Annotated in this window: 49 protein-coding genes and 1 pseudogene (1 of these 50 running past the window's edge); 40 read left to right on the forward strand and 10 right to left on the reverse strand. The window is 63.3% G+C overall.

Annotated elements, in window-relative coordinates; translation table 11 throughout:
* Nucleotides 1-106: 106 nt before the first annotated feature.
* Nucleotides 107-1,225 carry an IS5 family transposase gene (locus JQ632_RS13190; protein ID WP_212402763.1) on the reverse strand — a complete coding sequence of 373 codons (1,119 nt, stop codon included), beginning with the start codon at nt 1,223-1,225 and terminating at the stop codon, nt 107-109.
* Nucleotides 1,226-1,301: 76 nt separating this feature from the next.
* On the reverse strand, nt 1,302-2,288 hold the full coding sequence (locus JQ632_RS13195) for a hypothetical protein (protein WP_212402764.1): 987 nt from the start codon (nt 2,286-2,288) through the stop codon (nt 1,302-1,304).
* A 442-nt stretch (nt 2,289-2,730) separates the two neighbouring features.
* On the opposite strand from JQ632_RS13195, the gene JQ632_RS13200 reads away from it, so the two are divergent.
* Nucleotides 2,731-2,961, forward strand: coding sequence for a hypothetical protein (locus JQ632_RS13200; protein WP_312015604.1), 231 nt, complete (start codon nt 2,731-2,733; stop codon nt 2,959-2,961).
* A gap of 69 nt (nt 2,962-3,030) precedes the next feature.
* Here the strand turns inward: JQ632_RS13200 and JQ632_RS13205 are convergent, their stop codons facing one another.
* Nucleotides 3,031-3,372 carry an H-NS family nucleoid-associated regulatory protein gene (locus JQ632_RS13205; protein WP_212402766.1) on the reverse strand — a complete coding sequence of 114 codons (342 nt, stop codon included), beginning with the start codon at nt 3,370-3,372 and terminating at the stop codon, nt 3,031-3,033.
* 1,089 nt (nt 3,373-4,461) lie between these two features.
* Between JQ632_RS13205 and JQ632_RS13210 the strand changes: the two genes are divergently transcribed.
* Nucleotides 4,462-5,151 (forward strand): response regulator transcription factor, encoded by a 690-nt coding sequence (locus tag JQ632_RS13210; RefSeq protein ID WP_212402767.1) that lies wholly within the window; start codon nt 4,462-4,464, stop codon nt 5,149-5,151.
* Between the two features lie 44 nt (nt 5,152-5,195).
* On the opposite strand, the gene JQ632_RS13215 is transcribed toward JQ632_RS13210, so the two are convergent.
* Entirely contained in the window at nt 5,196-5,462 is a 267-nt protein-coding gene (locus JQ632_RS13215) for a hypothetical protein (RefSeq protein ID WP_212402768.1), read from the reverse strand.
* A gap of 155 nt (nt 5,463-5,617) precedes the next feature.
* On the opposite strand from JQ632_RS13215, the pseudogene JQ632_RS39440 reads away from it, so the two are divergent.
* Both JQ632_RS39440 and JQ632_RS13220 read left to right on the forward strand, forming a co-directional pair.
* A pseudogene (locus JQ632_RS39440) lies at nt 5,618-5,950 on the forward strand (hypothetical protein); the annotation flags it as partial.
* Nucleotides 5,951-6,579: 629 nt separating this feature from the next.
* On the forward strand, nt 6,580-6,762 hold the full coding sequence (locus JQ632_RS13220) for a hypothetical protein (RefSeq protein ID WP_212402916.1): 183 nt from the start codon (nt 6,580-6,582) through the stop codon (nt 6,760-6,762).
* A 190-nt stretch (nt 6,763-6,952) separates the two neighbouring features.
* On the opposite strand, the gene JQ632_RS13225 is transcribed toward JQ632_RS13220, so the two are convergent.
* Complete coding sequence (locus tag JQ632_RS13225; protein WP_312015605.1) at nt 6,953-7,483, reverse strand: MarR family transcriptional regulator; 531 nt, start codon at nt 7,481-7,483, stop codon at nt 6,953-6,955.
* Between the two features lie 198 nt (nt 7,484-7,681).
* On the opposite strand from JQ632_RS13225, the gene JQ632_RS13230 reads away from it, so the two are divergent.
* From JQ632_RS13230 to JQ632_RS13240, 3 genes are read left to right on the forward strand one after another with little or no spacing between them, the layout of a single operon-like run.
* Nucleotides 7,682-9,541 (forward strand): autotransporter domain-containing protein, encoded by a 1,860-nt coding sequence (locus JQ632_RS13230; RefSeq protein WP_249151890.1) that lies wholly within the window; start codon nt 7,682-7,684, stop codon nt 9,539-9,541.
* A gap of 24 nt (nt 9,542-9,565) precedes the next feature.
* Nucleotides 9,566-10,768, forward strand: coding sequence for an ABC transporter substrate-binding protein (locus JQ632_RS13235; RefSeq protein WP_212402771.1), 1,203 nt, complete (start codon nt 9,566-9,568; stop codon nt 10,766-10,768).
* A gap of 6 nt (nt 10,769-10,774) precedes the next feature.
* Complete coding sequence (locus JQ632_RS13240) at nt 10,775-11,839, forward strand: alkene reductase (RefSeq protein WP_212402772.1); 1,065 nt, start codon at nt 10,775-10,777, stop codon at nt 11,837-11,839.
* A 107-nt stretch (nt 11,840-11,946) separates the two neighbouring features.
* On the opposite strand, the gene JQ632_RS13245 is transcribed toward JQ632_RS13240, so the two are convergent.
* On the reverse strand, nt 11,947-12,987 hold the full coding sequence (locus tag JQ632_RS13245; RefSeq protein ID WP_212402773.1) for a LacI family DNA-binding transcriptional regulator: 1,041 nt from the start codon (nt 12,985-12,987) through the stop codon (nt 11,947-11,949).
* Nucleotides 12,988-13,246: 259 nt separating this feature from the next.
* Here JQ632_RS13245 and JQ632_RS13250 point away from each other — a divergent pair, with 259 nt between their 5' ends.
* The 18 genes from JQ632_RS13250 (at nt 13,247) to JQ632_RS13335 (ending at nt 35,194) form a co-directional block, all read left to right on the forward strand.
* Nucleotides 13,247-14,320 (forward strand): ABC transporter ATP-binding protein, encoded by a 1,074-nt coding sequence (locus tag JQ632_RS13250; RefSeq protein ID WP_212402774.1) that lies wholly within the window; start codon nt 13,247-13,249, stop codon nt 14,318-14,320.
* Nucleotides 14,321-14,419: 99 nt separating this feature from the next.
* The gene (locus JQ632_RS13255) at nt 14,420-15,640 is read left to right on the forward strand and encodes an ABC transporter substrate-binding protein (RefSeq protein ID WP_212402775.1); all 1,221 of its coding nucleotides are present in this window, start codon (nt 14,420-14,422) and stop codon (nt 15,638-15,640) included.
* A gap of 108 nt (nt 15,641-15,748) precedes the next feature.
* Nucleotides 15,749-16,681, forward strand: a complete 933-nt coding sequence (locus JQ632_RS13260; RefSeq protein ID WP_212402776.1) for a carbohydrate ABC transporter permease — start codon at nt 15,749-15,751, stop codon at nt 16,679-16,681.
* On the forward strand, nt 16,678-17,532 hold the full coding sequence (locus tag JQ632_RS13265; protein WP_212402777.1) for a carbohydrate ABC transporter permease: 855 nt from the start codon (nt 16,678-16,680) through the stop codon (nt 17,530-17,532). The genes JQ632_RS13260 and JQ632_RS13265 overlap by 4 nt, the downstream gene beginning before the upstream one ends.
* A gap of 27 nt (nt 17,533-17,559) precedes the next feature.
* The gene (locus tag JQ632_RS13270; RefSeq protein ID WP_212402778.1) at nt 17,560-18,315 is read left to right on the forward strand and encodes an SDR family NAD(P)-dependent oxidoreductase; all 756 of its coding nucleotides are present in this window, start codon (nt 17,560-17,562) and stop codon (nt 18,313-18,315) included.
* A 20-nt stretch (nt 18,316-18,335) separates the two neighbouring features.
* Nucleotides 18,336-20,327 carry an alpha-glucosidase gene (locus tag JQ632_RS13275; RefSeq protein WP_212402779.1) on the forward strand — a complete coding sequence of 664 codons (1,992 nt, stop codon included), beginning with the start codon at nt 18,336-18,338 and terminating at the stop codon, nt 20,325-20,327.
* A gap of 163 nt (nt 20,328-20,490) precedes the next feature.
* Nucleotides 20,491-22,089 (forward strand): ABC transporter substrate-binding protein, encoded by a 1,599-nt coding sequence (locus tag JQ632_RS13280; RefSeq protein ID WP_212402780.1) that lies wholly within the window; start codon nt 20,491-20,493, stop codon nt 22,087-22,089.
* Between the two features lie 84 nt (nt 22,090-22,173).
* Nucleotides 22,174-23,184 (forward strand): ABC transporter permease subunit, encoded by a 1,011-nt coding sequence (locus tag JQ632_RS13285; protein WP_212402907.1) that lies wholly within the window; start codon nt 22,174-22,176, stop codon nt 23,182-23,184.
* Entirely contained in the window at nt 23,181-24,089 is a 909-nt protein-coding gene (locus JQ632_RS13290) for an ABC transporter permease subunit (protein WP_212402781.1), read from the forward strand. Before JQ632_RS13285 ends, JQ632_RS13290 begins: the two co-directional genes overlap by 4 nt.
* 18 nt (nt 24,090-24,107) lie before the next feature.
* Nucleotides 24,108-25,136, forward strand: coding sequence for an ABC transporter ATP-binding protein (locus JQ632_RS13295; RefSeq protein ID WP_212402782.1), 1,029 nt, complete (start codon nt 24,108-24,110; stop codon nt 25,134-25,136).
* A complete protein-coding gene (locus tag JQ632_RS13300) occupies nt 25,133-26,110 on the forward strand; it encodes a peptide ABC transporter ATP-binding protein (RefSeq protein ID WP_212402783.1) in 978 nt (325 codons plus the stop codon). The genes JQ632_RS13295 and JQ632_RS13300 overlap by 4 nt, the downstream gene beginning before the upstream one ends.
* 201 nt (nt 26,111-26,311) lie before the next feature.
* Nucleotides 26,312-27,661 carry a ferric reductase-like transmembrane domain-containing protein gene (locus JQ632_RS13305; RefSeq protein WP_212402784.1) on the forward strand — a complete coding sequence of 450 codons (1,350 nt, stop codon included), beginning with the start codon at nt 26,312-26,314 and terminating at the stop codon, nt 27,659-27,661.
* Between the two features lie 320 nt (nt 27,662-27,981).
* Nucleotides 27,982-29,883: an ABC transporter substrate-binding protein gene (locus JQ632_RS13310; RefSeq protein ID WP_212402785.1), complete on the forward strand. Its 1,902-nt coding sequence runs from the start codon at nt 27,982-27,984 to the stop codon at nt 29,881-29,883.
* 6 nt (nt 29,884-29,889) lie between these two features.
* Nucleotides 29,890-30,900 carry an ABC transporter permease gene (locus JQ632_RS13315; protein ID WP_212402786.1) on the forward strand — a complete coding sequence of 337 codons (1,011 nt, stop codon included), beginning with the start codon at nt 29,890-29,892 and terminating at the stop codon, nt 30,898-30,900.
* A complete protein-coding gene (locus JQ632_RS13320) occupies nt 30,900-31,763 on the forward strand; it encodes an ABC transporter permease (RefSeq protein ID WP_212402787.1) in 864 nt (287 codons plus the stop codon). The genes JQ632_RS13315 and JQ632_RS13320 overlap by 1 nt, the downstream gene beginning before the upstream one ends.
* Entirely contained in the window at nt 31,763-32,794 is a 1,032-nt protein-coding gene (locus JQ632_RS13325) for an ABC transporter ATP-binding protein (RefSeq protein ID WP_212402908.1), read from the forward strand. The genes JQ632_RS13320 and JQ632_RS13325 overlap by 1 nt, the downstream gene beginning before the upstream one ends.
* Nucleotides 32,791-33,612: an ABC transporter ATP-binding protein gene (locus JQ632_RS13330; RefSeq protein ID WP_212402788.1), complete on the forward strand. Its 822-nt coding sequence runs from the start codon at nt 32,791-32,793 to the stop codon at nt 33,610-33,612. Before JQ632_RS13325 ends, JQ632_RS13330 begins: the two co-directional genes overlap by 4 nt.
* Nucleotides 33,613-33,649: 37 nt before the next feature.
* Nucleotides 33,650-35,194 carry an alpha-N-arabinofuranosidase gene (locus JQ632_RS13335; protein ID WP_212402789.1) on the forward strand — a complete coding sequence of 515 codons (1,545 nt, stop codon included), beginning with the start codon at nt 33,650-33,652 and terminating at the stop codon, nt 35,192-35,194.
* Between the two features lie 18 nt (nt 35,195-35,212).
* Here the strand turns inward: JQ632_RS13335 and JQ632_RS13340 are convergent, their stop codons facing one another.
* Nucleotides 35,213-41,455 (reverse strand): AAA family ATPase, encoded by a 6,243-nt coding sequence (locus JQ632_RS13340; protein ID WP_212402790.1) that lies wholly within the window; start codon nt 41,453-41,455, stop codon nt 35,213-35,215.
* Between the two features lie 420 nt (nt 41,456-41,875).
* Between JQ632_RS13340 and JQ632_RS13345 the strand changes: the two genes are divergently transcribed.
* Nucleotides 41,876-42,076 carry a DUF1858 domain-containing protein gene (locus tag JQ632_RS13345; protein ID WP_212402791.1) on the forward strand — a complete coding sequence of 67 codons (201 nt, stop codon included), beginning with the start codon at nt 41,876-41,878 and terminating at the stop codon, nt 42,074-42,076.
* Between the two features lie 126 nt (nt 42,077-42,202).
* A complete protein-coding gene (locus JQ632_RS13350; RefSeq protein WP_212402792.1) occupies nt 42,203-42,985 on the forward strand; it encodes a Crp/Fnr family transcriptional regulator in 783 nt (260 codons plus the stop codon).
* Here the strand turns inward: JQ632_RS13350 and JQ632_RS13355 are convergent.
* A complete protein-coding gene (locus JQ632_RS13355; protein ID WP_212402793.1) occupies nt 42,921-43,289 on the reverse strand; it encodes a hypothetical protein in 369 nt (122 codons plus the stop codon). The two genes, JQ632_RS13350 and JQ632_RS13355, sit on opposite strands and share 65 nt — an antisense overlap.
* A gap of 229 nt (nt 43,290-43,518) precedes the next feature.
* Between JQ632_RS13355 and JQ632_RS13360 the strand changes: the two genes are divergently transcribed.
* Genes JQ632_RS13360 through JQ632_RS13400 form a run of 9 tightly spaced genes read left to right on the forward strand, consistent with a single transcriptional unit; the run spans nt 43,519 to nt 50,696 of the window.
* Entirely contained in the window at nt 43,519-43,692 is a 174-nt protein-coding gene (locus tag JQ632_RS13360; protein ID WP_212402794.1) for a hypothetical protein, read from the forward strand.
* 56 nt (nt 43,693-43,748) lie between these two features.
* Nucleotides 43,749-44,324 (forward strand): hypothetical protein, encoded by a 576-nt coding sequence (locus JQ632_RS13365; protein WP_212402795.1) that lies wholly within the window; start codon nt 43,749-43,751, stop codon nt 44,322-44,324.
* Between the two features lie 4 nt (nt 44,325-44,328).
* Nucleotides 44,329-46,050, forward strand: coding sequence for a cbb3-type cytochrome c oxidase subunit I (locus tag JQ632_RS13370; protein ID WP_212402796.1), 1,722 nt, complete (start codon nt 44,329-44,331; stop codon nt 46,048-46,050).
* A 28-nt stretch (nt 46,051-46,078) separates the two neighbouring features.
* Nucleotides 46,079-46,951, forward strand: a complete 873-nt coding sequence (cyoE, locus tag JQ632_RS13375) for a heme o synthase (RefSeq protein WP_212402797.1) — start codon at nt 46,079-46,081, stop codon at nt 46,949-46,951.
* Nucleotides 46,948-47,775, forward strand: a complete 828-nt coding sequence (locus JQ632_RS13380; protein WP_212402798.1) for an SCO family protein — start codon at nt 46,948-46,950, stop codon at nt 47,773-47,775. The genes cyoE and JQ632_RS13380 overlap by 4 nt, the downstream gene beginning before the upstream one ends.
* Entirely contained in the window at nt 47,772-49,364 is a 1,593-nt protein-coding gene (locus JQ632_RS13385) for a cytochrome b N-terminal domain-containing protein (RefSeq protein WP_312015606.1), read from the forward strand. Before JQ632_RS13380 ends, JQ632_RS13385 begins: the two co-directional genes overlap by 4 nt.
* Nucleotides 49,361-49,864 (forward strand): hypothetical protein, encoded by a 504-nt coding sequence (locus JQ632_RS13390; RefSeq protein WP_249151892.1) that lies wholly within the window; start codon nt 49,361-49,363, stop codon nt 49,862-49,864. Before JQ632_RS13385 ends, JQ632_RS13390 begins: the two co-directional genes overlap by 4 nt.
* Nucleotides 49,865-49,874: 10 nt before the next feature.
* The gene (locus JQ632_RS13395) at nt 49,875-50,273 is read left to right on the forward strand and encodes a bacteriohemerythrin (protein ID WP_212402800.1); all 399 of its coding nucleotides are present in this window, start codon (nt 49,875-49,877) and stop codon (nt 50,271-50,273) included.
* Nucleotides 50,274-50,303: 30 nt separating this feature from the next.
* Entirely contained in the window at nt 50,304-50,696 is a 393-nt protein-coding gene (locus JQ632_RS13400) for a cytochrome c family protein (RefSeq protein WP_212402801.1), read from the forward strand.
* A gap of 37 nt (nt 50,697-50,733) precedes the next feature.
* On the opposite strand, the gene JQ632_RS13405 is transcribed toward JQ632_RS13400, so the two are convergent.
* Together JQ632_RS13405 and JQ632_RS13410 are read right to left on the reverse strand one after the other, a co-directional pair.
* Nucleotides 50,734-51,726 (reverse strand): FAD:protein FMN transferase, encoded by a 993-nt coding sequence (locus tag JQ632_RS13405; RefSeq protein WP_212402802.1) that lies wholly within the window; start codon nt 51,724-51,726, stop codon nt 50,734-50,736.
* Nucleotides 51,727-51,734: 8 nt separating this feature from the next.
* Entirely contained in the window at nt 51,735-53,837 is a 2,103-nt protein-coding gene (locus tag JQ632_RS13410; RefSeq protein ID WP_212402803.1) for a NosR/NirI family protein, read from the reverse strand.
* 131 nt (nt 53,838-53,968) lie between these two features.
* Between JQ632_RS13410 and JQ632_RS13415 the strand changes: the two genes are divergently transcribed.
* The 4 genes from JQ632_RS13415 to JQ632_RS13430 form a co-directional block, all read left to right on the forward strand.
* Nucleotides 53,969-55,750 carry a nitrite reductase gene (locus tag JQ632_RS13415; RefSeq protein WP_283817674.1) on the forward strand — a complete coding sequence of 594 codons (1,782 nt, stop codon included), beginning with the start codon at nt 53,969-53,971 and terminating at the stop codon, nt 55,748-55,750.
* A gap of 74 nt (nt 55,751-55,824) precedes the next feature.
* Nucleotides 55,825-56,604, forward strand: coding sequence for a uroporphyrinogen-III C-methyltransferase (cobA, locus tag JQ632_RS13420; protein ID WP_212402804.1), 780 nt, complete (start codon nt 55,825-55,827; stop codon nt 56,602-56,604).
* Nucleotides 56,594-56,905: a cytochrome c gene (locus JQ632_RS13425; RefSeq protein WP_249151899.1), complete on the forward strand. Its 312-nt coding sequence runs from the start codon at nt 56,594-56,596 to the stop codon at nt 56,903-56,905. The genes cobA and JQ632_RS13425 overlap by 11 nt, the downstream gene beginning before the upstream one ends.
* Nucleotides 56,902-57,671: the 5' portion of a cytochrome D1 domain-containing protein gene (locus JQ632_RS13430; RefSeq protein WP_249151900.1), read on the forward strand. It continues 403 nt past the right edge of the window; only the first 770 of its 1,173 coding nucleotides appear in the window; its start codon is at nt 56,902-56,904; its stop codon lies beyond the right edge, outside the window. The genes JQ632_RS13425 and JQ632_RS13430 overlap by 4 nt, the downstream gene beginning before the upstream one ends.

Genomic DNA, 57,671 nt, shown 5'->3' on the forward strand with positions numbered 1-57,671 from the left:
TAGCAGGCTGCTGAAGAAGTCTCGATTTTGTGTGATTTAGGTCTTTTTGCAGGGGCGCGTCGAGATCGGATGTCGGACAAACGAGCTGGGGCGCTGTCGCTTTGTCTCAGGCGACGGCTGGAGCCGGTAGTTTTGGAATGCGGATCAGATTGTAGGCAGCGACCGCAAACGTGAACACCGCACTGGCCTTGGCAAGTCCTCGCACCTTGACCTGACCGAGCCCGGCCTGCGCCTTGATCCAGCCGAACACTTCCTCGATCCGCTTGCGCGAGATTTGGCTGATCCCGTAGCCCGCATGCCGCGTGGTGCGGCCATCGATCGCCGTCTTGCGGACCACGCCATGCTTGCTGATCGTGCCGTTGATCGCAACGTGCGGCGTCACCTCGCGCTTACGCAAGTGTTGGACAAAAGAGGTCGCGTCGTAGGCCTTGTCCGCACCCAGCGTAATGCGACGCTTTTGCTTCCTCCTCCGGCCTTTCCGGCGATCGACCATGGTCAGCGCCGCTTCCCGTTCCGCCGTCCCCGTCGCGTGTGTCAGCGTCGCATCGACCGCAAGCCCGTTGCGGTTCTCCATCAGAACATGCCCCATGAAGCACAGCCGGCTCTCACGGCCAGCCGCCTTGCGATAGAGCCGCGCGTCGGAATCAGTGGTTGAGCTATGGGTCTCATTCGAGCGCTTTTCCTGATGGAAGTTTCGCTCGCCGTTGCGTCCCGACGCCGGAGGCTCGCCAGAGCCATCCTTCGGTCGGAAGCTCTTCATCGACGCCCAGGCATCGATCAGTGTCCCGTCGACCGAGAAGTGCTCGCTCGACAGTAGCTTCTTCACCTGTGGCAAGGCCAGCAGCGCTGCCAGGAACTCGCGCGCCACCTCCGCCTCCAAAAGCCGATCGCGATTGTGGGTGAACACCGTCGCATGCCAAACCTCCGCGTCCATCGACAGCCCCACGAACCAGCGGAACAACAGGTTGTAGCTGATCTGCTCCACCAGCATTCGCTCAGAGCGTACCGAGAAGAAGGCCTGCAACAGCGTCGCTCGCAGCAGCATCTCTGGCGCAATCGAGGGGCGCCCCGTCGAGGAATAAAGCCTGTCAAAACGCTTGTTCAGCGAACCCAGCGCCTCATCCACCAATTCCCGGATCGCCCGCAACGGGTGATCCGCCGGAATCCGCCCCTCAAGCCGGACATATGCGAACAAACCTTCCGACTGGTCGTCCCGTCCTCGCATGCAAATCACCCCGTGCCTTCACTTCCACGGAATCACAGGTCATTATTGCCGTCGAGAACAGTTTTTCAGCAGCCTGTTAGTGTGAATTGGCGAAAGCTGGATCGGGGTGGCGAGTAACGATTTGCGCGAATCCGTCCGACGAAATAGTTCTACTGCGCCGAACCCACTCAGCAGCGCGGAGGCCACCTGCCTGCAGTCTCACGATCGGCTCAGGGCCAATCTCCGACAGGAGAATGCCCATGTGCCCCGATGCCGGAGGCGCTGTTGGCCAAACGCCCAACCCATTCGCTGACAATGCAGTCCGATCCATATCGCCCCAAAACTGCACGATAACGACACCAGCGGGCGCGCAAGCAGCGAGGTGCATTGCTTCCTGCGAACCGATACGAGGCTCAGCCGCCGGTCGCAGCGCGACGATGATTGCGTCCCACTCGTCGCGATACACGGCTTGGACGTTGTCGAAGGTGTCCACGCTCGCTCCAGAGCTCGCGAGACCGGCGCGGAGCGAGCCAATAAAGTCGTTGTCGCACAGCACAGCAATGCGATTCCTGTAAACGGATAGACCGCAGTCGTGGAGTTGCTTCACGCACAGCGGACCGAGAAACGAGAAGACGTCGACTGACGGGTGGCGCTCGTTCACGCCGACAATCGGAATTCCGCGCCGTAAGCATGCTTCCATGTCGAGGTCCTCAGGGCGAAATTCCCAGGCCTCAAACATCAAGGCGATGACGGCCTCCCTGGGTAACTCTTCAATGAGCGCAGCGGTAAGGGGCCGAAGATGGCCGCTGTTCGTCACAATATCCGTTCGATGGAGGATATCCGGGGTAATCTGCTCCAGGACGTCGATGCGATCGGCGACACCGACCGAACCTGCAAGCTCCAGAGTCTGTCGCCGGGCGTCAGCTGATGTGCCGTGCCGCGTTGGTCTCGTGAAGGCATAGACGCGCCTGGCTCCGGCCATCGCTGCGAGGACGGCCGTCACGGCATACGCGCCCGTGGCAGCCTCGGTGAGAACTGTTAGTTCCGAAAGGTCCAAGAGAGTTTCCGCAAGGGCTCGGCTCATCAGGGCTCCGAGACGCGGCAGTGAGAATCCTGGTCGCAAGGACGTATCGAAGCCAGACTGCAATTGCCTGAATGCTGCTCCGGCCTCGGTTCCGGTCATAAACTGCCTTTCGCGCTCGCCACTCGGGATAGCGGTGCTTTTGTGCGCGGCATTTGTAGTCGAACTGCCCTGAGCCCGCGCTGAATTGGATTTTGAGCGAAGATAATTCGAAATCAATCGATCTGGTTTAAAATTATAATGGTGCTGATTTAAAAATGTCAAATGGACGGGCCAGGATCGCGCGCCCCGCGAGCTGCCGGTTAGGCGCCTCGCTGGGCTGCACACAATAAGGGATCTTGGCTACGGCGCCACATGCGGGCTGGTAATTAAATTGTTATATTAACACATTTAACTTGCGGCACGTCCATGCTGAACCTATTTTTGGTCGGCCGATGATCGCAGGATGACGCCGATGCCCCGCCTCGATACCGACAGTGAAGACCGTCGCGAGTTCTTGAAGAACTGCGGAAGGTTTGCCGCCGTCACTCCTCCCGCTATGACCCTGTTGCTCTCCACTTCTCTGACCTCGACCGCCATCGCGGGTTCGGGGGGCAAAATTGTGCAAGGCAACAATGGCGGAGGCAACGGCGGCGGCGACGGCAGTCCAAACGGCAAAGAGGATATCACTCGCTGAAGTCCCGCGGCCCGATGGGACGGCGCTGACGGTCGAGGCTCGACGGTCCACGTGAGGACGCTGTCGCGCTCAGCCGGTGCGACGACGCTTCTGGCCCGATGGTCGGTCGATCAGCAGATCGTTCAGCTTCTTGCCGGCGCGAAGCTGGGCCTTGAGCCACCGAGGTTGCTTCCCCCGACCTGACCAGGTCTCCGACGGATTCTTGGGGTTTTGGTACTTCGGCAGCACCGGCGGGTAGGGGCGGCGTGCGCGCTCTTGAGGCTGAGCGCCGGCGGTTCCCTCAATCCTGCGCAGCCGGTCCTCAAGCTTGGCCTTTTCCGCCGCCATTCTGCGGCTAAGAACGGTCGTTACCTCATCATAGAGCTCCCATAGCGCGGCCGTGCTCATTGACGCCCAGTCGTCTTTCTCCATGGAAGCCCGTCCCCAACTACTTCCCGTCCCCAAACAGCAGGGGATTATCAGGTCGAACCGGGGTCGGGCAAGCATGATCCGCTGGGTTGGCTGCTTCCGCGCGTGGTGCGATGCACGCGCCGTTCAGCGGGTCTGCCCGCGCCTCCGACCGGGCAAGTGCCTTCCGTGCGACCCGCGCCGGTTGGCCCTTCTCCCCTTGCTGACCAGCCGGTGCTCGGCCTCCAGCACTCGGTTACGCAAGTTCTGCAATTCGGTGAATTGTACGACGAGGGCTTGATGTGCTTGACGCAGAACAATTGAAGAATACATCGGAACACCTACTCGAAACTACTCGGTGAAATCTTGGAACCGTACCCGGCGGAATGAAAGATTTCGATCGAACCTGGCTGATGGGGCCTCACCATGCAAAATGGGTGATTTAGGTTCTGATTTCGTCAAGAGCTTCTCGGTTGCAACCGATGTGGCATAAGGCGTGTAAAAATTTCTGCTGTTCCATGGAACCCTCCCTGCAGGGCATTGGACCGGAATTGAAGAGAAATTGGAGCTATATTCTTGTTGGCGTGAATAGCCTTGGTTTGTGGATAGTCTTACTTTTGACCGCCTCCCTATGGCTCTGGCGTCGCCAGGCAGCGTTGCTGCGGCTAGAATTATCCGAATGTTAGATTCGAATTCGGAATGCCCATATATGCCGTTGGTAATAGATGGCGGCCAACCCGAAGAGCAGAATGCCTTTCATCTTCAAGGGTCCGCAAACAGGGCGCCGGTTGCAATTTCATGCGAATATCCCATTTGATGATTTGCCTCTGCTCTGAAGAGAATCCGACGTTTTCCTCGATGAATGCGCGCTTTTTGCAGTTTGTTGCGTAGCCGCATTCCTACGGGGGTGGTCGTTGTCCCGTAAGCGAGCTATTATTCGGTTTGCTATCGGACGTTGTGGCCGCCGGAGAGGAACGGACGCGGTGCGACATTTTTGCTGCCAAGACGGAAACCAATGGAGTGGTTAATGCCCGCCTGCGCGACGCCCGAAAATTTCTTCCACTCGGATTAAGTCGTTGCGCGTGGGGTTTTAACTGAAAATAGGCTGGGAGTATGCGCGGAACCAGAATAGTCATCGCAGACCGACATCCGATCGTGCTGCAAGGGCTCACGAGTGTCCTCGCGGCGCGACCTGATTTTGCGATCGTTGCGTCTTGCAGCGACGGCGCAAGCTGTATCGAGGCAATCCGGGTCCTGGAACCGGATATCGCCCTGCTCGACGTCGCGATGCCCGATATCAGCGCCCCGGAAATGCTCGCCCTTGCAAGCTCGGGCCGGTTCGGTACCCGCGTTGTATTTTTCACCGCTTTGGCGGAAAACCGCAACCTGACCGACCTGGCTGCGCAGGGGGTCTGCACCGTCGTCACGAAAGATGCGACACCGGAGGTGCTGATTGACGTCCTGCGCCGGGTTGCGCAGGGGCAGGCTCAGCCGTCCCTCTCGCCGGACGTCCCCGAGCCTCCGGTAAGCGAGGAGAAGTCCCTCCTGACCCAGTTGACGGATCGGGAGCGGCAGATCATGCGGCTGGTGTCGGAGGGGCTGTCGAACAAGGAGGTTGGGCGCCTTCTGAATATCACCGATGGCACCATCAAAGTGCATCTTCATCACATTTTCCAGAAGCTCGATATCAGCAATCGTACCGTGCTCGCGGCATTGGCGATCTCCCAGAACGAGTTGTCGCTCGCGCCGCGCGAGAGCCAGCCTTCTGGTCCATGGCCGAAAGACTCCGCCAACACGAAATAGCGTGCAGCTTGCGGTTCTCGGTTTCCGACCCGGGATATCTCTCTTTACCGAGAGGGATCGACTGATCCGGCGAGGTGCTCAACCAGGTTGCCGCAGGCCTCTTCGGCTTCCGCCAAGGTCGGGAAGGGCGAGCCGGTGATCTTGATTGCCCCCTTATTTTGGTAGAGCGGCCGCCAGCTGGCCATGTAGCCAGAGCGCCCGTGAAAGCCGGGACCGGTACGGCTCCCAAAACTGATCACAAAGGAGAAGCCGTCCCTGCTCGCGCTCCATAACTCCATGCCCTCCAGCGGTCGGTGAAATTGCAGGATCATGGCCAGTCGTCCATTCCGCCCGGTCTGACGATTGAAATTTGAAACACCTAATTCAAGTTCACGTCTTGCTCGATTTAAGTCGATAATATCTTCATTGCTTTCTAATTTAAAGTGATATAATAATTAAATGCTAAATTATTAATTACGAGGACGCTATGGGCCTGCAAGACAGCGAGGAGGACGACAGGAGGCAATTCTTGCAGGCTTGCGGAAGGTTCGCGGTCGTTACGTCGCCGGCGGTGACCCTGCTCTTGTCGACGTCGCTGACGTCAACAGCCATCGCGAGTTCCGGCGGGCGCAATGTGCGAAGTGATCCTGGCGATGGGGGATCATCATTCTTTGACAATGATCGTCCGTCTTCCGGGGGATCATCGCAATTTTCAGGCGCATCCAGTGGAGGGTCATCTGTGCCTCGCGGCGCACCCGGCGGCCGTTCTAGCACCGCCGCGTCTGCAGGCGGGTCCTCTGGCGGTTCGGCGTCTGGTGGAGCCTCTTCCGCGACCATCGGAAAGACCGTTGCATCAGGAGGCGGCGGCGGTTGTCGGGACGAGGACGACAAGTCACGGGACGAAGACGAAAGAGACTGCAAGGAAGTCAATGTGCGAGTTTCGTCGACCGGATCGGAGCAATAAGCCGGTTGGTCTTGATGCGCTGCAGCCTCGTTGCTGCCACGCATCCTGCCAAAGGCTGGTGCGTCTCTCCAGTGCGTTTGCCAATTTTTCCGATCGCTCGGTGTTGAGCGGAGTCTCCTGGCCAGTTCAGTTACTGGGAGCATTGCAATGAGAACCCGCGGTGGAGCGGATAGTGCTGCTGTCGTTCTTCGCGAGCGTCTCCAATCGCTCGCTTCCGAGCTTGCCGAGCTTGAAAGTCTCAGAGGCCGAGTAGCGAAGGCCGAGCAGATAGCCGCCAGACCAACCGGCGCAGCTCTCATCGACCAATCGGTACGTCTTCTGCGGCAGATGCACTGAACCGGCTTTGGTTTCCGGTCCGGAGGATGGGCCGGATCACCTGTTGAGTTGAAATGTCGCCCGCATCCTGTGATGCGCAACCGTGGATTAGTTGCCTCTTCCCATCCCAATGGGGCTACGTAGCAAGCGACCATGATTCGGGGGGGATCATGCACCAACAGCAATTCGTGCAACAGCAATTCGAGCAGATGTCGATTGATGAACTATGGGTTCTTCATAGGCAGGTGGAGTCAGTTCTCGAAGAAAGGCTGATCGCCAAGAAGCACCAGCTCGAAAAGCAACTCGAGCAATTGCGTCAGCGGGGCGTCAACGACAGCAGATCTGGAAATTAGTTCTGCCATGCCGGATTCCATTGCGTGGTGTCGCGTTGGCAATTGCGACGTCAGCGGCTCAAGGCCGGGATCGCACCTTGCCGCAATCCGTAACAATCAACCTGCGTTCTGAAGCGAACATCCCCGCACGCGGCAGATGCCGCGCGTGAGTGACAGCGGACGGGGGCAGGCATCGGCGCCGATCGCGCGATTATGGCTGCTTCCCGAACGCGGCGAGGATCTGCAGCAATTGCTTGTGGCCGCCAGCGCCGACCTTCTTCATCAGCCGCTTCTCGTGCTCCTGGACGAGGGCCTCGGCGCGCTCGAGCAGGGCCTTTCCGTCCGACGTCAGATAGAGCGCATGGGATCGGCGGTCGGTCTTCGACGGCGTGCGATCGAGCAGGCCTCTGGATTCCAGTCCGTCCAGCATCGGAACGAGCGCCGACCGAACGACGCCCAGGACCTGCGATAACGCCATCTGCGACAGGCCGGGGTTTTCCGCCACGATCGTCAGGATCGAAAAGTGAACCGGCCGCAATTGGAGCGGGCCGAGCGTCGCATTGAAGTCCTCGAACACCCAGAGCTGGGCCTGCCGGATCAAATAGCCCGCAAGGCCATTCAGCTTCTTCAGGCTGACAGGCGACTCGCTGGCGCGATCAACCTGTTGCGGCCGCGTGTCCGCCCGCGCTCCCTGTCTGCGGGCCGCTATCGGCGCTGCCGAACGAAGCTTCTGGTCGGACACGCTTTTCCTTTGATCCGTTTGCGCGAGGCCCGTTCTTCGCTTGGTTCGCATTGCGGCGCAAATGGACAAGCGCGGGGGCAAAAGGGGAGGAGCGCCATGGTTGAGCGGCGCAATAGGCGTTTTAGGATTCATCGCAGGCGCGGTTACGGGGCGCGTCGGGGGCGTCATCTGGGCGTTGCCGCAGCAACGGCAGCCCTTATGGCGGTTGCCGCGCCTGCGCCGGTGGCGGCGCAATCCAAATTCACGGGCATCACGGGATTCGGCGACAGCTACGCCGATACGGGCAGTGCGCCGGGCGGCGCATTCCGTCTGCTTGGCTTCCCCTGTCCCGCGGGACCGCCGACCTATCCGACCTGCCGGTTCAGCGGCGGCACCAATTTCGCGGACTCGCTGCAGTCGACCTACAATTTGCCGCCGCTCACGAACTACGCGATCGGCGGCGCGCAGACCGGCAACACCAACGTGATTCCGGGACTGCCCGGCTTTGCCGATGAAGTCGCGGCCTTCGTCGCGACTGGCAAGCGCTTCTCGTCCAGCGACCTGATCGCGCTGTCGATCGGCGGCAATGATCAGGCGCAGTTCAACAGCGCCAACACGCTTGCGCAGATCAATGCGCTGGCCGTGACATCGGCCGGCAACGCCGCAACCGGCGTCCGCCAGTTGATCGCGCTCGGGGCCCACAACATCGCCTGGGTGAGCCCCGGAAATCCGTTCTATTTCCCGGCGCCGTTTGGCGATCCCGCCCTCACCTTCGCGCAGCGCGAGGAATGGGCGCGGACCTATTTCCAGCAGCTTCAGCTGCAGCTCGCGCCATCAGCCAATGCGGGGACCCGAATCTTCCTGTTCGATCTCGAGACGCTGCAGGCGCGTGTCGTCGCCAATCCCGGCCAGTACGGCTTCCTCAGCGCCAGCTCTTGTCAGCTCGTGCTCGGCATTCCCGGCTGCCTTGCCGCATCGAGCGCCGTGCAGAACAGCTACTTCTACTGGGACACGATCCATCCGACCAGCGCCGGCTTTGCCCTGATCGCGCGCTATATGGCCAATCAGATCGACGCGCCGCTGACGGTCGCGCCGCAAGGCGACGTCGCGATGTCGATTGCCACGGGTTTTACCAACTCGATCTTCGGCCGGCTCGACGCCTACCGCACCTTCGCGTCCTATGGTGCGGGTAGTGTCATGAACGCGATGGCGGCGGACATGCCGGCGAAGGCGATGCGGCCGCCCGCTGCGCAGAGCCCGTGGAACGTCTACGGCGACGTCGCCTATGCCGGCGGCAACCGCGACGCCCAGGCGCTGCTGTCGTCCTACAACTACAACTCCGTCGGTGGCTGGATCGGCGTCGACTACAAGGTCAGGCCCGATCTGCTGGTCGGCGGCATCTTCAGCTACGCCCAGCCCAACGTGAACCTGGCCGTGCAGAACGCCCGCTCCAAGATCGATGCGTACCAGCTCGGGGGCTACGCGTCCTACACGCGGTCGAACTGGTTTGCCGACGCGCTGATCGCCTATGGCCGTCAGGCCATCGCCACCAGCCGGCAGGGCGTCATCGACACCATCAACGGCTCGACCAACGCCGACACCTTCACGGTGGCGGCCAAGGGCGGCTATCTCTGGGATGTCGGCCGCTTCCGCGTCGGACCGATCGCGGGCCTTGCCTACACCAACGCAGAGATCGCGGGTTACACCGAGACCGGCGACATCCTGCTGACCAACACCGTCAACCGGCAGACCCTGGAGAGCCTCATCGGCAGCGCCGGCGTGCAGATCCGCGCGCCCTTCGTGATGGCAGGCGGCTTCTACAGCCCGTTCGTCAACGTCACCGCCGAGCACGATTTCATCGGATCGGCGCGGACGCTGATCACCACCCAGGTCACTACGCCGCTCCTGCCGGTGCTGACGCCGATCGACGGCCGCACCAGCACCTACGGCCGGGTCAATGCCGGCGTTGCCGCGGCCATCACCGACAGGGTGAGCGCCAATCTGACGGTCGTCAGCACCTTCGCGCGCAGCGACGGCAACGATTACGGCGTCAGCGGCGGCGTCAAGGTCAGGTTCTGAGTTAGTTCAGGGAGTTTTGACGTGATGAAGCGACTGTTTTGCGCCTTCCTGGTCGTGTGGGGGGCGGGCGCGCCGGCGCTCGCCCAGGTTTCCGACGACGCGGTCAGGATCGGCGTCATGACCGATCTGTCGAGCTGGGGCCGCGACAACACCGGCCCCGGATCGGTCGAGGCCGCCAAGATGGCGATCGAGGACTTTGGCCCGACCGTGCTCGGCAGGCCGATCGAGCTGATCAGTGCCGACCACCAGATGAAGGTGGATGTCGGCACGCAGCTCGCCCGCGGCTGGTTCGACAATGGCAAGATCGACGCGATCGTCGACGTTCCCAATTCGGCCATCGCGATCGCGCTTCACAACATGGTGCGCGAGCGCAACAAGGTTTTGCTGCTCTCGGGAGCCGGCGCAAGCTCCCTGACGGATGAACTCTGCAGTCCGAACACCGTGCAGTTCACCTACGACACCTATGCGCTCGCAAAAGTGACGGCATCGGCGATGGTCGCGGAAGGCGGAAAATCCTGGTTCTTCGTCACCGCGGACTACACGTTTGGACACCAGCTCGAGCAGGATGCGACCCGCTTCATCAAGCAGGCGGGCGGCGAGGTGCTCGGCAGCGTGCGTCATCCCTCCAACACGTCGGACTTTTCGTCCTTCGCCCTCCAGGCGCAGAACTCCAAGGCTGACGTCGTCGCCTTCGCCAATGCCGGCCAGGACACGCAGAACGCGATCAAGCAGGCCAACGAGTTCGGTCTTGTTCGCAGCGGTCAGAAGCTGGTCGGGCTGTTGCTGTTCGACGCGGACATCCACGCGATCGGTCTGCGTGAAGCGCAGGGAACCTATATGACGACGGCGTCGTATTGGAACATGGATGAGAAGACCCGCGCCTGGTCCAAAAAATTCTTCGCGCGGACCGGTGTCATGCCGTCCATGATCCATACCGGCGTCTACGGCGCCGTGCTGCACTACCTCAAGGCCATCGCTTCCGCGGGAAGCGACGATGCCGCCAAGGTGATGCCGAAGATGCGCGAATTGCCGATCGAGGATGCTTTCGTGCATCAGGGCAAGTTGCGCGAGGACGGCCGCGTGATCCGCGACATGTATCTGGCGCGGGTCAAGAAGCCGGAGCAGTCGAAGGAGCCGTGGGATTATCTCGAGATCATCAGGACGGTGAAGGGCGACGACGCTTTCAGGCCGGTCTCGGAATCGAAGTGTCCGCTGCTGAAGCGTTGAGTGCTGATGGTCAGTCTGTTTGATCCGATCCGGCTCGGCGCCGTCGAAGCGCCGAACCGTATTTTCATGGCGCCGATGACGAGGGGGCGGGCCACGCTCGATCACGTGCCGACGCCTGTCATGGCGCGGTACTACGGTCAGCGCGCATCCGCAGGCCTGATCCTCACGGAGGCGACCGGCATAAGCCTCGAAGGGCACGCCTGGCCCTATGCGCCGGGGATCTGGAACAGCGAACAGGTCGACGGGTGGAAGGCCGTCACCGACGCCGTGCACGAATCCGGTGGACGGATCTTTGCGCAGTTGTGGCACATGGGCAGGTTGACGCATTCGCGTTTTCCCGGACGCGGCCGGCCGGTCTCGGCATCCGCCACGACGGCGCCCGGCCTCGCCCAAACCTATGGCGGCAAACTGCCTTACGAGGAGGCGAGGGCGCTCGACCTCGCCGAGATTCCCGCTCTGGTCGACCAGTTTGCCAATGCGGCCTGCAATGCCGTTCGTGCAGGCTTTGATGGCGTTCAGATTCATGCAGCGAATGGATATCTGCTCGACCAGTTCTTGCGCAGCAGCTCCAATCTGCGCCGCGACAGCTATGGCGGAGGTCCCGAAAACCGCATCCGCATTTTGGCCGACGTCACGCGCGCGGTGTCGCAAAGCATCGGCGCCGACCGGACGGCGGTGCGCCTGTCTCCGAATGGCGAGATCAAGGGCATCAACGACGACAATCCGGAAGAGCTGTTCGTAACTGCCGCAAAAATGCTCTCCACGCTCGAAATCGCGTTTCTGGAAGTCCGCGAGCCCGACTTCAACGGCACCAACGGCAAGGCTGACCGGCTCCCCATCGCACCGTTGATGCGCGCGGCCTTCGATGGCCCACTGGTGCTGAACTCGGACTACGACGCGGACAAGGCGCAGGCCGTGCTCGATGCGGGGCAGGCGGACGCGATCTCGTTCGGACGGCCCTTCATCGCCAACCCTGATTTGCCCGATCGATTTGCGCGGCGCGTGGCACTTCAGCCGTCCGACCAGGCGACCTGGTATTCGCGGGGAGCCGAGGGATACAGTGAGCTTTGATCGGGCGGGACGCCTCAGCTCCGCCCATCCGCGCGCTACGTCGGCGGCTTGGTGGTACGTCGCGCGCGTGTCTCTCGCCCGGTACACGCAGGTGGCCGAATCTCCGATCAACTGCTCTGCCGATGGAGCAGGGTGAAGCGCGTATCGATGACGGCCTGTTGCGGCTCGCCGTTAGCGTGCGAGATCCTTGCGATGATCAGCCGCGCGGCTTCCTTCCCGATCAGGTCGCCAGGCGGGCGGATGGTCGTCAACGACGGATTGCAGGCCGCGCTGAAGCTCAGGTCGCCGAACCCGACCACCGACAGGCGCTCCGGGATCGCAATGCCAAGGCGTTGGCACTCGAAGATCACGCCAAGGGCGATGTGGTCGTTGGAGCAGGCAATCCCGTTCACGTTCGGAAAGCGATGCACGGCCTCGCCGAGCAGCATGGCGCCGACCTCGGCGCTCGCCGGCGCAGGATGCTGGATGATATCAGCGGTGACGTCAGGCGCATTCCGCGCCGTCTCGACGAAGCCTTGCGCGCGCCGTGCAGCGCGGCGATCCTCGTGCAGGCGGGCGCCAAGAAACAGCAATCGCTTGCGTCCCCGCTGAACGAGATGCGAGGCGGCGGTTTGACCGACCTGGTCGTGGTGAAAACCGACCGCCATGTCCATGGTCTGGGAACCGAGCTCCCAGATTTCGACAACCGGCACCTTGCTGTCACGCAACAGCCTGCGCGTCGCCGAGCTGTGGGAGAGGCCGGTCAAAACGACGGCGGCAGGCGCCCAGGACAGTGCCGTGCGGACCAGGCTTTCCTCGTCGTGCTCCTTGTACTCGGTGTGGCTGAGCATCACTTGCAGTCGTTGCTTGCCGAGATCTTCCTGGAGGGCCGCGACGGTCTCTGCGAAGAACGCATTGCGGACCGATGGCACAATGATGCTCACGACGCGCGATGAGGCCGCCGCCAGGCCGCCGGCCATCAGGTTCGGCACGTAGTCGAGCGCTTCGATGGCGCGTGCGATCGACTCGCTCGCCGCCGCCGAAACCGCATCGGGCTTCCTGAAATAGAGCGACACCGTGGACGGCGACAGCTCGGCGCGCGCCGCCACATCCATGATCGTAACCCGTTGCATCTTGCGCCGGGTGCGCGTGGGCTTTGGTGCCGCCATTCCCTGGGTGGTCCAGAATAATAGCGCTATTATGTAGCCGAGGTCTTGTCGCGATACAATCGCGTTCTTCTTATCAGAAGAATAAGATTATCGTAATCAGATAGATACAATAGTATTTCATCTCCTGACCTGCCGGATTGAGCTGGAATGGGCGAGCGTTTCCTTGGCGTTGATTTCCAAAAATCGTAGCGCTACCATCAGCCTGCTACCGCGGCGTCAAGAACCGTCGGGACGCGGGGAGGACGGGAGAACAGGGCTCATGGCTTCGGTCAGCCTGCGCAAGCTTGAGAAGAGCTATGGCGCGTTTCGCGTCGTCAAGGCTATCGACCTCGAGATCATGGATGGCGAGTTCGTGGTGCTGGTTGGTCCGTCGGGCTGCGGCAAATCGACGACGCTGCGCATGATCGCCGGACTCGAAAGCATCAGCGGCGGTGAGATCCGGATCGGCGATCGTACCGTCAACGATCTGCCGCCGCGCGAGCGCGACATTGCCATGGTGTTCCAGGACTACGCGCTCTACCCGCACAAGACGGTGCGCGAGAACATGGGGTTCAGCCTGAAGGTGCGGGGCGCGAACCCTGCGGAAGCGGACGCAAAGATCGGGGCTGCCGCGGAGATGCTCGGCATCACCCATCTTCTCGACCGGCGGCCGGGACAGCTCTCCGGTGGACAGCGCCAGCGGGTTGCGATGGGCCGGGCCATCGTTCGGCGCCCGCAGGTGTTTTTGTTCGATGAGCCGCTGTCCAATCTCGACGCGAAGTTGCGCGGCCAGGTCCGCACCGAAATCAAAAGACTGCACCAGACGATAGGGACCACCATCGTCTATGTAACCCACGATCAGGTCGAGGCGATGACGTTGGCCGATCGCATTGTCATCCTTCGCGGCGGCGACATCGAGCAGATCGGAACGCCCGACGAGGTCTACAACAATCCGGCCAGCGTGTTCGTCGGCGGTTTCGTCGGCTCGCCGTCGATGAACTTCGCCAAGGCAAGGGTCGCCCACGGCTATCTCGATTTCGCCGACGGCAACCGTCTGCCGCTTGCGCCTTTGACTGGCACCGGAATCTCGGCGGCTGACGGGCGCGACTTCATCGTCGGCATCAGGCCCGAGCATTTCACGTCCGGGACATCTGATATCGGCCTCAACTGCGAGGTTCAGGTCGTCGAGCCGCTCGGCTCCGATACGCTGGTGCATTTTTCGGTGGGCGGCGCGACATTGACCGCGCGGCTGCCGCCCGAATTGCGTCCGCGAACCGGTGAGGCGTTCAAGCTGGGCCTCGACCCCGGGAAGATCCATCTGTTCGATGCGGAGACGGAGCGGGCCTTGCACTAAGAGCTGCGCAGCGAGGCTATCAACCACAAACCAATGATGTCGCAAGCAAGCGACGATCTTATTCGGGAGGACGCCATGAGTTCGGGATGCGTTTCAAGGATGGCAGGACTGCTGCTCGGGTTCGGAGCATTCGCATTCGCAACCGATGCATCCGCCGAAACCACGTTGAAGATGTTCGTCACAAGCCAGGGGCAGCCCGGCATCTGGCGCAAGGTGCTCGATCAATACGAAGCGCGCAATCCCGGCGTCAAGGTCGCGATCGAACTCGGCGGCGCGACCTCGGATCTCCAGGCGCAATATCTCAACACGGTGCTCACGGCGAAGGACTCTTCGCTCGATGTGCTGATGCTCGACGTCATACGGCCGGCGCAGTTCGCGGCTGCGGGCTGGACCAGTCCGATCGCAAGCGCAAACATGTCGTCTTATCTCCGCGCTTATGCCGAGGCCAACACCGTCGACGGCAAGGTGGTGGCGCTGCCCGCCTTTGCGGATTCCATGTTCCTCTATTATCGCAAGGACCTGCTCGACAAATACGGGCTGAAGCCGCCGGCGACCTGGGACGAGCTCGCCACTGCCGCGAAGAAGATCGCGGATGGTGAGCAGAATCCGGGCCTCCAGGGCCTCTCGTTCCAGGGCAAGGCGATCGAAGGCGCGGTTTGCACGTTCCTCGTACCGTACTGGAGCCAGGGCAAGGCGGTCGTGAAGGACGGCAAGCTCGATTTCGATCGTGAGGCGGCTACGAAGTCGCTCGCGCTCTGGAAGAGCTTTGCCGATAGCGGTGTCGCCAAGAAGAACATTGCCGAGGTCGCGACCGACGACACGCGCAAGGAGTTCCAGGCCGGCAACGTCGTGTTCGCGGTGAACTGGGCTTATGCCTGGGCCATGACGCAGGGCGCGGACTCCGCCGTGGTCGGCAAGGTCGGGGTCGCCCGGCTCCCGGCGGTCACGGGCGGCGAACAGGCAACGTGCCTCGGAGGTTGGGAGTGGGGCGTTTCAGCCTTTTCCAAGAACCAGGAGGAGGCGAAGAAGCTCGTCGAATTTCTGTCGAGCCCCGAAGTCTCCAAATTCATGGCCATCAACGGTTCGTTGCTGCCGAGTTACCCCAATCTCTACAAGGACGCTGATGTGACCAAGGCGGTGCCGTGGTTCGCCGACGCGCAGCCGATTGTCGAAACCGCAAAACCGCGTCCGGTGACGCCGCGCTACAACGAGGTCAGTGAAGCGATCCGCACGACCGTCAACGCGGTGCTTGCAGGCGTGACCACGCCGGCGGACGGTGCTGCCCAGATCGAGGCGCGCCTGAAGCGGATCCTTCGCTAATGCATGATCCGGCGACGAGCGGGGTGCTTCTCGCGCCCCCGCTCGTGGTCGCGAACTCTTGCGGCGCCTTGTGCGCAATCCGGATCGGACCTAACGACGATGGAATCCATGGTCAAGAACGCAGCGGGTCGCGTCGATACGCGACGTGCGATTCTGTCGCGCTGGCTCGATCCGGACGAGACGACGCTCGCCGTACTGCTCCTGGCACCCGCCGCGATCCTGCTCGGCGTGATGATCGTCTATCCCGTGGGCCGGCTCATCTACACGAGCTTCCTCGACCTGTCGCTGACGTCGGGCCTGCCGGCGCGATTCGCCGGGCTCGCGAACTATCAGCAGATGCTGGACGATCCCGTCTTTTGGCAGGCGACCTGGAACACGATCCTGATCACGCTGATCACGGTGCCCGGCGCGCTGCTTGTCGGGCTCGGACTTGCGCTGCTCGCCAATCTGCCGTTCCAGATGCGATGGCCGGTGAGGCTCTCGCTTCTGATTCCGTGGGCGCTGCCGCTTGCGTTCGCGGGCCTGATCTTCGCATGGTTCTTCCATTCGGAATACGGCGTCGTCAACGATGTGCTTGGTCGGATCGGCTTGCCGGGCGTGATCTGGTTCAACTCGCCGCGTCTCGCCTTCGCCGCGATTTGTCTCGCCATCATCTGGAAGGCCTCGTCCTTCATGGCGATGATCATTCTCGCCGGATTGCAGACCATTCCGCGCTCGCTCTACGAGGCCGCTGATGTCGATGGTGCCGGGCGCGTACGGCAGTTCTTCGAGATCACGCTGCCGCTCTTGAAGCCCACGATCGTGGTCGCGCTGATCTTCCGTACCATCACCTCGCTCCAGACTTTCGATATTCCCTACATGATGACGGGCGGCGGGCCGGGCACCTCGACCGCGACGCTCGCCATGTACATCCATCAGAACACCGTATCCTTCCTCGATCTCGGCTATGGATCGGCGCTTGCGGTGGTGATGTTCGGCCTTTCGATGTGTGTCACGGCGCTTTACCTGCGCATGATCCGCGGCAGCGAGCGCGCATCATGAACGCTTCTGTCTCTTCAGGTGTCGGCTCGCTCCTGTCCGGCAAGCCGTTGCGGGCCATCGCTGCACTTATCCTCGTCGTGAACGGCCTGTTCCCGGCGCTGTGGATTCTGCTGACGTCGTTCAAGACCGAGGCGGAGCTCACGATGAAGCCGATCACCTGGCTGCCGCACGCGGCGACGCTGCGGAATTACAGCCAGGCGTTCTCCGATCAACCGCTGCTGACGTTCCTGTACAACAGCTTCATGGTCGCGCTGCTGTCGACCGCGTTGACCCTGCTGGTCTCGGTTCTGGCGGCCTACGCGCTTGCGCGGCTGAATCTCCGGTTCAGGGGACTGATCATGTCTGTCATCATCGCGGTCTCGACCTTTCCGCTGGTGACGCTGCTGGTGCCCTTGTTCGAGACGATGCGTGCGCTCAATCTGCTCAACACCTGGACGGCATTGATCCTGCCCTACACCGTGCTGAGTCTGCCGGTCTGCACCCTGGTGCTGACGTCCTTCTTCGAGGCCATTCCGCGCGATCTGGAGAATGCCGCCATGATTGACGGCTGCACGCGATTTGGCGCGCTTTTCAAGGTGGTGGTCCCGCTCTCGGCGCCGGGCGTATTCACCGCCGGAATCCTCGCCTTCGTCAATTCCTGGGACGAATTTTTGCTGGCCCTGTCGTTCAACTCCAATCCGGGACTGCGGACGCTGCCCGTCGGCATCCAGCTTTACCAGGGGGAGTTTGCGTTTCCGTGGCCGATCATTTCTGCGGCGCTGGTGGTGGGCATCGTGCCGGTCGCGATCCTGATCGTGATTTTCCAGGAGCGCGTGGTCTCGGGGCTGACCGCAGGTGGCCTCAAGGGATAAGGTCCAGGGTTCAGCAAGGTTTCCAAAATGACAGTCTACGATTCGGTTCGCTATGCCTCTCTCGCTGGTCGCAACGTGCTGATTACCGGTGGAGCCTCCGGCATTGGCGCCGAAATGGTGAGGGCTTTTGCGTCCCAGGGAGCGATCGTCTCTTTCGTCGACATCGATCGGGAGGCGGGACAGGCGACCGCCGCCGCCACGGGCGCGGAGTTCATTGCTTGCGACATCACCGACATTGCCGCGCTGCGCGCCGCGATCGCGGGCGTGGAAGAGCAGCATGGACCGGTCGCGGTGCTCGTCAACAATGCCGCCCGCGATGATCGTCATGCAATGGCCGACGTCGAGCCTGAGACGTGGCGGCGCACGCTGGCGCTGAACCTCGATCACCAGTTTTTCGCGAGCCAGGCGGTGAGCAGGCGGATGGTCGACGCCGGCCGCGGCGCCATCATCATGTTCGGGTCGATCTCCTGGATGCGCGGGATCACCGGCATGGTCGGCTATACAGCAGCGAAGGCCGCAATCAACGGCATGACCAAGACGCTTGCCCGCGAATTGGGGCCCGCGGGCATTCGCGTCAACTGCATCGTACCGGGCGCGATCGTCACCGAACGTCAAGAGCGGCTCTGGGCCACGCCCGACAGCAATCGGGAGTTCATCGACAGCCAGGCGCTCAAATTTCGACTCGATCCCACGCATGTTGCGCGCGTCGCGCTGTTCCTCGGCTCCGACGAGAGCGCAGGCTGCACGGGCGCGAACTTCGTGGTCGATGCCGGCCGGAGCTGAAGGGGCGAAGCAGAATGGACTTGAAACTCGAGACAACCTCATCCGGCTTCGTGGTTTCGATTTGTGGCCGCCAAGTTCTCATCCATAGTGCCGCAGCGCCATGTTTCTTTGTCGGCCAAGGGACCGATCGCATTGCGATGGATCGCGGTCGCTTCGAGATCGAGGATCGCCTGGCCGAACGCTGTCCGCTGGCCCATGCCGAGATCGAAGGCGAGACGATCATGCTTGCCGCGGCCAAGGGCCAGCCCCCGCGCCTGGCCGTTACGCTCGAGGGCAATGCGCTGGTGCTGCGGGCCCTCGATCCATCCGTCAACCGGTTTTGGCTGCGTGTCGTTGCCGAGCGGGACGAGAACGTCTGGGGCGGAGGCGAACAATTCTCCTACTTTGATCTGCGCGGGCGGCGGTTTCCGTTGTGGAGCTCGGAGCCGGGCGTCGGACGCGACAAGACCACCGAGATCACGTTCAGGGCGGATGCGGCGGGTCACGCGGGCGGCGACTACTATCATACGAACTATCCCCAGCCGACTTATGTGTCCTCGGCGCGCTATGCGCTTCATGTCGAAACCTCAGCCTATAGCGTCTTCGATTTTCGCGATCCTGCGTTTCACGAGATCGAAGTCTGGGCTGTTCCGGAGCGCATCGAGCTGTTTGCAGCAGCATCCTTCGTCGGCCTGGTGGAGATCCTGTCCAGCCGTTTCGGGCGCCAGCCGCCGCTTCCGGAGTGGATCTACAACGGTGCGATCGTCGGCCTGAAGGATGGAGCGAACTCATTCAATCGCCTTGCAAGGATACGCGAGGCCGGCGTCAAGGTTGCCGGTCTGTGGTGTGAGGACTGGGTCGGTATCAGGCAGACGGCCTTCGGCTCGCGACTGTTCTGGGACTGGCAGGCCAACGAGACGCGCTATCCGGGCCTGCGACAGCGCATCGCCGAGCTGAACAGCGAGGGCATCCATTTCCTCGGTTATGTGAATCCGTATCTTTGTGACGATGGCGTCCTGTTCAGGGAGGCTGAGGCCGCGGATTACTTCGTCAAGGATGCTTCAGGGCGAGTTGCCCTGATCGATTTCGGACAATTTCACTGCGGCATCGTTGACTTCACCAATCCGGACGCTGCGGCGTGGTTCTCCGAGGAGATCATCGGCAAGCGGATGCTCGACTATGGCCTGTCCGGCTGGATGGCCGATTTTGGCGAGTACCTGCCGGTCGATGTGCGTCTCGCCAGCGGGCTCGACGCAAGGCTTGCGCACAATCAGTGGCCAACGCTATGGGCCGAGGTCAACGCGAAGGCGGTGGCGTCTCGGGGACGAACCGGTGACGCCGTGTTTTTCATGCGGGCGGGCTTCACGGGCGCACAGAAATCGTGCCCGCTGCTCTGGGCCGGCGATCAATCGGTCGACTTTTCGCGACATGACGGGCTGGTCACTGTCATCTGCGCCGCGCTGTCATCGGGATTGCTCGGCAATGCGTTTCATCACTCCGATGTCGGTGGCTATACCAGCCTGTTCGGAAATGTCCGCACGCCAGAGCTCTTCATGCGCTGGACCGAGATGGCGGCATTCACGTCTGTCATGCGCACCCACGAAGGCAATAGGCCCCGCGAGAATGTACAGATCGATGGCGATCCTGCGGTCCTCGCGCACTTCGCCCGGATGACCGCGATCTACGTTCACCTCGCGCCCTATCTCAGGACATTGTCGCTGGAAGCTGCTCGCCGGGGCCTTCCGGTCCAGCGCCCGTTGTTCCTGCATCACGAGGAAGACCGGCGGACCTATGGCATTCAGGATTGCTATCTCTATGGTCGGGACGTGCTGGTCGCACCCGTCTGGCAAGCATCACAGGATGAGCGGAAGCTCTACCTTCCGGCAGGGACCGACTGGGTTCACCTCTGGACGGGCCAGTCATTTGCCGGCGGCCAGGACATATCGATCCAGGCGCCGCTGGGGCGACCCGCGGTTTTCTATCGGGCAGATACCGAATTGGAAAAGCTGTTTGCTGGACTGCTGGATCTATAGTTGCGCGTTGAAAATTCGTAAAATCTGCAGTGCTGCGCGGCGTTCGATGATGCATCACCTCAGGACGCATTGACAGCCGCTATACGCGATAGCAAGCTCGTTCAGGCGTATCTGGCGCAGCCTGAACCAACCGCGCCGAACGAATCCAGCTGGAGTTCCAAAAGTGGCCAGATCAACTCTGCTCGCCGCCGTCTGCGCTTCGGCGCTTGTCGTGGCTTCGGGTGCTTCCGCCAAAACCCTGGTTTTCTGCTCGGAAGGCAGCCCGGAGAACTTCTATCCCGGCGTCAACACCACCGGCACGTCGTTCGACGGCAATGAGCCGATCTACAATCGCATTGTCGAGTTCGAGCGCGGCGGCACGAAGGTGGTGCCGGGCCTCGCGGAAAAATGGACGATCTCACCTGACGGCATCACCTATACCTTCAACTTGCGCAAGGGCGTGAAGTGGCACTCGACGTCCAAATCGTTCAAGCCGACGCGGGAGTTCAATGCTGACGACGTCCTGTTCTCGATCGAGCGACAATGGAAGGACGACAATCCGTATTTCAAGGTGACGAGCCCGAACCATTCCTATTTCGGCGACATGGGCATGCCGAAATTGTTGAAGTCGGTCGAAAAGCTCGATGACTACACGATCAAGATAACGCTCAATCAGCCGGAAGCGCCTTTTCTCGCCGATCTTGCGATGCCCTACGCGGCTATCCAGTCCAAGGAGTATGCGGATGCCATGCTGAAGGCCGGCACGCCTGAGAAGATCGACCAGGATCCGATCGGCACCGGCCCATTCTATCTGGTGCAGTACCAGAAGGACGCCGTGATCCGGTACAAGGCGTTCCCTGAATTCTGGGGCGGCAAGGCGAAGATCGACGACCTCGTCTATGCGATCACGCCGGATGCATCCGTTCGCTGGGCCAAGCTCCAGAAGGGCGAATGCGACGTGATGCCCTATCCGAACCCGGCCGACATCGACGCGATCAAGAAAGATCCGAACGTCACGGTTTTGGAGCAGCCGGGCCTCAACGTCGGCTATCTCGCGTTCCAGACGCAGAAAAAACCCTTCGACGACGTGCGCGTGCGCAAGGCCGTCAGCATGGCGATCGACAAGAAGGCGATCATCGATGCCGTCTATCTGTCGACCGGCATCGCGGCCAAGAACCCAATCCCGCCCACCATGTGGTCATACAACGACAGCGTCAAGGACGACCCCTATGATCCGGCGGCGGCCAAGAAGCTTCTGGCCGACGCAGGATTGCCGGACGGCTTCGAAACCGATCTATGGGCCATGCCGGTGCAACGCCCCTACAATCCGAACGCCAAGCGAATTGCCGAACTGATGCAGGCCGACCTCGCCAAGATCGGCGTCAAGGCCGAGATCAAGTCGTTTGAATGGGGCGAATACCGCAAGCGGTTGCAGGTCGGCGAGCACCAGATGGGCATGTTTGGGTGGACCGGCGACAACGGCGACCCCGACAACTTCTTGCACACGCTGCTGGGCTGCGACTCGGCGAAATCGGGGGGGTCGAATATCGCCAAGTTCTGCTACAAGCCGTTCGACGATCTGGTCGTGAAGGCCAAGGCCGTCAGCGATCAGGCCGAGCGCACCAAGCTGTACGAACAGGCCCAGGTGATCTTCAAGGAGCAGGCGCCGTGGTTCACCATCGCGCATGCGGTGCAGTTGAAGCCCGTCAGCAAGAGGGTGATTGACTTCAAGCTGTCGCCGTTCGGCCGCCACAACTTCTATGGCGTCGACGTCAAGGAATAGCAGAGACAAGGGCGGAGCGGCTTGGCGTTACTCCGCCCGTTTTTCTTTACCTCTTCCGTTGCGGGGAGGGTGGCGGGGAACGGCATGCTCCGGTTCATCTTTACCCGGCTGAGCCTCGTGGTTCCGACCTTTATCGGGATCACGTTGCTGGTGTTCGTGCTTATCCGCCTCATCCCCGGCGATCCCATCGAGACGATGGCGGGCGAACGCGGCATCGATCCGGCCCGGCACGCGCAATTGCGCAAGGACTACGGCTTCGATCAGCCGGTTCTGGTGCAATACGGCCTCTATCTGTCGAGGCTGGTTCATGGCGACCTCGGCCGCTCGATCGTAACCCATGAGCCGGTGATTTCCGAGTTCGGGACGTTATTCCCGGCGACGATCGAACTATCGGTCTGCGCGATCCTGTTTGCGTTATGCCTCGGCTTGCCGGCCGGCATCATCGCGGCGGTCCGGCGCAACTCCATCTTCGATCATGGCGTGATGGGCGTCTCGCTGACCGGATATTCGATGCCGATCTTCTGGTGGGGATTGCTGCTGATCCTGCTTTTTTCCGTGCAACTTGGATGGACTCCGGTGTCGGGCCGGATCGCGGTGCAGTACTACATCGAACCGGTGACCGGCTTCCTGCTGATCGATGCGCTGCTGGCCGGTGATTTCGGCGCGTTTCGCTCGGCGCTGTCGCATCTCGTGCTACCCATGATCGTGCTCGGCACGGTGCCGCTCGCCGTCATCGCCCGCATGACGCGGTCCGCCATGCTGGAGGTGCTGGGCGAAGATTACATCCGCACCGCCCGCGCCAAAGGGGTGCCGCGTTGGCGGGTGATCGCGATCCATGCGTTGCGTAATGCCCTGATCCCGGTGGTGACGGTGATCGGGCTGCAGGTCGGCGTTCTCTTTACCGGCGCGATCCTCACCGAGACCATCTTCTCCTGGCCGGGTGTGGGTAAATGGCTGATCGAGGGCATCAACCGCCGCGACTATCCGGTGCTGCAGGGTGGCACGTTGTTGATCGGCGCGATCGTCATGATCGTCAATCTGTTGGTTGATGTCGCCTATGGGCTGATCAATCCGCGCATCCGGTACACGAGATGACCGCCGAAGCCCTCAAGACGCCCGTCGTGGCGCAACCGAGCGCGCCGCCGCATCCGCTGTTGCAGTTCTGGTCCGACTTCACCGCCAATTTCGGCGCCGTGGCGGGCCTCGCCGTGATCGTGGTTCTGGTTCTGCTCGCGCTCCTTGCCGATGTCGTCGCGCCACATTCCCCGATCCTCACCAACAATGCGGCCTTCCTCAAGCCCCCGTTCTGGCAGCAGGGCGGGTCGATGGCCTATCCGCTTGGTACCGATGCGATCGGCCGCGATATTCTGTCCCGTCTCATCCATGGCGCGCGGCTGTCGCTTCTGATCGGCATTGCGGTGGTCACCTTGTCGGTGGTGACAGGCACGATCCTCGGTCTGATTGCGGGTTTCTTCCGCGGCGTGATCGAGATCGCGATCATGCGGCTGATGGACATCACGCTGACGCTGCCGAGCCTTTTGCTTGCGATCGTGATCGTTGCGATCCTGGGACCAGGCCTGATGAACGCGATGCTGGCGGTCGCAATCGTGCTGCTGCCGCACTATGTGCGGATTGCGCGCGCCGCCGTGATCAGCGAAGTTTCGAAGGATTACGTCGTCGCGGCCAGGGTTGCAGGCGCCGGCCGGCTTCGGTTGATGTTCAAGGAGGTATTGCCGAATTGCGCAGCGCCCCTGATCGTGCAGGCGACGCTCGGCATTTCGACCGCGATCCTCGACGCGGCCGCGCTCGGCTTTCTCGGTCTCGGTGCGCAGCCGCCGCTGCCGGAATGGGGCACCATGCTGGCGGACGCGCGCGAATTCGTGCTGCGGGCCTGGTGGGTCGTCACGCTTCCGGGCCTGGCGATCCTCATGACCGTGCTGGCCTTCAACCTTCTGGGTGACGGGCTGCGCGATGCGCTCGATCCCAAGCTCAAGCGATAGCGTGGTGAAGCCGATCCGATGCCGCTGCTCGAGATTGAAAATCTGTCGGTCGAGTTTCCATCCCAGAACGGGATGGTGCGCGCCGTGGATGGCGTCAGCATGACGCTCGAAAAAGGCGAGGTGCTGGGGATCGTCGGCGAATCCGGCTCCGGCAAGAGCGTCGGCATGCTGGCCCTGATGGGACTCGTGCCCTATCCGGGACGTGTCCGGGCCGACAGGCTGTCGTTTGAGGGAAGGGATCTGCAGGCCTTGTCCGACCGCGAGCGAAACGCGCTCGTTGGCAAGGACGTCGCTATGATCTTCCAGGAGCCGACGACATCGCTCAATCCCTCTTTCACGATCGGCTATCAGCTGGCTGAGACGTTGCACATCCATGAAGGGATGGATCGCAAGGCGGCGCGGCGCCGCGTGATTCAGCTCCTGGAGCAAGTCGGCATTCCGGCGCCGGAGAGCCGGCTGTCGGCCTATCCGCACCAGCTCTCGGGCGGCATGAATCAGCGCGTCATGATCGCGATGGCGATCGCCTGCAATCCAAAACTCCTGATCGCCGATGAGCCGACGACGGCGCTCGATGTCACTATCCAGGCGCAGATCCTCGATCTGCTGCTATCCCTGCAGCGCGATCGTGGCATGGCGCTGATTCTCATCACGCACAACATGGGCGTGGTCTCGGACACGACCGAGCGCGTCGCCGTGATGTATGCGGGCCAGATCATGGAACAGCGCCCGACGCAGAGCCTGTTCGCCTCGCCTCAGCATCCCTATACGGCCGCCCTGCTGGCGGCGCGCCCGGAGGCGAGCGATGGCGGACGGCTCGCCACCATTCCAGGCGTGGTGCCGGGACTTCACGACCGGCCGACCGGGTGCCTGTTCAGTCCGCGTTGCGGCTGTGCGACGCCGCTGACGGACGAAGCGCGGCCCGCGCTGCGCCCATGGATGGACGGCCTGATCCGCTGTCATTATCCGCTCGGTGATTCGACGCGGGAGGAGCGCATCGCGGCCGATCGAAGCGGCGCGCCGATCCCCGAGCACAGGACAGCGTCATGACGGCGCTCGTTACCGCCACCGATCTCAAGCGCAGCTACGAGATCAGGCAGGGCTGGCTTCGTGCCCCGGCACATCTGCAGGCCGTAGGCGGCGTTTCGTTCGCACTTCAAGCCGGCAAGACGCTGGCGGTGGTCGGCGAGTCCGGTTGCGGCAAGTCGACGCTCGCAAGGCTCGTGACGCTGATCGAGAAGCCGAGCGCCGGCACGCTGATGCTCGACGGCGTCGATGCGGTCAATCCCCCGGCGAGCGCCGTCAAGAGGTTGCGCCGTACCGTGCAGATCGTGTTTCAGAACCCCTATGGGTCGCTCAATCCGCGCAAGCGCATCGGCGCCATACTGGAAGAGCCGCTGATCATCAACACAACGCTCTCGAAGCAGGAGCGGCGCGCGCAAGCGCTCGACATGATGGCGAGGGTCGGGCTGCGGCCGGAGCAATATGGCCGCTATCCGCACATGTTCTCGGGCGGCCAGCGTCAGCGCATCGCGATCGCGCGCGCCTTGATGTTGCGGCCGAAGTTGCTGGTTGCCGACGAGCCGGTCTCCGCGCTCGACATGTCGGTGCAAGCGCAGGTTCTCAACCTGCTGGTCGATCTGCAGCGCGAGCTGGGGCTGGCCTACCTCTTCATCTCGCACGATCTCGGCGTGGTGCGTCACATCGCAGATGACGTGATGATCATGTATCTGGGGATCGCAGTCGAGCACGGACCGAAAGAGCGCATCTTTGCGCGGCCGCTGCACCCCTATGCGCAGGCCTTGCTCGACGCGACGCCAGGCCTTGGCCGCAAACGCCAGCGAATCGTGCCGAAGGGCGAGGTGCCTTCGCCGCTCGATCCGCCGAAGGGCTGCGTCTTCTCGACCCGCTGTCCCCATGTGACAGACCTGTGCCGCGCGCAGCGTCCGCCCTTGCGCCCGCTCGACGGTCGCCTCGTCGCCTGCCATTACGCCGAGCGTTTCCTGGAAGGTCAGGCGGCTTAACGATCGGCCTGCCAATAAGGGTTCGTTGCGGAATCTGTCAGGGTTATCCCTGGCCTCCCATCGGAAATGACCTGATGGACGAGGTGCCGCCCCGCACGAAAGATGCTTGCGCCTGGAATGCCGGTGTCACCGACGGCTGGCGAAGGACGCGACGTATATATTGGACTGCGCGCGCTCCTGCCGATCTGAGGGAAGGGCAGCATGGAGAACGTCAAGCGCGCATTCTGGGCCATTCCCGTAATCCTGGCCGTGCTGTGGCTCATCGCTGAACCCACGGTATTTCAGTCGACCACGTTCTTCGGCTTTCGCCGGGCCATGATGCAGTTGACCGGTATCATCGCGATCGGCTGCATGAGCTTGGCAATGATCCTGGCGCTGCGGCCGCGCTGGCCGGAGTCATGGCTCGGCGGTCTCGACAAGATGTACCGCTTGCACAAATGGCTCGGTATCACGGCTCTTGTGGTCGGCATCGTCCATTGGCTCTGGGCCCAGGGTCCGAAATGGGCGGTCGGCTGGGGCTGGCTGGAGCGGCCGGCGCGCGGAGCAAGGCCGGCCATCGAAAACCCCGTCGAGGCGTTCTTTGCGAGGCTGCGCGAACCTGCGGAGGGTTTTGGCGAATGGGCCTTCTATGCCACCGTGGTGCTGATCGCGCTGGCGCTCATCCAGTATTTCCCTTATCGGCTCTTCTACAAGACGCACCGGCTTCTCGCCGTCGCCTATCTGGTGCTGGTCTTTCACGCGGTCGTGCTGATCAGGTTCGGTTACTGGACATCGCCGGTCGGCTGGGTGATGGCACTGCTGCTCGCCTGGGGAACGTGGGCGGCGGTCCTCGTCCTTTTGCGCCGCGTGGGCGTAAGGCAGGTCAAGGGCAGGATCGCCTCGCTACAATACTACCCGGGCGTCAGGGCACTCGAGAGCCAGGTCGAAGTGCCGCGGGGCTGGCCCGGCCACAAGCCCGGCCAGTTCGCCTTCGCGACATCGGACGTCTCGGAAGGGGCACACCCTTACACCATCGCGTCGAGCTGGCATGGCGAAGACCCCAAGATTACGTTCATCACCAAGGAGCTGGGCGACCACACCAGCCGCCTGCGCGAGAAATTGAGCGTTGGGCAAGAGGTGAAGATCGAAGGTCCCTATGGCTGTTTCACCTTCGATGACGATTGCCCGCACCAGATCTGGATCGGTGGCGGAATCGGCATCACGCCTTTTGTTGCGCGCATGAAACACATGGCGCTGCAAAAGGACGCCCCCGATTGGCCCGACGGGCAGACGGTCGATCTTTTCCACACGACGACCGATGTCGACGAGGATGCCCTTGGCAGGCTGGCGACGGATGCCAGATCAGCTGCGGTCCGCCTGCATGTCCTGATCGATGCCCGTGACGGGCTTCTGACGGGCAAGCGTATCCGCGAGGCGGTGCCGCAATGGCGTGAGGCAAGCATCTGGTTCTGCGGCCCGGCGGGTTTTGGCGAAGTGCTGAAACGTGACTTCAGCGCGCACGACTTTCCCGTCAAACGGCGTTTCCATCAGGAACTTTTCGCGATGCGATGAGAACGCGTCGGGCCGCCCACCGTCGCGCAGGTCCGACGCTCTCGCAAAATCTCCAATGATGCCACTATACCCCCGATTTGCCCGACGCGTCAAGCGAAATTCGTAAAATACGAAACTCCATGCCGCCCGGCCGCCGGCTACTTTGCATGGGGTTGTTTTCGACATTTTTGTTGACCCCAGCGGCCCGTGCAAATTCCACCGCGATAAGTCGATCACGCCCTCTGATATCGTTCAGATTTCTGTTGTTCGCCGACCCCGCCGCCTCTACCATTCGCCCGCAAGGCAAGCGTGGTGATCAACTGCACGAGAGGGAGGTTGCGATGAGCCGTACCCGTGCATTGTTGCTGGTCGCGTGCGTGCTGGTGCCGCAGCTTCTGGTGCTTGCGGGATCGGGCCATGCCCAGGGCATCCCGCAAAACATTCCCCGGCGCGAGCTTTTGATCCTGGAGAACCCGGAAGGGACTGTCAAAAACGCGGGCTGGTTCAACATTTGGGCCATCAATGCCGGCTCGCAGTCGAACGGGCTGCAGCAGGCAGCCCTCGACACGCTCTGGTACATCGATCCCGAAAGCGGCCTCGACGGGGTCTGGGACAACTCGCTCGCCGCCGACAAGCCGCAATACAATGCCGACTTCACCGAGATGACGGCAAAGCTACGCAAGGGCATTTTCTGGAGCGACGGGGTCGAGTTCACCGCCGACGACGTCGTCGCGACGGTGACGACCCAGGTCAAGAATCCGGCGATGCGTTTTAGCGCTGTGTTGGCGAGCAATGTCGCCTCCGTCACCGCGCCCGATCCCTACACGGTGGTATTCAAGCTCAAGAAGCCGAACTCGCGCTTCCACGCCAATTTCACGGTGCGCTGGGGCGCGGTGTGGATCTTGCCAAAACACGTCTTCGAGAAGGTCGAGGATCCCGCCAGGTTCGATTTCAACAAGCCGGTTTCCCTCAGTGCCTACGTGCTCTCGAGCTACGATCCTGATGGCAAGTGGTACATCTGGCAGCTCCGCGACGACTGGCAGCGCTCGTCGCTCGGCCGCTACGGCAAGCCCGGGCCAAAATATCTCGCCTATGTCGATCCCGGCCCGCCGGACAAACGGGTCATCGCGCAGCTCAACCACGAGCTCGACGTCGTCCACGACATCGCGCCCGAGGGCATGTTCGCGCTCGCCAAGCAGAGCAAGGCGACGCGGGCCTGGTTCAAGGGTTTTCCTTACGGCCATCCCGATCCGACGCTGCCGGCGGTGATCTTCAACACGCAGAACGAGCTGTTCAGGAATGCTGACGTGCGCTGGGCCCTGGCGCTGCTGATCGACATCAAGGCGGTGTCGATGGCGGCCTATCGGGGTGCCGCCACCATCTCGGCGATCGGCGTGCCGCCGACCGGCGCCCATCCGGCGACCTATCATCAGCCGATGGAAGCGTGGCTCAAGGAGTTTGAGCTCGACACCGGCAAGCGCAAGATCAAGCCGTACGATCCGACGGTCGGGAAGCAGATCGCCGACATGCTGCGGCCGTCGATGGGCGAGCAGATCCCGTCCGATCCAGCCGACATCGCCCGCGCCTTCGGCATGGGCTGGTGGAAGGCCGATCCGCAAGGAGCGCAGGAGCTGTTGGAGAAGGCGGGCTTCACCAAGCGGGGAGGGGCCTGGACCACGCCGGACGGCAAGCCTTTCACCGTTCGCGTTATGGTCGAAGGCGATTTGCGCCCGGTGATGACGCGTGCCGGCACCATGATCGTGCAGCAATGGAAGCAGGCCGGCATCGATGCCAGGATCGACGTGGCGCAGGGGACGCTGCCGACGCGGCGCGCCGCCGGCGATTTCGACACCTTCATCGGCTGGAGCGTCGAGACTTTTGGCGGCCACCAGGATTTGTCCTACTTCCTCGATAGTTGGCACTCGCAATTCGTCGCCGAGCCCGGCAAGGTGCAGCCGCTGCGCAACTGGCAGCGCTGGTCGAACCCCGCGCTCGACAAGATCATCGAGCAGACCCGCACCGTCGGCTTCGACGATCCCCGGTCGATCGAGCTCGGCAAGGACTACGTCAAGCTTGCGGTGAAGGAGATGCCGACCATCCCGCTGATGGCCTACAACGTCTTCACCGCCATGGACCAGACCTACTGGACGGGATTTCCGACCTCGGAAAACCCTTACGCCAATCCGGTCCCGAATTGGGGGAATTCGCGCTACATGTTCGTCAAGCTCAAACCGGCCGGCTAGCACGCGGTGAGGAAGGGGCGATACCTCGTCTATGCGATCCGGCGGCTGGCGCAGTTCGTGCTCGTGGTCTTCATCGGCGTTAACCTCGCCTATGTCATCACCCATGCCACCCCGATCGATCCGGTCGAGCAGTCGATCTCGGCGGTCACCTCCTTTGGCAACACCGCGCCGGCTGCGATCGAAGAGATGCGCCGTTCGCTGCGCGAGCTCTATGGCCTGTCCGGCTCGCCTGTCGAGCAATATTTGGTGTTCTGGAAGCGGATCCTGCGCGCCGATTTCGGTCCCTCGCTGTCGGCATTTCCGACCCCGGTCTCGGCCCTTGTCGCCCGCGCGCTGCCCTGGACTGCCGGTCTGCTCACGGTCTCGACCATCATCGCCTGGGGGCTTGGAACGCTGCTCGGCGGTCTTGCCGGCTACGACCGGACCAACCGCGGGCTGAAGCTGATGGGCGTGGTCGCGATGGGGCTGCACCCGATTCCCTACTACATCCTGGCACTGCTGCTGTTGATCGTGTTCGGCTTCCTCTGGCCGGTGCTTCCGATATCGGGCGGCTCGGCGATGAACCTGCCGCAAGGGCTGAGCGTCGATTTCGTCCTCAGTGTCGCGCTGCACGCCATCCTGCCCGCGCTCTCGCTGATCCTGATCGGCGTGGGGAGCTGGTTTTTGGGGATGCGCGCGCTGGTGTCCAACGTCGTCACCGAGGATTACGTCGTCTATGCAGAGCTGGCGGGCGTCAGGCCCTGGCGCATCCTGTCGTCCTACGTGATGCGCAACGCGCTGGTGCCGCAGGTGACCGGGCTCGCCATCTCGCTCGGCGGCATCTTCAACGGCGCCGTGATCACCGAAAAAGTCTTCGGCTATCCGGGCCTGGGTTCGCTCCTGGTCGATGCCGTCTACGCCGGTGATTATGGGCTCGTGCTCGGCGTCACCACCGTCTCCATCCTCGGCGTTTCGATCGCGGTGCTCGCGATCGACCTTCTGTACCCGCTGCTCGATCCCAGGGTGAAGGTGCGCTGATGGCCGCAATCCTGCGCGATCTCCTGCGTCACAACGTCGAATTCCGGATCGGCGCCGTGCTGGTGGGTGCGGTGCTGCTGCTGTCGGTCCTGGCAAGCTTCTCGCCCTATCCGCCGCTGGACGTCTATGTGGTGCCGCCGGACCTGCCGCCGTCGCCGTCCCACTGGTTCGGCACCACGTCGCGCGGCCAGGACGTGTTCTGGCAACTGAGTTTTGCCCTGCGCAACACGCTGCTGTTCGGATGCACCGTGGCCCTGATCAGCCGCCTCCTGGCGCTCGCGATCGGGCTCCTCAGCGGCTACAGCGGCGGCTGGATCGACCGCGCGCTGATGTCGATCAACGACACCTTCATCGTTATTCCCCTGCTTCCGCTCCTGGTGCTGTTCTATTTCGTCATGCGCGACCGCATGTCCTGGCTGATGCTGGCGCTGATCATGGCCTGCCTCGGCTGGGCCTATGACGCGCGGCTGATCCGTTCGGTGGCCATGAGCCTGAAAAGCCGTGAATTCACCGAGACCAGCCTGTTTTCAGGCATGAGCACGCGCGAGATCCTGGTGCAGGAGCATCTGCCCTACGTGCTGCCGATCGTCTTCTCGACGACCATGAACAACATGGTCTGGTCGATCGGGCTGGAGGTGACGCTGGCGGTGCTCGGCTTCACCGACATCAACACGCCGACCATCGGCAGCATGATCTATTGGGCCAATCAGCACACCGCGATGGTAGCAGGGGTCTGGTGGTGGGTCGCCTTTCCGACGGTCGCCGTGATCATGACGTTCATCGGGCTGTTCCTGCTGGCGGTGTCGATGAATGACTACATCGATCCGCGCAGCCGCCTCCGCAGCGTCGGAGGGACGTCGTGATGCATGCCAAGACCGTGCAGACGCAGACGTCTGATCAAGCCGAGCCGATCCTGTCGGTCCGCGACCTCAAGGCCAGCTACCGGACCAGCCGTTTCGGGATCGAACGCGACGTCCAGGCGGTCGACGGCGTCGGTTTCACGGTGCGCCGCGGCGAGATTTACGGACTCGCCGGCGAATCCTCTTCCGGCAAGACCACGCTGATCAAGGTGATCGCCGGCGCGGTCAAACCGCCGCTGGAAGTTGTCGGCGGCAGCGTCGATTTTGCATTTCTGCCGGGCTATGGCGGGCTGCATCGCGCGCCCCCGGCGGAGGTGGCGCGGATTCGGTGGCGGCATCTCGCCTACGTCATGCAGGGCTCGATGAGCGTGCTCAATCCGGTGCGCCGGATCCGCGCGTCCTTTGACGACTTCGCCTATCCGCATGTCGGAGGAAGCCGGGCGCAGTTCGAACAGCAGGTGGTCGCGCATCTGGCGCGGGTCAGGCTCGCCCCGTCGGTGCTGGCGGCCTATCCGCACGAACTCTCCGGCGGGATGCGCCAGCGCGCCACGCTCGCGCTTGCCACCATCTGCCGCCCCGATTTCATCATTGCCGACGAACCCACGACCGCGCTCGACGTCGTCGTCCAGAAGGAGGTGCTCGGCATGATTACCGGCCTTCAGCGCGAAATCGGCGCGTCGGTCCTGTTCGTGACCCACGACATGGGCGTCCACGCCCACGTCGCCGATCGCCTCGGCATCATGTATGCCGGCCGTCTCATCGAGGAGGCCGCGATCGCAGAGATCTTCCGCAATCCGCTGCACCCTTACACCAGGCACCTCATTTCGAGCCTGCCGCGAATCGGCGATGATCGGCCCCGGCAGGGATTGGAGGGTGCGCCTCCCAATCTCGCCGACCCGCCTGCGGGATGTCGATTTCATCCGCGCTGTCCGCTGGCGATGGAGGTTTGCAGCCGCGAGGTCCCCGCCATGATCGAGGCCGCGCCGGCGCATCGTGTGGCGTGCTTTGCGGTCAACCGGAGCGATCGGGCATGAGCGACGTCTTGCTCGATGTGTCAGAGGTCGGCAAGACCTTCGTTCGAGGAGGATTGCTGTCGGGCCGGCGCATTGCGGCCGTCAGGGACGTGAGTTTCCGGCTCGACGCGCGGCGGCCGGAGATTTTGGCGATCATCGGCGAAACCGGCAGCGGCAAGACGACGCTTGCCCGGATGATCCTGAATATCGAGACGCCGACCAGCGGCAGGCTGCTGTTTGACGGCACCGACCTTGCATCGATCCGAACCGGTGCGCGCCGGCTGGCGTTCATGCACGACGTGCAGCCGATCTTCCAAAATCCGTTCGAAGCCTTCAATCCGCTGAAGCGGCTCGAGCGCTATCTGTTCATGACGCAGCGCCGGTTCATGGCGTTGTCGGCACGGGTCGCGCCCGAGGCGGCCGTCGACGAGGCGCTGCGCAAGGTCGGACTTTCGCTGAAGGAGGTCAGGCATCGCTATCCGCACGAATTGTCCGGCGGACAGCTCCAGCGGGTCGCGATTGCCCGTGCGCTGCTGTCCAACCCCAGGCTGATCGTGGCCGACGAGCCGGTGTCCATGATCGATGCGTCGCTCCGTATCTCCATCGTCAATCTGTTCAAGTCGCTGCGCGACGACCTCGGCATCTCCATTATCTATGTGACGCACGATCTGGCTACCGCCTATTATGTCGCCGACCGCATCATGATTATGCAGGATGGGGCCGTTGTCGAAAGCGGCGATGCCAAAACGATTTTGACTGCACCGCAGCAACCTTATTCCCGCCAGTTGCGCGACGCCGTGCTATTGCCCGATGTCGCGTACGGCGTCTTGTCCGATTGATCTGTCCCACCAGCCCGAGGGCGTCAGAGAGAAGCGCATGAGAAAAGCCAACGTTCTGATGGACCGCGATTTCGCCATCGGCCACACCGACCCTCGACTGTTCGGCGCGTTCGTCGAGCATCTCGGGCGCTGCGTGTATGGCGGCATCTACGAGCCCGGCCATCCCACTGCGGACGAAAAGGGGTTTCGAAAGGATGTGCTGGCGCTGGTGAAGGAGCTCGGCCCGACCATCATCCGCTACCCCGGCGGCAATTTCGTCTCCGGCTATAATTGGGAGGATGGCGTCGGACCGGTGGAGAAGCGCCCGGCGCGGCTCGATCTCGCATGGTTCAGCACCGAGCCCAACAGTTTTGGCACCAACGAGTTCATGGACTGGTGCAAGGCCGCCGCGGTCGAGCCGATGCTCGCGGTCAACCTCGGTACGCGGGGCGGCGACGCCGCGCGCAACCTGGTGGAGTATTGCAACCATCCGGGCGGATCCGCCTGGTCGGACCTGCGGCGCGCGCACGGCTGGGAGCAGCCGCATGGCGTCAAGTTCTGGTGCCTGGGCAACGAGATGGATGGCCCCTGGCAGATGGAATACAAGAGCGCAGACGCTTACGGCGCAATCGCGCGCGAGGCCGCCAAGATGATGCGCTGGATCGATCCGACCGTCGAGCTTGCGGCCTGCGGTTCGTCGGGGCGCAACATGCCGACGTTCGGCCAGTGGGAAGACACGGTCATCGAACATACCTTCGATCATGCAGAGTACATTTCGCTCCACACCTATCTCAACAACTACAAGCAGGACACGCCATCCTTCCTCGCCAGCCCCGATCTGATGGACCGCTTCATCGACGAAGTCGTCGCCATTGCGGATGCGGTGGCCGCGAAGCGGCGCTCCCATAAGCGCATGATGCTGAGCTTCGATGAATGGAATGTCTGGTATCGAACCCGGCGCAACCGGGCCGACCGCGTCTGGGAGGGCTGGCCGGTGGCGCCGTCGATCCTGGAGGAGATCTACACCATGGAAGACGCGCTCGCCTTCGGCGGCGCCTGCATTTCCCTGCTCAATCACGCCGATCGGGTGAGAACAGCCTGCCTCGCGCAGCTCGTCAACGCGATCGCGCCGATCATGACGGAGACGGGCGGAGCCGCATGGCGCCAGACCATCTTCTTCCCGTTCGCCCAGATGAGCCGCCTCGGCCGCGGCAAGGTTCTGCGCACACAGGTCGAGTCGGATACTTACGATTCGTCCTATTACGATCCGCGCGGCGAGCAGCAATCGATGTTTCCGATTCCCGATGTGGCGTATCTCAAGATCGCGGCGGTCGCAGGAGAGGCCGGCGGTCTGTCGCTCTTCATGCTCAACCGCGACCTGGCGCAGGAGATGGAGGTGAACCTCGAGGCGCGGAGTTTTGGCCGGCTCACCGTCGGCGAAGCGCTTGAATTATGCCACGACGATCTCAAGGCCACAAACACGAAGGACGCGCCGGAGCGGGTGAAGCCGGCCCCGTTGCAGGGCGCACGCGTCGACGGCGGTAGGCTGCGGGTGACGCTGAAGCCGGCGTCGTGGAACGTGATCCATCTGTCGGCGGGCTGACGAGAGCCGCGCGCAGGATCAGCTCGAACCGTCCCGTGCGGGCCCTGAGCCGAGAACCTGGCGTATCAAGCGTGCCATCTCTGCCGGCCGATAGGGCTTGTTGAGCAAGGTCACGCCGGGTTCGAGGCAGCCGTCCTGCGTCATGGCGCCTTCCGCATAGCCGGACATATAGAGGACGGGCATGCCCGGTCGCCGTTGCGTAACGGCGTCGGCGAGTTCGCGCCCGTTGATGCCGCCGGGCATGACGACGTCCGTGAACAGCAGGTCGAATGCCACGCCCTGGTTCACCAGGGCCAGCGCTTCGGGACCGTTAGCGGCGCTGATCGTGCGATAGCCGAGGCCTTCGAGCTGCGTCACCACGTAGCTGCGCACCAGCGCGTCATCCTCCACGACCAAAATGGTCTCGTTGCCGCGCTGCGGCCCGCCGGCGGGGGTCGTGCTCGGAAGGGCCGCGCCCTGCACGCCGCGCGGCAGATACAGGTTGATCGTCGTTCCCTGGCCTTCCTCGCTGTCGATCCTGATGTGACCGCCGGACTGCTTGACGAAGCCGTAGACCATGCTCAATCCCAGCCCGGTGCCTTTGCCGAGCTCCTTGGTCGTGAAGAACGGCTCGAACACCTTGTCACGGATCTCAGCCGGGATGCCCGATCCGGTGTCGGTCACGGTCACCTTGATGTAGTCGCCGACAATTCCCTCGTCCCCAGTCTCGGAATCACAGGGATCAAAGCTCACATTGGCGGTGCCGAATGTGATCTTGCCGCCGGCCGGCATCGCATCCCGTGCGTTGACGGCGAGATTGATCAGGGCGGTCGAGAGTTGACTCGGGTCGATCAGCGCACGCCAGCAGTCTCGTTGCAGCGTCGAGCCGATCTCGACCTGTTCGCCCAGCGTCGGCCGCAATAGCTTGGCCGTGTCGGCGATCAGGTTGTTGATGTCGGTCACGCGCGGTTGCAGCGGCTGCTTGCGGGCGAACGCCAGGAGCTGCCTGGTCAGATCGGCGCCGCGGGTCGCCGCCTCGTCGATCATGCGGCCGATGGCCGCGAGCTCGGGCTGGTCGGCAAGACCCTCGATCAGGATCTCGATGGTTCCGGTGATCACGGTCAGCAGGTTGTTGAAGTCATGGGCAACGCCGCCGGTCAACTGGCCGATCGAATCCATCTTCTGCGCCTGGCGCAATTGCTGCTCGAGGCGCAGGCGATGGGTGATGTCGCGTCCGATGACGATGACGAGTTCCTGGCCGCCCATCGACACGCGGGCCGCCGACACCTCCGCTTCGAGGCCGCTGCCGTTGGCGCCGGGCAGGCGCAAATGTAGCAACCCGGTCGGACCGGGGGCGAGCAGGCTGTCGACATCGACCGATCCCGCAGCAACGGATCGGAACGAATGTCCGACGATGTCCTCCCGGGGGCGGCCGAGCATGACTGACGCAGTGCGGTTTGCCTCGATCACCTGGCCGTTCTGATCGAGCACCAGGATGGCGTCATGGGCCTGCTCCATCAGCAATCTCGATTTCTCTTCCGCCTGCTTTCGCGCGGTGAGATCGAGAACGAAGGAGAGGTTCTGATCCGAGGCAGCCGCCAGCGACGCCGAGCCGATCAACACGGGAACCCGACTGCCGTCCCTTCGCAAGACCTCCTTCTCGCGAGGTGGAGCTTGTCCCAGTGCGCGAAGTTGATCGACCCGCAGCAGGTCGTGCGCGTGGTATTCAGGCGGCGACAAATCCTTCCAAGTGACGGACCCCGAAATCAATTCCTGCAGCGTGTAGCCGGACATGCTCAGGAAAGCGTCATTGGCGTAGCTGATCTTGCCGTCCGCATTCCAGAACAGGATTCCGATGATGTTGGAGTCGACGAGCCGCCGGATGCGAGCCTCGCGCTCCTGGAGATCGCGATAGAGCAGGGTGTTTTCGAGCGAGATCGCAGCCTGCGCCGCGAGCAGCTCCAGCACGGCGACCCGATCCGGCGTGAAGGCGTGTGTGGCCAGTGTATTCTCGAAATGGAGCAACCCGATCAGCTTGGCCTGCTTCATCAGTGGCAGACAGAGGATCGACCGGGGATGCCGACGATGGACGTAGTCCTCGTCGCACAGGGGACTCGGCCGTGATGCGTCGTCGAGGATGAGGGTCTTTTGCGTGCGAATGACGTAGCGCAGCAATGCTTCGGGGCAATCAGGGCCGGAGACCGGCGCCTGGCGCATCGCAACGGTGAACTCGTCGCCGCTCGACTGTCCCTCCGCTTCGATGCGGAAGTCGTCGTGTCGCGGCAGGATCAGCAGGCCGCGATCCGCGCCGGCGTTCTGCAGTGCGATCTTCATCAAGGTCTCGATGAGCCTCGGCAGCTCGATCTCGCTCGATACGGCCTGCGACGCCTTGACCACTGCGGTGACGTCCATGTGCTGGACCGATCCGCTTGCCCTGCCGGCCGTGACCCCGTCTTCCGCCACATGCAGCCGCGGATGAAGCTGCTCGAGCTGCCTCACCTTGGCGTCGGCGCCCCAGCGAAGATAGCCGTAGCGGGCATCGCGCAGATAGGCGTAGGCGATCTTCTCGAATCCGCGCGTTGCGTAGAAGCGGCCGGCAAGTTCGTTGGCGATCGCTTCGTTCTGGACAAAACCGCTTGCGCGTGCCGCGCCGATGGCGCGGTCGTAAAGACGCATGGCGTCGAGCTCGCGGCCTTCGATGCGCGCGATCTCCGCGCCGATCAGCGCGGCACGGTCGCCAAAATCTTCCGGACAGATGTCTGCCCACTCTTGAAGCTGGCGGCCATGGGCTGCCAAGGCCGCGAGATGTGAGGTGCGCTCTGCGGTGGAGGCCGCATCAGTGCGCGCGGCCACGGCCAGCGCGGCATAGAAATGGAACGCCACCCGATCGAACAGTGCCTTGGAGGTCGAGAGATATTGCTCCGCCTGCGCTGCGGCCGCGATGGCGGCGGGATCGTCAGCGAGGACACGGGCCTGGAGCTTGCGGATCCAGTACCAGTAGGCTGCATGCTGCAGATGCGGCTCAGCTTCCAGACGGCGCTCGAACTGCCCCTCGTTGAATTCGGCGTCGTCGAAGCTGCCGAATCTGGACGTCAGTCCGCGCAAGGTCCGGATGAGCTGGAGTTGCCCGACGATCCTGTCGACAGCGAGACCGACATGCGCCCGGCGCGCATAGTCGATTCCGGCCTTCGCCTCGCGCTCCACCTCGGCGAGCGGATCGCCGCAGGCGAGCAGATGTGTCACCAAGTGATGATAGGTAAAGCTGGCGTAGTTGAAATCGCCGACCTGCTGTGCCGCATCGAAGGCCTTCCGCAACAAGGGCCGGCCGGCACGGATATGTTGCGTCCAGCTCCCGTAGCCCAGATAGACGCGGGCCTTGAAGCGGTCGGAATCGAGCCGTTCGACCAGGTCGAGGCCGAGCTGGGCGAAACGAAATCCGGCGCCGTAGTCGCCGAAATCCGGCCCGAGCACGGTGCCGAGCAGAATGTAGGCGAGGCACGATGCATCGGAGTTGCCGTACTCCATGCTCAGATTGGCCATGCGCGCGATGATGAGGCGGCGCAGATTTTCTTCGATGTACCAGGCGGGCGACACCAGCACGGTGAGAACGTCCATGGTCCCCGACGCGACCGGATCGGCCATCCGCGGCAGGTCCAGCAGTGCTTCGATCGGGCGCTCGCCGATCTGCCGCCACATCCGCTCATATTCCTGCGCGACTTCTTCGGAGGTCGGTCGTGCTGACCAATCGATGCCGACGCGACGCAGATAATCGAGCGCGATTTCGACGTCGCGGTCGTTCGGCTCCATTTGGAGCCGGGTGACGGCGGCCAGATCTGGGAGGGTGGCGGCATGGCCCGCCAGTTCGGCAAGGTGCATTCTTGCCGCCACCTGATCGCCGGTCAGGAATTCGCACTCGGCGCGGTTCAGCGCCAGCGCGAAGCTCAGCGCATGGTGCCGCTCCCAACGATCCTCCGCCAGCATGGCTTCGCCTGCGCGGAAATGGGCCAGTGCCATCGCGAAGGCCGTCGCGGCCTTGGCGCGCCGGCCCGCCAGCAGGTTCAGCTCGGCCACCTGCTCGCGCTCCGTCGTCGTGGTGATCAAGGCGGCGCCGCGGTTGAGCTGGCTCACGATGTCGAAGACGTTCTCCTCGATAGCTTCCGGCGTCGCGCGCGCCGCAAGCAGTCGGCCGATCCGCAAATGGGCGGCACCCCGTTCGCCCTCGGGGATCAGCGCGTAGGCCGCTTCCTGGAAGCGGTCGTGGACGAACCGATAGGCGCCCGCCTGAGGCTCGACCAGTTCCTGGCGAACCGCCGGCCACAGGGCCGAGTGGACCTGTTTCTCGGAGCTCCCCAGCACGATCGCCAACATCGCGGTCTCGGCGATGTTTCCGAGACAGGACATCTGCCGGAGCGCGGTCTGCGTCGTGGCCGGCAGCCGGGTGAGTTTCCCCAGCATGAGGTCGACGACGTTCTCGGTGTAGCGCTTGGCGTTGATCCGATCGAGGTCCCAGGACCAGCGCGCTGCGTCGTGGTCGAAGGTGAGCAATCCTTCGTCGACAAGCGAGAACATGAACTGAATGGCAAAGAACGGATTGCCACCGGTCTTATCGAGCACGAGCTGGGCGAGCAGCGCGACGCGTTCCGGGTCACAACGCAACGCCTCCGCGAGCAACTGTCCGAGATGCTCGCGGTCGAGTGGCGCGAGCGTGATCTCCGTGACCGTTCTGCCCGAGGCCTTGACGGCGTCGAGCATGCGCATCAGCGGATGGGCGACATCCACCTCGTTGTCTCGGTAGGCGCCGATCAGCAACAGGTGCTTGGGATCCGACCGGGTCAGGAGGTCCTCGAGCAGAGCGAGCGTCGCCGCATCGAGCCATTGAAGGTCGTCCAGAAAGAGCACCAGCGGATGTTCGGGGCGGGCAAAAACGCCGATGAACCGTTCGAATGCATGCTGAAAGCGGCTCTGTGCAAGCTGCGGCGAGAGCTCAGGGATCGGCGCCTGTTCGCCGATGATGAGCTTCAGCTCGGGGATCAGGTCGACGATCAACTGCCCGTTTGGGCCGAGCGCCTCCAGGAAATCGTGGCGCCATCCTCCGAGCTCGGTATCGCTCTTGGCGAGAAGCGGTGAAATAAGGCTCTGGAAGGCCTGTGCGAGCGTCGCATAGGGGACGTCGCGCTTGTGCTGATCGAACTTGCCCGACGCGAACAGCCCGCGCAACGGCACCAGCACCTTGTGCAGTTCGTTGACGACCGAGGATTTGCCGATGCCGGAGTAGCCCGAAACCAGCACAAGCTCGGCTGCGCCGCGTGTGACGATACCGCCGAATGAATTGAGCAGGCTTTCGACCTCGCGCGCCCTGCCGTACAGCTTCTCGGGGATCAGCAACCGGTCCGGCGTGTCGTGTTCGCCAAGCGGGAAATCGTCGATGCGGCCGTGATGCTCCCACTCGGCCAGACAGTGTCGCAGATCCCGCTCGGCGCCCGCCGCGGTCTGATAACGCTCCTCGGCCATCTTCGCGAGCAGCTTCATGATGACCTGGGACACCGCGGCCGGGACATTCTCCAGCCGGTCGGCCGGCGGTGCCGGCTTCCTGGCGACATGACAATGCACCCACTCCATCGGATCGGACGCGGCGAATGGAAGCGTGCCGGTGACCATCTGGTAGAGCGTCACGCCGAGCGAGTAGAGGTCGCTTCGCGAATCGATCGAACGGTTCATGCGTCCGGTCTGCTCGGGTGCCATGTAGGCAAGGGTGCCGGCAATCGACTCCGGCGGCGCGGGGGATTGCCGTTCGCGCGGACGGCGCGAGGCAAAGCCGAAGCCCGTGAGTCGCACCTTTCCGGTGCTCCGGTTCACCAGGATGTTCGCTGGCTTGACGTCCTTGTGCACGAGGCCGCGCTGATGGACTTTGCCCAGCGTTGCCGCGATTTCGATCGCGAGGCGCAGAAAAGCTGCCATCTCCATCGGTGCGCCAAGCAGCCAGGTGAGCGGCTCGCCGCCGAGATCCTCGAGCACGAGTATCGTCCGTGCCCGATCCTGCACCAGCTCCAGCGGCTTCGCCGCCCAGGCGCCGTCCAGCTCGTCCCTCAGCTCATATTCGCGCGTAAGGCGATCGAGGCTCTGCGGTGTGGGATGCTCGGTAGCCGAAAGCACGGCCAGCACGACGTCGCGCTTGCCGTCGGCACCTTCACGGCCGGCCCGGCACAGCAGAATACCTTCGTCGTCGGACAAGACCTGCGGACCGTAGGCCCAACCTGCGCCCATAAACGATGAAAGGTTCATCCGGACAAACCATACCGCCGCCTGACTCCGATCTTGAGCCGAAAGTGGCTCGCCAGACCGGCCCGCCGAACTTGACGAGAGAGGCAGGACGCGCGTGGGATGCGCGACACTACGGGCCCCCAGCCCTCACGTCCTTATTCCAGCGCCGTGCTTAGCTCAGCCGGGCGCGTTCGCAACGTATCATCAAAAACGCACGAGTCCCTTATCCACGCTTATAGGAACTCGGCCGATATTCGTCAACCTGCTGCATTTGCGAAGGTTTTAGCGGAGCGTTTGCCGGCCCATGTCCCGTCACGCGTGAGGCGAAAGCCTACTTTCGGCAACTTGGCCGCGAAAGTCGAAAGCGCGGGGAGTTTGTGCCCCGACAAAGAGCTTGCGAAGCGATGGAGCGATTGTGTTTCCACAACAGGAACAACTCCGATGCCGATCGAGGCCGACGATTTGGTGGACGAGGTGATGAGGATCCGCCCGACGACGATCCGTGTATTCCTCGATTTCAGGATGAATTGCGTCGGCTGTCCGATTGCCTGCTTCCACACGGTCAGTGATTCCTGCATCGAGCACGGCGTCGATCGCAACGAGTTTCTCACGGCGTTGCGAGAGGCCGAGAGCGCGCTCTAGGTCAGCATTCACGACACGAACGTCACGCAAGAGGAAACAAGGTTCGCACAAATTGATGCTGGTCAAGATGCGCGGCGACGAGTGATCAAGAGTTGGGCAACAAGATCAAACACCAGGGATGAGACCATGACAGCGCCCGCACCGGTTGATCTTGAGATTGCGGCCGAGGTGCCGGTGTTCAGCGGGCTCAAGCCGCAAGAGCTGGCGGTATTGCTCGCGGAAGCCAGCGTGTTCAACCTCCGTCCGGGCCATGCGCTATTCCGTCAGGGCGAGCCCGCTGAGGCTTTCTTCGTGATCCTGGACGGCTGGATCAAGCTTTACCGTATCACGCCCGCCGGCGACGAGGCGGTTCTCAACGTGCTGACAAGGGGCGAGAGTTTCGCAGAAGCCGTCACCTTCACGTCGGGCCGCTATCCTGCGACCGCCTGCGCCGTGACGCCGGCAAGGGTCATGCTGATTCCGGCAAACCACGTCATGAACTGCGTCCGCGAGATGCCCGACGTCGCCATCGCGATGATCGCGTCGACCTCGCAGCATCTGCATCGGATGGTGCAGCAGATCGAGCAGTTGATGGCGCAGAGCGCCACCCAGAGGGTCGCCGAGTTCCTGGCGTCGCTTGCCCCCACCGCGAGGGGGCCGTGCACGATCACGCTGCCTTACGACAAATCGTTGATCGCGGGCAGGCTCGGCCTCAAGCCCGAATCCCTGTCGCGGGTGTTTGCAAAACTGCGCTCGGTTGGCGTCGACGTCCGCGCCTCCACGGTGGTCGTGCGGGACATGGGATTGCTGTGCCGGCTCGTCGCCTGCGACCGGACCAAGCCACGCTGTCCCATCAAGCCGAAGCTCATGTGCCGCGAGCCGCCTCCGGCGCGCACAGCGCGGCAAGAGGCCAAATCAGTGACGGCCTGAGCATGCTCCTGAGCGTCGGCAAGATGCTTTCGCGCCAGGCGGTGGCGCCATACTTCCGATCCACGATCTCGCCGTCGGCAACGACCATCCACAGCGGCACCCCGTCGCTCCGCTTGAGATGAGGCCGATAGAGCCGCAGGTCTTCGGGCCAGTTGTCGTCGTTCATCACGTCGGCAAGGCGGGGCGATTTCACCTCGCGGTACCGGATGCGTGAAAAAGCCGGCGATGCGAGAAAGCTGGCGCCGTCTCCCTTTTGCCAGGCGCGGCAGGGCGCGCAATCCTCGGCACCGACGTAGAGCAGCATGAGATCCGGCTGGCGCGCTTGTGGTGCGGCATGGATGCCCCATGCGGCGATTGCGATCGCGGCGACCGCGATCGCTGCACCGAGTCGGCGATGACCGCCGGCGTATCGGTTCGGCTGCTCCATGCCGGCGATTATTTCTGTTTCCGGATATCCCATCCTTAACCGCGGTCAAGGATGCCGGCCGCGAAGCGCGCAATTCTATCCGCCGTTTCACCGAGGGAGTCTGCCCATGCCACCCGTTGAGATGAATGCGCCGAAACAGGCTCGTGCCGAGCGCGTGCCGGCGATGCAGCGGATCCTCGACAATCCGTTCCTGCTCCTGTTCCTCGGCATCACGCTGCCGACCGTCCTCTACATCATCTGGGGCGTGATGGAAGTCGCCTCGATCCCGCTGGCCAAATGAGATTCGCGCGGCGCGCGCCATAGCGCGGGCCGCGTCCAACATGGGGAACATCGAACATGGCTGCCACACCTCCCGAACAACGGATCTGGTGGAACGAACCCATCGAGCGGGTCGAGCTGATCTGGATCTTCATAGCCTTCCTGTGGGGGCTGTTCATGTTCGGATTCATGATCGCCTGGCACTTCATCGGCCAGCAGAATTTGAGCAAGGAGGCCTACCGGATCGCGCCGTCCACCTATGAGCAGAAGGTCGAGGACTTCGCCAAGAAATTCCAGGTGCGCGAGGAGCAGGGCATACCGGTGGTGAAGCCAAAGCCGGGAAGCGACGTCTATCTGCTCGCGCGGCTGTGGCAGTGGTGGCCGATCCTCGAGCTCGAGAAGGGCCAAAGCTATCGGATCCATTTGTCGTCGCTGGACTGGCAGCACGGCTTCTCGCTGCAGCCGACCAACATCAACATCCAGGTTCATCCCGGTTACGAGCACGTCCTGTCGCTGACGCCGACCGAGAGCGGCGCATTCGGCATCGTGTGCAACGAATTCTGCGGAATCGGGCACCACACCATGACCGGCAAGATCTACGTCACGGACAAGAAGCAGGCCGAGGCCGACCAGCGTCTCGCGGAGCAGAGGTAGCAACATGACCGCCGAAACCGTCGTCGGAGCCGTCGGCCGCGAGGCCGAATTCCGCACCTGCCAATACACCGGGTTGAAGGTCGATACTGCGGCACAAGCGTTGATCAAGGCGAACGCCGTCGCTGCCGTCATTTTCCTCGCGATCGGAGGCCTGATGGGACTGCTGGTTGCGCTGACGCGCTGGCCCGCGGTTCACCTGCTGCCGGCCGACTGGTTCTATCTGGTGCTGACCGGGCACGGTGCCAACGTGCTGCTGTTCTGGATCATCTTCTTCGAGATGGCGGTGCTCTATTTCGCCTCGGCGGTGCTGCTGAATTGCCGCCTGGCGGCGCCGAAACTGGCCTGGCTCGGCTTCGTCCTGATGGTGGTCGGCGCGATCGCGACCAATGTCGCCGTGCTGCAGGGCGATTCCAGCGTGATGTTCACGTCCTATCCGCCGATGCAGGCCAAGCCGCATTTCTATCTCGGCATCATCCTGTTTGCGGTCGGCGCCCTGATCGGCTGCTGCATCTTCTTTGCGACGCTGGTGATCGCGAAGGAGGAGGGCACCTATGAGGGCTCGATCCCGCTGGTGACGTTCGGTGCGTTGACTGCGGCGATCATCGCCGTCTTCACCATCGCCTCCGGTGCGATCATCCTGATACCGACCTGGCTGTGGTCGCTCGGCCTGATCTCGGACATCGATCCCTTGATGTACAAGGTCGTGTGGTGGGCGATGGGCCACTCCTCGCAGCAGATCAACGTCTCGGCGCATGTGTCGCTGTGGTATCTGATCGGGGCGCTCCTGGTCGGGGCCAAGCCGCTGAGCGAAAAGGTCAGCCGCACCGCCTTCTTCATGTACATCCTGTTCCTGCAACTCGCCTCGGCGCACCATCTGCTCGCCGAGCCCGGCATGGATGCGAGCTGGAAGATCGTCAACACCAGCTACATGATGTACCTGGCGGTGATGGGATCGATGATCCACGGCCTCACCGTGCCGGGGTCGATCGAGGCCGCACAGCGGCGCAACGGTTTCAACCGCGGCGTCTTCGAGTGGCTGCGCAAGGCGCCCTGGGGGCATCCGGCGTTCGCCGGCATGTTCCTGTCGCTGATCTTCTTCGGCTTCATCGGCGGCATCTCCGGTGTCGTGCTCGGCACCGAACAGCTCAACGTGCTCATGCACAACACCATCTACGTGCCCGGCCACTTCCACGGCACGGTGGTTGCCGGCACTACGCTTGCCTTCATGGGCGCGACCTATCTCGTGCTGCCGCTGATCTTCGAGCGCGAGATCATCTGGCCGAAGGTCGCAAAGCTCCAGCCCTATCTGTTCGGTATCGGTGCCGCCGGGATCTCGCTGTTCATGATGGGCGCCGGCACGCTCGGCGTGGCGCGGCGGCACTGGGACATGACCTTCAGCGACGCCAATCTTCCGTTCGCCCATTCGGCAGGCGCCTTCCTGATGATGGGGTTGAACGGCATCTTCGCCATCATCGCGGCGATCGGCGGCATCATGTTCGTGCTCGTCGTGGTCGGCACCGTGCTGTTCGGCGAAAGGATCAAGGGCGGCCACAAGCTCACCTTCCCGCTGCATTCGGGCGGCGGCGCGGTGGCGTCCCACTACGGCAGCGAGGGTACGATCAAGCTGCCCGGCACGATCATTCTGGTCGCGATCTTCTTCGTCTGCTTCGTCCTCTACTACTTCATCAACTGGAAATATCTCTCGGAGCTTTGGCTGTTCCGGTGATGGCTTTGGTCGTGGAGGAGGGAATAACATGCGTGCAACAGCGGCGATGGCGGTCTCGCTCCTCAAGCTCAGGATCGGCGTAGCCATCGCCGCGAGTGCGCTGGCGGGCGTAGCGCTCGCAAGCGGGCCGGGCCTCTCCTGGTGGCAGCTCACAGGTCTCTCGCTCGCCATCCTGGGGGCCTCCGGCGCGGCGGGTGCCTTCAACCACTACTACGACCGCGACCTCGACCGGTTGATGCTGCGAACCCGCAACCGCCCGTTCGCCAGCGGTGCGTTCGGCGAAAGCCCGTGGTGGCTGGTCGCGTTTCTCGGGCTGCTCGTCATTTCCCTCGGGCTCGCCTGGCTGACGGTCGGCCATGTCGCGGCCGCTTACGTGTTTCTCGGCGCATTCACCTACGGCATCGTCTACACGGTCTGGCTGAAACGGAAGAGCACCTGGAACATCGTCGTGGGCGGGCTCGCCGGGAGCTTTGCCGTGCTGGCGGGCGCTGCCGCAGTCGATCCGGCGCCACAGGTCGTGCCGACCGTGTTGGCGGTCGTTCTGTTCCTGTGGACGCCACCGCATTTCTGGAGCCTCGCGGCGGCCAAGGGGCAGGACTACGCCCGCGCCGGCATCCCGATGCTGCCGGTTGTGGTGCCCGCGAGCGCGTGGACCAAGGCGATCCTCGCCCATTCGGTTGCGCTGGCGGCGATCTCGCTCGTGCCGCTCTGGTACGGCCAGGGTCTTTTCTACGGCATCGGTGCTGCGGCCGGCGGCGGCTGGTTCGTCTGGACCAGCCTCACGCTCTATCGCGAGCCTTCAAAGGCGAACGCGATGGCGAACTTCTTCGCCTCGTTGATCCAGCTCGCCTTCCTGGTCGCCGGCGCGCTGTTGTCGAGTGCGATCGGGTCCTGGTCATGATCGGCAAGCGTGCCGCGAACTGTCTGGTCGCGATGCTGAGCTGCTTGTCGCTCGCATCCGCAGCAGCCGCGCCCGCGTCACCGGCGATCGATCCCAAGGCCGCGATTGCCGCAGGCGAGCGGGCGGTCGGGCGAACCATCGGCGACTACCGGCTGGCAGACACGGCCGGCGCGGCGCTGTCCTTGCGCGACTATCGCGGCAAGCCGCTCGTCATCAGCCTCGTCTATTCGGCGTGCAGCTCGGTCTGCCCGCCGACCACGCAGCACCTGATCGATGCGGTGCATGAGGCCGGCCGCGTGTTCGGATCGGACCGCTTTGCCGTGCTCACCGTCGGGTTCGACGCCCGGAACGACACCGTCGCCCGCATGGCGCAGTTCGCATCCCGGCAGGGCATCAAATTCGCGAACTGGCGGGTTGCCAGCGGCGATGCTGCGACCATCGAGGCGCTGCTGAACGATCTCGGCTTCAGCTATCGGGCCGTGGCCGGCGGCTTCGATCACCCGGCACAGACGACGATCCTGGATCCCGATGGCAGGATCTATCGCCACGTCTATGGCGACGATTTTCCGTTTCCGATGTTCATGGAGCCGATGAAGGACGTGATCTATGGCATAAGGACGCCGTTCTCGTTCGACGGAATCATCGACCGCATCCGTTTCATCTGCACCACCTACGATCCCGGCTCCCGGCGCTACCGCATCGACTACGGCCTGGTGTTCGGCGGTGTGATCGCCGCCTTCTCGCTGATCGCCATGGGCGGTCTCATCCTTCGGGAATGGTTTCGTGCGGGGCGGAGAAGCAGGCTCCAGCGGGTGACACGGTGATCAGTGCAATCCGCAGCGTGCTCCGCGCCGGCTTCGGTCTGATCGAACGTCCCTTCGATCGGCTGTTCGGTCCGGCGCTCAATCCGCTGGCACAGCTCGGCGCGCTCGGGTTCTTCTTCTTCTGGATCGTCGCCGTCAGCGGCATCTATCTCTTCATCTTCTTCGACACCGGCATCGAGCGCGCCTATCAGTCGGTCGAAAATCTCACGCAATACCACTGGTTCCACGCCGGCGTGATGCGCAGCTTTCACCGCTATGCCTCCGATCTGATGGTCGTGATGCTCGTGACCCATCTGCTGCGCGAATTCGCCTACGACCATTATCGCGGCGTGCGCTGGTATTCCTGGTTCACGGGATTGCCGATCATCTGGCTGCTCTATGTGTCAGGGATCACCGGCTATTGGCTGGTGTGGGACAAGCTCGCGCAATATGTCGCGCTCGCATCCTCCGAGCTTCTGGACTGGCTGCCGGTGTTCGGCGAGCCGATCGCGCGCAACTTTATCGCGACGGGGACGCTGACCAGCCGCTTCTTCTCGCTGATGGTGTTCATGCACGTTGCCGTGCCGCTGTTCCTCCTGTTCATCATGTGGGTCCACATCCTCCGCATCTCGCGGCCCAAGGTGAACCCGCCGCGCATGCTGGCGGCGTTGTCGCTCACGGCACTGCTCGCCGTTTCGATCTGGAAGCCCGCGATTTCGCAGGGACATGCCGATCTCGCCAAGGTTCCGGCCGACGTCGGCCTCGACTGGCTGTACCTCCCGCTCTACCCGCTGACGACGATCTGGGGCAACGGCGCGGTGTGGGCGTTCCTCGGCGCCTTCTCGCTGATGATCGCGGCGATGCCATGGCTGCCGCCGCTGCGCCGGGCCAAGGCGGTCGAGGTTCACCTCGATCACTGCAACGGCTGTGCGCGCTGTGCGGAGGATTGCCCCTATGAGGCCATCCGCATGGTCGGCCGGACCGACGGCCTGCCGTTTCCGACCCAGGCGCAGGTCAATCCGTCGCTGTGCGTCTCCTGCGGCATCTGCGTCGGCTCCTGTCCGTCGTCTACGCCGTTCCGCCGCAGCGAAGACCTGCGCACCGGTATCGATCTGCCTGAATTCCCGCTGAAGGAGCTGCGCGCAAGGGTCGTCGAGACTGCAAGCGGCGTGTCCGGGGCAGGGCGCCTCCTCGTGCTCGCGTGCGAGCATGGTGCAGCGGCCGGCCGGCTGGAGGGCACCGTCGTGCTGCCCTGCGTCGCGATGGCGCCGCCGTCATTGATCGATTTCATCCTGAGCCGAAATCTCTCCGACGGCGTCGTGGTGGCCGGCTGCGCCGAGAGCGCCTGCTACAACCGCCTCGGGGTGAAGTGGACCGAGGAACGCTTTGCCGCCGAGCGCGATCCCTATCTCCGCGCGCGCGTGCCACGTGAACGGATCGCCACGATCTGGGCGTCCGCGCTCGAGGTTCGGCGGGCCGAGGCTGATATCGCGGCCTTTGCCGCGCGGGTTGCGCAACTGCCGCCGCTGCACATGCAGTCGCCGCTGCCGAAGAGCATCGTTGCGGCTCGCAAGGACCGCGCGCGGGCTGATGCGGGGAACGAGCCATGAGCGGTGTCCTGCGCACGGCTGGCCAGTTCGTGGCGATCGTCGCGCTGTTCGCCGGCGTTGCCATGTTGTCGAGTTGGCCGCGCTGGCGCCAGATCCCTCAGGATTCCGGCGTGATGATGCTGACCTTCGTGCACGGCGCCGACCGCAAGGGTGAATGCCGGCGCCTGAGCCCCGAGGAGATCGCAAAATTGCCGCCGAACATGCGGCGGGTTCAGGATTGTCCGCGGATTCGCCGCTCGATCTATGTCGAGCTGGATGTCGATGGCCGCAACGTCTACCGGGCCGACCTGCCGCCGACCGGAATCGCCGGCGACGGACCGTCGCGGGTCTATCAGCGCTTCGTGCTGCGGGCCGGCAAATACGACGTTGCGGTTCGCATGCGCGACACCGCCCGCGCTGACGGATTCGACCACGAGCGCAAGGAGACGGTGGCGTTCGCGCCGTCACAACTCCTCGTCATCGACTACCGGCCGGAGAACGGCGAGTTTATCTTTCGCTGAGGATGGGATCATGGGCCTGTTGCATTGGGATGATCGCTACAGCGTCGGCATCGCGGCCGTCGATCACGAGCACCAGGAGCTCATTGCGCTGATCAATCGCCTGCATGAGGAGGCCACGGCGCAAGGGTCCAAGGACGCCGTTCTCGGTTTCTTCGGCGATCTCTTCAAGGCGATCTCCGCGCATTTTGCGCTGGAGGAACGCTTCATGCGCGAGCGCGGCTACGGCCGGCTCACCCAGCACAAGAACGACCATGAGCGGCTTCTGGACGAAATCCGCGACCTCATGGAGGCCTATGAGGCCAGCTCCAGTTTCGACGATAGTCTGCTGGCGGACGCGCTGGACGCGTGGTTCTCCCGGCATTTCGAGACCCATGACGCCCGGCTGCACAAGGCGCTGGGCGCGCATTAGGGACATCTGACGATCCACTCAACACAGGAGATGAAGAGAATGAGACGGATATTGATCGCCCTTGCGGCCGTAGCCGCGTCGGCTGGTGCTGCCGGTGCGCAGGACGTGACGGCGGGGGCCACCGCATACAAGAAATGCGTGAGCTGCCACGATGTCGGACCGACGGCCAAGAACAAGGTCGGGCCGGTGCTCAATGGCCTCGAGGGCCGCAAATCCGGATCGATTGCCGGCTACAGCTATTCCGACGCCAACAAGAACTCCGGCATCACCTGGGACGAGGCGAGCTTCCTCGATTACATCAAGGATCCCAAGGCCAAGGTGCCGAACACCAAGATGGCGTTCGCCGGCATCAAGAACGAAGGCGAGGCCAAGAGCCTCTGGGCCTATCTCAAGCAATACGACGCCGACGGCAAGACCAAGTAGCCGAGCGAAGAGCGTTCCGGCCGGCGTGCATCGGCGGTCAGCCGTCGATGCCGTCGAGCGGGCCTGCCGCGGGCCAGCGCCGGCGGCGACGGGTCCGGTCCACGGCCCACAGCGTAATTCCGTCCAGTCTTGGCAGCAGGGCATCGATCTCGTCGGCCGACGCGACCGAGAGCGCGGTCGAAAGTGCGTCGGCGACGGCGGCTGACGCATGATGCACGGTGATCGTGCGCCAGTGCCCCGCGCTGCGGCCGCTGCGCGGATCGAACAGATGGTGCGCGGCGCCGGCGGCACCGAGCACGCAACCTGCGCCTTCGGAGGTCGCGAGCGCGCCGCGTGCAAGGCGGATCGGTGCGGCGTGGGGCCGCTCGACGAGCCACGGCGATCCGTCGCGCCGTGTTCCCAGCGCACGCTGCTCGCCAAGATCGATCAGGATGTTGGTGAGGCCCCGCGCCGCCAGCAGCTCCGCCACGCGATCGGTGACATAACCCTGGCCGAGGCCGTTGAGCGTGAGACGCTGGCCGTCGCCGAGCCGGATCGCGTCTGGACCAAGCTGGATCTTTGTCCAATCCACCGCCCGGCGCGCCCGCGCAATCAGGTCGTCTGGCGGCAGATCGACGCGGTCGCCGCGGGCGAACCAGTCGACATAGGCTTCCCACAAGGCCTGCACCGTCGGATCGAACAATCCGCCGGTGAGATCGGCGACGCGGAGCGCCAGTGCCAGGGCGCGCCGCAGGTCTCCACTCGGCTCCGCAAGGTGGCCGTCACGATTGAGGCGGCACAACTCTGATTCGGGGCGGAACAGGCTCAGTGCCGTTTCGAGGCGCTCGATTTCCGCCTCCACCGAGGCGGCCAAGCTGCGCGCAATCCGCGGATCGACGCCGTTGAAGAGGAGGCGTGCATCGGCCCCCATCGCCGTGCCGCGCCATTCGTAGTCGGCGTCTGCCGGACGGGCAGGACCCGCGATCGCGCCGGCAACGGCGCTTGCGAAGATCGTGATGGCGCGGCGCCGGGTCGGGTGCTGAAGCGGCATGGCGTTCCTCATGCCTTTTGGGTCGGCGTGGACGGCGGCAGCGGTTGACGCCGCTGCGCGCGCTTCTTCAGATGCAAGCAGATGTCGTGGTCGAAATAATTGGCCTGGCATTTCAGGCAGTAGATGCATTCGTTGGGATTGATCTGCCCGAGCGGGTGAATGGCCTGAACCGTGCAGCGCCGGGCACAGACGTGGCACTCCGCGCCGCATTCCCGGTAGCGCTTCAGCCATTCGAACATCCGCATGCGTGCCGGGATCGCGAGCGCCGCGCCGAGCGGACAGAGATAGCGGCAATAGAAGCGCTCGACGAACAGTCCGGCGACCAGCAGCAGCCCAGCATAGAGCCCGAACGGCCACTCCCGCAGGAACTTCATGGTGATCGCGGTCTTGAACGGCTCGATCTCGGCGAGCTGGAAGGCGCTCAGGATGGAGCGCAGCGAGATCGCCAGGATCGCGACAAAAGCGACATATTTGATCATCCAGAGCCGCTCGTGCAGCCCGAACGGGATTTCGATCTGCTTGATGCCGAGGCGGCGCGCGAGCTGATTGGTTAGCTCCTGCAAGGTTCCGAACGGGCAGAGCCATCCGCAAAACACGCCGCGGCCCCAGAACAGCATGCTGAGCGCGACAAAACTCCAGAGCAGGAAGACCAGGGGATCGAGCAGGAATAGCTCCCAGCGGAAGCCGGAGAGCAGCGCATGAATGAAGGTCAGGACGTTGACGACCGAGAGCTGCGCATTGGCGATGAAGCCGAGGAACACCAGCGTCAGCAGCAGATAGCCGGTGCGCAGCCGATAATAGAAGACGCCGTGCGCGGTCACGCTGTCCTGGAAGATGAGGATGGCCGCGAGCACCGTGAGCATCGCGCCGAGAACACCGATTTCGTAGCGCCGCGCCCACCAGATGTCCTGCCAGAGCGGCGCGGTGGCGGCAGACGCAGAGGATGGCGCGGTTTCGCTCGCCACCGATGCTGCCGGCGGCGTCACCGGCGTTGCGATCAGGTAGCGCTCGGGAATGCGATAGTCGAGCGATGCCACCGCCGGTCCGCCGCTTGTCGATCCCGCGCCGAGATCGATATCGAGCCGGAACGGCTTGGTCGAATCGAACCCGCCCGATTGCGGGACTCGGAACACCGCGATCTCGCGCAACTCCGGTGCACCTGCCGCATGCAGCGATTCGATCGCCGTATGATCCGATGGCTTGAGGCGGAATGTGCGGCTGCCCTGGACGATCTCGATGCGTGTGAACGTGCCGGCCTGACGCCACTCGGTCCCCTTGAACGAGTAGAGGCCGGCGCCCCCGATCAGGATCAGATCGTCGTCAGGTCCGATCTTGCCCAGTTCGCTTTCATAGATGCGTTGGCCGAGCAGGCTTTCTCCAATGGGGGGCGGGGTCGCGAGCGCGAGCCAAACGTCGATGAAGGGCTTTTCGGGTTCGCTGTCCTGTGTGCCGAGCATCTTGGCGGCTTCGCCGCGGAGGATCAGCCGATGCTGAACGGCGCCTTCGGCGAGCAGCGACGGCCAGGAGGAACGGCGTAGCGTCTCGCGATCGAGACGCACGGTGCGCTCGGGGGAGGCGCTGCGGCTGCGCAGCACGGAGCGCGCCGAGCGGACGATCGCGTCGCGGATCACGGTGCTGGTGATCGTGGCGCCTGCGACCGCGTGCGGACCGCGGGCAAGGTCGTCCGCCGGCTTGAGCGTGGCGCCGGCGCGCAGGCCGAAGCCGCGGAAATTGGCGACGTAAGCGGCCAGCGCATCGCGCGGGATTCCGATCACCAGGATCGGCTCCTCGTGCGCGACGATCTCGGCGCCGGCGATGATGCCTCCGGTCGTGACCGCTGCGACGATGTCGAGCGGTCGGCCGGCATAGCCGACGGAACCCGACACATCGTGACTCGAGAAGGCGTAGCCGAGCACGCGCCCGTCCGCGCTCCGTACGACGGCGGCGGGAGGCGTTCCCTCGGCGCGTTCGATCGTAACGGGTTCGCTGAAGAATCTTGTCGCGACGTCGAGATCGGCCGCGTAGGCGATGCTCATCGTCAGCAGGAGCATCGCCGCGACGCGCAACCCTCGCAGTGCAATAAACCCGACGATGCCGGCAACCGCTCGCATGCACCGGATCAGGCAGGGTTGTGGCCACGCCGCATTGAGCTAGGTCAATTTCGCCCTTAACCGCGGTCAATGCGAAGGCGCGGCGTCCCCGGCATAACCACACGATCGGATTCTCATGCTGGAGGAATGTGATGCGAGGCCGAGCTTCTCTGCTAGCGATGCTCACGGGCGGCGTTGCCGCAGCGGGCTTTCTTTATCTTGGTGCGACGGCCGCCGTCGCGCAGCAGCAGGCCCCGGCGCCGAAGCCGTCGGACCTGCAGCAGCACAAGACTACACCCGGCGGTCAGTATCAGCCGAGCCTGGACGTGCTCGGCGACAAGCCGGCCGAACAGCCTGGCACCAGGCCCGGCGATCCCAACCTCACCAAGGCCGAATTCGACAAGGCCAATCGCATCTATTTCGAGCGCTGCGCCGGTTGTCACGGCGTGCTGCGCAAGGGCGCGACCGGCAAGCCGCTGACGCCCGACCTCACCAAGAAGCTCGGCTTCGACTATCTGCGCGATTTCATCACCTATGGGTCGCCCGGCGGCATGCCGAACTGGGGCACCTCCGGCGAGCTCCAGCAGACCGACGTCGAGCTGATGGCGCGCTATCTGCTCAACGAGCCGGCGCAGCCGCCCGAGTTCGGCATGAAGGAGATGAAGGAGAGCTGGAAGGTTCTGGTGCCGGTCGCGCAGCGTCCGACCAAGAAGATGAACAAGCTCGACATCGACAATCTGTTCTCGGTGACGCTGCGCGACGCCGGCGAAATCGCGTTGATCGACGGCAGCACCAAGAAGATCGAACACGTGCTGAAGTCCGGCTACGCCGTGCACATCTCGCGCATGTCGGCGTCGGGGCGCTATCTCTACATCATCGGGCGCGATTCGAAGTTGAACCTGATCGATCTCTGGATGGATCCGCCGCAGACCGTCGCGGAGATGAAGATCGGCACCGAGGCGCGGTCGGTCGAAACCTCGAAGTTCAAGGGCTATGAGGACAAATATGCGATCGCCGGCGCCTATTGGCCGCCGCAATATGTGATCATGGACGGCGCGACGCTCGAGCCGATCAAGGTGGTCTCGACCCGCGGCATGACCGAAGACACCCAGGAGTATCACCCGGAGCCGCGCGTCGCATCGATCGTGGCCTCGCACTTCAAGCCGGAATTCGTCGTCAACATCAAGGAGACCGGACAGATCCTGCTCGTCAACTATCAGGATCTCAAGAACCTGAAGGTGACGGCGATCGAGGCCGAGCGCTTCCTGCATGACGGCGGCTTCGACAAGACCGGCCGCTACTTCCTCGTTGCCGCGAACGCCCGCCACAAGATCGCGATCGTCGACACCAAGGAGGACAAGCTGGTCGGCGTGGTCGAATCCAAGGGCCAGACGCCGCATCCGGGCCGCGGCGCCAATCTGGAGCATCCGAAGTTCGGACCGGTGTGGGCCACGAGCCATCTCGGCAGCGAGACGATCTCCTTCATCGGCACCGACCCCGAGAAGCACAAGGAGTCCGCCTGGAAGGTCGTGCAGACGGTGGACGGTCAGGGCGGCGGATCGCTCTTCATCAAGACGCATCCGAAGTCGGAAAACCTCTATGTCGACACGCCCCTGAACACGGACGCCGAGATTTCCTCGTCGGTCGCAGTGTTCAAGATCAAGGAGCTTGCCAAGGAGAAGCCAGAATACAAGGTGCTTCCGATCGGCCAGTGGTCCGGTATCTCGGAAGGCGCGCGTCGCGTGGTGCAGGGCGAGTTCAACAAGGACGGCACCGAGATCTGGTTCTCGGTCTGGAACAACAAGGCGCAGGACTCCGCGATCGTCGTGGTCGACGACAAGACGCTGACCTTGAAGACGGTCATCCGTGACAAACGGCTCGTCACGCCGACCGGCAAGTTCAACGTCTACAACACCCGTAACGACGTCTACTGACCGGTCCCCGGATGGCGCGGCGAGGTCCGTCGCGCCATCCCGAAAATTTCGAGACGGCCCAAGTGGAGCGCGTCATGGCTGTTGGAAAGGTCTATCTCGTCGGCGCCGGTCCAGGCGATCCCGAATTGCTGACGCTCAAGGCGGTGCGCACGATCCGTGAGGCCGACGTCGTGGTCTACGACCGGCTGGTGCCGCAGAGCATTCTGGACACCATTGCCGACGGCGTGCTGCAGATCAACGTCGGCAAGCAGGCCTCGTTTCATCCGGTGCCGCAGGACGAGATCAACGGCATGCTGGTGCGCCTGGCGCGCGCGGGCCGCACCGTGGTGCGGCTGAAGGGCGGCGATCCCTTCATCTTCGGACGCGGCTCGGAGGAGGCGGCCGAGCTGGAGCGGGCCGGCGTTGCCTACGAGGTGATCCCCGGGATCACCGCCGCGCAGGGCTGCGCGGCGGCGGTACGCATGCCGCTGACGCATCGCGGGCTCGCTTCGGGCGTGCGCTTCGTGACCGGGCACCGAAAAGCAAACGAACCGCTCGATCTCGACTGGAAGAGCCTTGCCGACCCCGAGACCACGCTGGTCGTCTATATGGGCCTTGCGAATATCGACGAGATTGTCGGCAAGCTGATGGCGGAGGGCCTGCCGGGAATCACGCCTGTACTTGCTGTGTGTCAAGGAACGACGCCGCAGGAGCGTCGAATATGCGCGCATCTGGAGACGCTGCCGGCGGCTCTGAAGGACGCGACGTTGAGCGGTCCCGTCCTCTTCATCATCGGCAGGGTCGCCGCCATTGCCATGGAACGCGAGGAACGGAGCGACGCGGAAAATGCCGAGGCGATCCCGGTTGTGGCCTAGCATCGCTGTTACGTCCCTCGTCGCGATGGCGCCCGCGGTCGCGAGCGAGACGCCTTCGGACGCGGTGCGCCTGGCGAATTTGGTACGGCAGGATTGCGGTTCCTGCCATGGCCTCAGTCTGAAGGGCGGCCTCGGCAAACCACTGACGCCTGAGCATCTGCGCACCTGGAGCCGCGAGCAGCTCGTCAGCATCATCCTCGACGGCGTGCCGGGCACGCCGATGCCGCCCTGGCGTCCACTGTTGAGCGAGCCCGATGCGCGGTGGATCGCCGAACGGTTGCAGCATGGAGACCTGCCATGAGTGTGATGCGGCTTGTTCTTGCGTTCCTGCTGCTGATACCGGCCGCTGCCTGCGCGGGCGAGTTGCGCGGCACCGGCAATCTCGGCCTGATCGTCGAGCGCGCGACCGGCTCGGTACTGATCGTCGACACCACCGCGCGCAAGCCGATCGGCCGGGTGGAGGGTCTCGGCGATCTCTCGCATGCATCGGCGGTGTTCTCGCCGGATCAGCGCTACGCCTATGTGTTCGGCCGCGACGGCGGCCTGACCAAGGTCGACATGCTCGACGCCGTCATCGCCAGGCGCATCGTGCAGGCCGGAAACGCGATCGGCGGCGCGATCTCCGATGACGGTGCGTTGATCGCGGTGTCGAATTACGAGCCCGGCGGCGTGCGGGTGTTCGACGCCAGGACGCTCGATCCGGTCGCCAGCATTCCGGCCGTCGGCGCCGACGGCAAGACGTCGAAGACGGTCGGGCTTGTCGATCTGCCCGGACGTCGCTTCGCCTGGGCGCTCTATGACGCAGGCGAGATCTGGGTCGGTGATCTCAGGGATGTCGAGGCGCCCGCCGTGACGCGGCTCGCCGGTGTCGGCAAGCTGCCCTATGACGGCAACGTCACGACGGACGGGCGCCACTACCTCGCCGGCCTGTTCGGCGAGGACGGTGTCGTGCATGTCGACACCTGGCGGCAGCCGCTGAAGGCCGAGCGCATCCTCAATGGCTACGGCCGTGGCGAACAACCTCTGCCGGTCTACAAGATGCCGCATCTGGAGGGCTGGGCTGCCGT

This window comes from Bradyrhizobium liaoningense, assembly GCF_018130955.1.
Classification (GTDB): Bacteria; Pseudomonadota; Alphaproteobacteria; order Rhizobiales; family Xanthobacteraceae; genus Bradyrhizobium; species Bradyrhizobium liaoningense_C.

Excerpts from the sequence above, each read along its gene's own strand:
- JQ632_RS13190 (WP_212402763.1), bottom strand. The coding sequence starts at position 1,225 with ATGCGAGGACGGGACGACCAGTCGGAAGGTTTGTTCGCATATGTCCGG.
- JQ632_RS13195 (WP_212402764.1), bottom strand. The coding sequence starts at position 2,288 with ATGAGCCGAGCCCTTGCGGAAACTCTCTTGGACCTTTCGGAACTAACA.
- JQ632_RS13200 (WP_312015604.1), top strand. The coding sequence starts at position 2,731 with ATGACGCCGATGCCCCGCCTCGATACCGACAGTGAAGACCGTCGCGAG.
- JQ632_RS13205 (WP_212402766.1), bottom strand. The coding sequence starts at position 3,372 with ATGGAGAAAGACGACTGGGCGTCAATGAGCACGGCCGCGCTATGGGAG.
- JQ632_RS13210 (WP_212402767.1), top strand. The coding sequence starts at position 4,462 with ATGCGCGGAACCAGAATAGTCATCGCAGACCGACATCCGATCGTGCTG.
- JQ632_RS13215 (WP_212402768.1), bottom strand. The coding sequence starts at position 5,462 with ATGATCCTGCAATTTCACCGACCGCTGGAGGGCATGGAGTTATGGAGC.
- JQ632_RS13220 (WP_212402916.1), top strand. The coding sequence starts at position 6,580 with ATGCACCAACAGCAATTCGTGCAACAGCAATTCGAGCAGATGTCGATT.
- JQ632_RS13230 (WP_249151890.1), top strand. The coding sequence starts at position 7,682 with ATGGCGGTTGCCGCGCCTGCGCCGGTGGCGGCGCAATCCAAATTCACG.
- JQ632_RS13235 (WP_212402771.1), top strand. The coding sequence starts at position 9,566 with ATGAAGCGACTGTTTTGCGCCTTCCTGGTCGTGTGGGGGGCGGGCGCG.
- JQ632_RS13240 (WP_212402772.1), top strand. The coding sequence starts at position 10,775 with ATGGTCAGTCTGTTTGATCCGATCCGGCTCGGCGCCGTCGAAGCGCCG.
- JQ632_RS13245 (WP_212402773.1), bottom strand. The coding sequence starts at position 12,987 with ATGGCGGCACCAAAGCCCACGCGCACCCGGCGCAAGATGCAACGGGTT.
- JQ632_RS13250 (WP_212402774.1), top strand. The coding sequence starts at position 13,247 with ATGGCTTCGGTCAGCCTGCGCAAGCTTGAGAAGAGCTATGGCGCGTTT.
- JQ632_RS13255 (WP_212402775.1), top strand. The coding sequence starts at position 14,420 with ATGGCAGGACTGCTGCTCGGGTTCGGAGCATTCGCATTCGCAACCGAT.
- JQ632_RS13260 (WP_212402776.1), top strand. The coding sequence starts at position 15,749 with ATGGTCAAGAACGCAGCGGGTCGCGTCGATACGCGACGTGCGATTCTG.
- JQ632_RS13265 (WP_212402777.1), top strand. The coding sequence starts at position 16,678 with ATGAACGCTTCTGTCTCTTCAGGTGTCGGCTCGCTCCTGTCCGGCAAG.
- JQ632_RS13270 (WP_212402778.1), top strand. The coding sequence starts at position 17,560 with ATGACAGTCTACGATTCGGTTCGCTATGCCTCTCTCGCTGGTCGCAAC.
- JQ632_RS13285 (WP_212402907.1), top strand. The coding sequence starts at position 22,174 with ATGCTCCGGTTCATCTTTACCCGGCTGAGCCTCGTGGTTCCGACCTTT.
- JQ632_RS13290 (WP_212402781.1), top strand. The coding sequence starts at position 23,181 with ATGACCGCCGAAGCCCTCAAGACGCCCGTCGTGGCGCAACCGAGCGCG.
- JQ632_RS13295 (WP_212402782.1), top strand. The coding sequence starts at position 24,108 with ATGCCGCTGCTCGAGATTGAAAATCTGTCGGTCGAGTTTCCATCCCAG.
- JQ632_RS13300 (WP_212402783.1), top strand. The coding sequence starts at position 25,133 with ATGACGGCGCTCGTTACCGCCACCGATCTCAAGCGCAGCTACGAGATC.
- JQ632_RS13305 (WP_212402784.1), top strand. The coding sequence starts at position 26,312 with ATGGAGAACGTCAAGCGCGCATTCTGGGCCATTCCCGTAATCCTGGCC.
- JQ632_RS13310 (WP_212402785.1), top strand. The coding sequence starts at position 27,982 with ATGAGCCGTACCCGTGCATTGTTGCTGGTCGCGTGCGTGCTGGTGCCG.
- JQ632_RS13320 (WP_212402787.1), top strand. The coding sequence starts at position 30,900 with ATGGCCGCAATCCTGCGCGATCTCCTGCGTCACAACGTCGAATTCCGG.
- JQ632_RS13325 (WP_212402908.1), top strand. The coding sequence starts at position 31,763 with ATGCATGCCAAGACCGTGCAGACGCAGACGTCTGATCAAGCCGAGCCG.
- JQ632_RS13330 (WP_212402788.1), top strand. The coding sequence starts at position 32,791 with ATGAGCGACGTCTTGCTCGATGTGTCAGAGGTCGGCAAGACCTTCGTT.
- JQ632_RS13335 (WP_212402789.1), top strand. The coding sequence starts at position 33,650 with ATGAGAAAAGCCAACGTTCTGATGGACCGCGATTTCGCCATCGGCCAC.
- JQ632_RS13340 (WP_212402790.1), bottom strand. The coding sequence starts at position 41,455 with ATGAACCTTTCATCGTTTATGGGCGCAGGTTGGGCCTACGGTCCGCAG.
- JQ632_RS13345 (WP_212402791.1), top strand. The coding sequence starts at position 41,876 with ATGCCGATCGAGGCCGACGATTTGGTGGACGAGGTGATGAGGATCCGC.
- JQ632_RS13350 (WP_212402792.1), top strand. The coding sequence starts at position 42,203 with ATGACAGCGCCCGCACCGGTTGATCTTGAGATTGCGGCCGAGGTGCCG.
- JQ632_RS13355 (WP_212402793.1), bottom strand. The coding sequence starts at position 43,289 with ATGCTGCTCTACGTCGGTGCCGAGGATTGCGCGCCCTGCCGCGCCTGG.
- JQ632_RS13360 (WP_212402794.1), top strand. The coding sequence starts at position 43,519 with ATGCCACCCGTTGAGATGAATGCGCCGAAACAGGCTCGTGCCGAGCGC.
- JQ632_RS13365 (WP_212402795.1), top strand. The coding sequence starts at position 43,749 with ATGGCTGCCACACCTCCCGAACAACGGATCTGGTGGAACGAACCCATC.
- JQ632_RS13370 (WP_212402796.1), top strand. The coding sequence starts at position 44,329 with ATGACCGCCGAAACCGTCGTCGGAGCCGTCGGCCGCGAGGCCGAATTC.
- cyoE (WP_212402797.1), top strand. The coding sequence starts at position 46,079 with ATGCGTGCAACAGCGGCGATGGCGGTCTCGCTCCTCAAGCTCAGGATC.
- JQ632_RS13380 (WP_212402798.1), top strand. The coding sequence starts at position 46,948 with ATGATCGGCAAGCGTGCCGCGAACTGTCTGGTCGCGATGCTGAGCTGC.
- JQ632_RS13390 (WP_249151892.1), top strand. The coding sequence starts at position 49,361 with ATGAGCGGTGTCCTGCGCACGGCTGGCCAGTTCGTGGCGATCGTCGCG.
- JQ632_RS13395 (WP_212402800.1), top strand. The coding sequence starts at position 49,875 with ATGGGCCTGTTGCATTGGGATGATCGCTACAGCGTCGGCATCGCGGCC.
- JQ632_RS13400 (WP_212402801.1), top strand. The coding sequence starts at position 50,304 with ATGAAGAGAATGAGACGGATATTGATCGCCCTTGCGGCCGTAGCCGCG.
- JQ632_RS13405 (WP_212402802.1), bottom strand. The coding sequence starts at position 51,726 with ATGCCGCTTCAGCACCCGACCCGGCGCCGCGCCATCACGATCTTCGCA.
- JQ632_RS13410 (WP_212402803.1), bottom strand. The coding sequence starts at position 53,837 with ATGCGAGCGGTTGCCGGCATCGTCGGGTTTATTGCACTGCGAGGGTTG.
- JQ632_RS13415 (WP_283817674.1), top strand. The coding sequence starts at position 53,969 with ATGCGAGGCCGAGCTTCTCTGCTAGCGATGCTCACGGGCGGCGTTGCC.
- cobA (WP_212402804.1), top strand. The coding sequence starts at position 55,825 with ATGGCTGTTGGAAAGGTCTATCTCGTCGGCGCCGGTCCAGGCGATCCC.